This is a genomic window from Pseudomonas sp. MM213 (genome assembly GCF_020423045.1).
Lineage (GTDB): Bacteria > Pseudomonadota > Gammaproteobacteria > Pseudomonadales > Pseudomonadaceae > Aquipseudomonas > Aquipseudomonas migulae.
Genome location: NZ_CP081943.1, coordinates 4,922,852 through 4,980,522, shown reverse-complemented (window position 1 = coordinate 4,980,522; position 57,671 = coordinate 4,922,852). Strand labels below are relative to the sequence as shown.

Sequence of the window (57,671 nt, the reverse complement as noted above, 5' to 3'; positions counted from 1 at the left end):
CTCATGTCCGGTGCACAGGCCACCGCCTTGGTCACACCCAGGGCTTTGGACAGTGGCAACCAGAACACCGAGAAGCCGTAGGCCATGCCGATGCAGAGGTGGATGGCCAGCGCGGCCGGTGGCACCAGCCAACGGTTGAAACCGGGCTTGGCGATGATGCGCTCCTTGGACAGGAACGCAGGCTGGCCGGCATAGATGCCGTCCGCCGTGATGCTCGTGGTCATTGTGTATCCCCCAATTATTAGTATGGTTCGCCAGCCACTGCTCACCTCCAGCCTTTATGCGCACGCATGACTGTTTTTTTGAGGTAAAGCTCCATTTTGGTGCGACATCACGTCGCAGAAGGACGGACGAACCGGCAGAGGTTACCATTTGCACGTGACAGAAAAACCAAACTGATATCACGTTTTTGCAAGTCATCTGTTCTCGTACCACTGAAGGAACCGTCATGCCTGTCATCGTCGAGCTGCTGAACGAAGCCACCTACCAGGATCAGCAGGATTTGCAGAAGATTTACCGCGATGCGCCGGATTGGCTATTCGCGCCGTTTGCCGATGATGTGCAGTTGATCGAAGGCTGCCTGCGGGACGGCTCGCTGATCACCGGGCGTTTCAATGATCGCCTGCTGGGCGCGGCACGTTTGCAAAGGCACCAGGACGTCTGGCATCTGTCCCAACTGTGTGTACGAAAAATCACCCGTCGTCGTGGGGTTGCCGAGCGAATGGTGAACGAAGCGCAGAAACTGGCGTCGCAATCGGGTGCGACATTGCGCCTGCTGGCACCTGCCGGGCACCTTGAGTCCCAGGCGCTGGCGGCCAAACTGAAAGTGCCACTGGATGTGCTGCCGGGTTGATCGCTGACCGGTCGTCCACTTCTGAGCGCTATACTCCCCGGCTAAATCGACTAACTACAAGGACTCGCCCATGAAAGCGTTCGGCAAAATCCTGGGTCTGGTACTTCTCGGGTTGTTGCTGATCATTGTGGCGCTGGGCTTTGCCCTGACCCACCTCTTCGATCCCAACGACTATAAAGACGAGATTCGCCAGATTGCCCGCGACAAGGCCCACATCGAGCTGACGCTCAATGGCGACATCGGCTGGAGCCTGTTCCCGTGGCTGGGCCTGGAATTGCACGAAGCCAGTGTCGCGACCCTGGCCAAGCCCACCGAACCGTTCGCTGACTTGCAGATGCTCGGCCTGTCGGTACGCGTGCTGCCGCTGCTGCGCCGTGAAGTGCAGATGAGCGACGTGCGCGTCGAAGGCCTGAACCTGCGCCTGAACCGCGACAAGGACGGCCACGGCAACTGGGAAGACATCGGCAAAGTGCCGGCGACGGCCAACTCGACCGCTCCTGCGGTCACGCCCGGCGAACCTGCACCGCAATCCACCGTTCAAGTGGAAAAACCGGCGCAGCCGATCCGCCTGGACATCGACAGCCTGACCGTCAACAACGCCCGCGTTGAATACAGCGACGAGAAGACCGGCCAGCATTTCAGCGCCGAAAGCATCCAGTTGAGCACCGGGCCGGTCCACGATTCGACCAACATCCCGGTCAAGCTCACCGCGTTCCTGGGCACCAATCAGCCCGTTCTGCGGGTCCGCACCGAGCTCAATGGCGAGCTGCGTTTTGAACGCGCCTTGCAACGCTACAAATTCGAGGACATGAAGCTGTCCGGCGAAATCGCCGGTGATCCGCTGCAAGGCAAGACCGTGACCTTCGCCGCCCAAGGGCAGTTGCTGCTGGATAAAGCAGCGAACGTCGCCGAATGGACTGGCATCAAGATTTCCGCCAACCAGTTGCGTGCACTGGGCGAACTGAAGGTCAACGACCTCGACAAAACGCCGCAGATCAACGGCGGCCTTTCGATTGCCCAATTCGACCTGGCGAAATTCGTCGACAGCATCGGCCAGAAACTCCCGGCGATGGCTGAAGGCAGTTTGAGCAAAGTTGAACTGGTCAGCCGCATTGCCGGTACGCCGACCAGTCTGGTGCTCGACAACATCAACCTGAAAGTCGATGACAGCACCTTCAGCGGTCGTATTGCCGTCGAGGATTTCGCCAAGCAGTCGCTGCGCGCCACGCTCAAGGCTGACACCTTCAACGTCGACCGCTACCTGCCGCCAAAATCCGCCGAAGCCAACAGCGCGACGCAAGTGCGCCAGGCCGAAGTGGCCAGCGCCGAAGCCGATGCCATGGCCGGCGCAGGCAGCACGCCGCTGCCGGACAAGCCCACCAAAGACGCGTGGAGCAACGAGCGCCTGCTGCCGGTGGAACGCCTGAGCAAACTCGACGTGGATGCTGACCTGACCTTTGGCCAGTTGACCCTCGACAAGCTGCCGATCCAGAACGCGGCGCTCAAGGCCAATGGCAAGGAAGGCCTGCTGACGCTTGAGAACCTGCGCGGCGACCTGTACGACGGCACCTTCGAATCCAGGGGCACCCTCGACGTGCGCCAGCAGACACCGGCGCTGAACATGCAGACACGCATCAGCAAAGTGCCTGTGGAAAAAATCCTCGAAAGCCAGGGTAAAAAACCGCCAGTCAAAGGCCTGGTCACGCTCGACAGCAACCTGACCGGCAATGGCAACAGCCAGAAAGCGCTGATCGAAACCCTCAACGGCAATGCCAGTTTCGTCATCAACAACGGCGTGCTGCTCAATGCCAACCTCGAACAGCAACTGTGCAAAGGCATCGCCACGCTCAACCGCAAAGCCCTCAGCGGCGAACCACGCGGCAAGGACACGCCGTTCCAGGAGCTCAAGGGCAACCTGGCCTTCCGTAACGGCGTGGCCAGCAACCCGGACCTGAAAGTGCGCATCCCGGGCATGACCGTGAATGGCGACGGCGACGTCGACCTGCGGGTATTGGGCATGGACTACCGCGTTGGCATCATCGTCGAAGGCGATACCAGTGCCATGCCGGATCCGGCCTGTCAGGTCGGCGACAAATTTGTCGGCATCGAATGGCCGTTGCGCTGCCGTGGCCCGCTTGAGCTTGGCGCCAAGGCTTGCCGCCTCGACAACGAACGCATGGGCCAGGTCGCGTCCAAAATGGCGGGCGACAAAATCAGCGAAAAAATCGACGAAAAGCTTGGCGACAAAGTCAGTCCCGAGCTGAAAAACGCATTGAAGGGGCTGTTCAAGCGATGAGATCCGAGCAGTTTTCATCGGCGGTGCTGGACTGGTACGACCGCCACGGCCGCCACGATTTGCCTTGGCAGCAAGGCATCACACCGTATCGGGTGTGGGTCTCGGAGATCATGTTGCAGCAAACCCAGGTCAGCACCGTGCTGAATTACTTCGACCGGTTCATGGCCTCGCTGCCGACGGTCGAAGCCCTGGCCGCCGCGCCGGAAGACGAAGTGCTGCACCTGTGGACCGGCCTCGGTTACTACACCCGCGCGCGCAATTTGCAGAAGACCGCGAAGATCGTCGTCGCCGAGTACGGCGGCGAATTTCCGCGGGATGTGGAAAAGCTGGTCGAGCTGCCGGGGATCGGCCTGTCCACGGCGGGCGCCATCGCCAGCCTGAGCATGGGCCTGCGGGCGCCGATCCTCGACGGCAACGTCAAACGCGTCCTGGCGCGCTTTACGGCGCAAGAGGGTTATCCGGGCGAGCCGAAGGTCGCGAAACAGCTGTGGGCGAACGCTGAGCGCTTCACGCCGCATGATCGGGTCAACGCCTACACCCAGGCGATGATGGATCTGGGCGCCACGCTTTGCACTCGCAGCAAACCGAGCTGCCTGCTCTGCCCGCTGGAAAAGGGCTGCGAAGCGCACATGCTCGGCCTGGAAACCCGCTACCCGATCCCGAAGCCACGCAAAGCCGTGCCACAGAAGCGCACGCTGATGCCGATGCTCGCCAACGGAGACGGCGCGATTCTGCTTTACCGTCGCCCTTCCACGGGCTTGTGGGGCGGTCTGTGGAGCCTGCCGGAGCTCGACGACCTCGACGACCTGCAACATCTGGCCTCACAGCACTCGCTGGAGCTGGGCAGCCAACAAGCGCTGCCGAGCCTCGTACACACGTTCAGCCATTTTCAGTTGTCCATCGAACCCTGGCTGGTTCAGGTCCAGGAGACCGGCCATCACGTGGCCGAGGCCGACTGGCTCTGGTATAACCTCGCCACCCCGCCGCGCCTGGGCCTTGCCGCCCCGGTCAAAACCTTGCTCGAACGCGCGGCCGCCGTATTGAACGCAGGAGAGTCGTCATGACCCGCACCATCATGTGCCGCAAGTACAAAGAAGAATTGCCAGCCCTGGAGCGCGCTCCATTCCCGGGCGCCAAAGGCCAGGACATTTTTGACCACGTCTCGGCGAAGGCCTGGGCCGACTGGCAGAAACACCAGACCCTGCTGATCAACGAAAAACGCCTGAACATGATGAACGCCGAAGACCGCAAATATCTGCAAGGCGAGATGGACAAGTACTTCTCCGGCGAGGAATACGCCAAGGCTGAAGGCTACGTTCCGCCTGCAGAATAATCCCGCTTTATCGGGGGTCGGAACGTAAGCGACGGTAATAATTAAATTTTTTTTGAAAACTTGCTTGACGACCCCCTGAAAAACCCGTTTAATGCGCCCCGTTGCCCAGATAGCTCAGTCGGTAGAGCAGGGGATTGAAAATCCCCGTGTCGGCGGTTCGATTCCGTCTCTGGGCACCAAATACCGAAAACCCTGAATCGCAAGATTCAGGGTTTTTTTATGCCTGCGATTTAACGAAGTCCGGCACACGGTGGCGGAAGCGACGGATCGACGATCTGCCGGAAGAACAGCGTAAGCAGCAGATCCTGAGAGGCCAGACCGCTCAAGCCTAAAACCACGCAATGGGCGGACAGATGATTCCCTGCAGCCCATTCGCTGGAACAAAGGCATCGGCCGGTCAACTCCGGTTAACTGCTAGCTTTCACCGGCCCAATGAAAGACCAGATTACGCGCAGGACCACTTCCTATCTCGGCACTGTCACGCCGCACTTCTCCATGTCGCGTAGCAACCACGGTGTACTTGCCGGGCGGTAGCTGAACATAAACCAGCGGGCCAGCCTCGTTCAGCGTCAACACGGTTTGCCCTTGGGCTTTCTGAATGACCACGTCGACGTCGGGAATGTATTTATTCTCCGCCCCGACCGAAAACGTCATGTGCAAGTTATAGCCAGCCGCTTGCTGGATGGCCTTCGACTCATCCAGGCCTATACCGCCGGACAGATAAGTAATTCCGTTTTGCTCCTGCGGTTGAACTTGCACGCCAGCGCTGTCGATTGGTTCAAGACTGGCGGCAGACGACATCACCGGGAACATCAACATGCCCACCGCGGCGATGGGCAACGCAAGGGAATGCACGTACTTCATGATCACGCCTCCCGGGCTCCATGGAACCCATTTGTCATGCCTTTTAGATTTCCTCTCGAACGCCCGGGTTTTAGATTGATTGGTACTTGGGCTCACTGCGAAATGGACTACACGTTATATTCCTCAAGCACGACTTGCCGTCGGAGCGATCCCGCAAACCCGATCGGGCTTTCCTTCCGGCTTACCAGCCACGCCCGGCATCGCTGCCCCCACCTCCGCTGCCATCCTCTTCTGCCTGTTCATTCCTTTGCAGAAGACGCCATGAGCTCACTCAAACCCGGTAACACTCAGGATGCACAACTCGCCTCACTACTCGGCAATCTTGGGGAGCTGATTCGTGATGCACGGCAGAAAGTGCTACGCACGGTCGATACGGTCCAGGTACAAACTTGCTGGCAGATTGGGAGGCACATTGTCGAGTTCGAGCAGGAAGGGGCTCGACGGGCGGGGTACGGAAAGCAATTGCTGGCAACGCTGGCGCAGAGCCTGACAGCCGAGTTCGGGAAGGGCTTTGATAACTCTAATCTTCGCTACATGCGCCTGTTTTACCAAGCATTCCCAATTCGTGACGCACTGCGTCACGAATTGAGCTGGACCCACTACCGCAGGCTGCTGCGCGTCGATAGTGACACGGCACGCCAATGGTATATGGACGAGGCGGCCAACCAAAACTGGTCATCCCGCGCCCTGGAACGCCAGATCAACACCCTCTATTACGAGCGCCTGCTCACCAGCCGCGATCGACCTGCTGTGAGGCTGGAAGCCGCCACCAACCTCCAGAAAATGAAAGCACACCCACGAGACTTCATCAGGGACCCGGTGATGCTGGAGTTTCTTGGCTCAACCAACGCAGGTTTGACTCAAGAAACCAATCTGGAACAAGCATTGATCCATCAGCTTCAAGCCTTCCTGCTGGAACTGGGTAGAGGCTTTGCCTTCATCGCTCGCCAGCAACGCATCAGTACCGAGAGCAAAGACTTCTACATCGATCTGGTGTTTTACAACTACGTACTCAAGTGCTTCGTCATCTTCGATCTGAAGCGCGGCGAACTGACTCATCAGGATGTTGGCCAGATGGACATGTACGTACGCATGTATGACGACCTCAAGCGCGGACCGGAAGATGGCCCCACCGTCGGCATCATTCTCCGTGCGAAAAAAGATGAATCAGTGGTGCGCTACTCGGTGCTGAAAGACAACGAACAACTCTTCGCCAGCAAATACAAAACAGTCCTGCCCAGCGAAGACGAACTCCGCACTGAACTGGACCGGGAGCAGGCGGCAATCGAGGAGCGACTGCTCGATCAGCTCCCCCTGTGAACACAGATGGATTGTCCACCCGCCGCACGAAGACTATCGTTGGCAGCTACCCGCAAAGGTCTGAAGCCGATGAATTTGCAGGACATGTCACTGGCCCCCACTCAAATCGAGTTACCGCTGCCAACTCCCGTTTCTGGCGAACCATTCAAAGAGCCCGCCGCAGACGGCTTCATCCTCGGTGGTTTCACTTGGCGGCACGCCTTTCAGGACCTTGTGCGCCCGGTCGTCATCATCAACGCCGCCACCTCGGTTCGCTGCCGTCACTATTCGCGCTTCGCCGATTACCTGTTCGCCAACGGCTTCGATGTCATCACCTATGACTACCGTGGCATCGGCGAATCACGCCCTGCGTCATTGAAAAATCTCGACGCCTCATGGACTGATTGGGGCGCGCTGGATTTCGAGGCGATGCTCAAGCGCGCTCAGCGCGAATTTCCCGGCCAGCCCATCGACGTCGTCGGCCACAGCTTTGGCGGCTGTGCGGCGAGCCTGGGAGCCTCAGGGCAGCTGATTCGGCGCATGGTCACCGTCGGTGCGCAATTCGCCTACTGGCGCGACTACGCGCCCGCTCATCGCTGGCGGATGTTCGGCAAGTGGCATGTGGTGATGCCGCTGATCACCATGATCTATGGCTACTTCCCCGGAAAGCGTCTTGGCTGGCTGGAAGACACGCCCGCCGGGGTGGTTCGAGACTGGAGCACGCCCACGCGCCGATATGAAACGCGGCCCAGCGGTCGCACGCTGGCCAAAAAACCAGGGGCAACGATGAAAGCCAGGACACTGGCCATCAGCATCACAGACGATCCTTACGGCACGATCCCGGCCATCGAACGCCTGCTCGGCTACTTCAGCGGCGGTACGAACACCCACTGGCGAATCGCCCCCGAAGACATCGGCGAAGCAGAAGTCGGACATTTCGCCTTTTTTCGCAGCGCATACCAAGCCACACTATGGCCCATTGCATTGTCCTGGCTGCAGAGCGGTGAACTGGCCCCCGATACCCCCGGGCGGACAGTACCGCGCAGCGAGTCCTTTTAACGCACGACGGATCAAAACCATGGCCTCCGCCAACAAGCAGCAAAAACGCGCCACCCGCGCCAAAGCCAAGGCCAAGCAGAACCGCACCCAACGGGCTGCCGCGCCGGTCGAGCTGGACCCGAACGATGATCGCATCGACTTTGAATCGGTGGACCTCACCGAGCTGTTCAAGAAAATGATCGACGCTGAAAAAACCAGCCAGCAAGCCATGTGCATCGCTTTCCTTGAAGACCCATTGCTGGAACTGGTGTACGAGCAGGAAGGCGAAGAAGGCGCGATGGACTTCATCCTCGCCGCGCTGATCGAGTACCGCCAATGGTCCACCGAAGTCGATGAAGCCGGCGCCCTGGCGTGGATCGAATCCCCGGCCTTCCAGGCCGACTATGTAGCGGCCTCCGACATCATCGCAGCCCAAACCCAACAGAAACCGAACTGAGTTCCCATGGCCTCCCTGAACAAGCAACAGAAACGCGCCAAGCGCGCCAAGATCAAAGCCAAACAGATCAACATCCACGGCAGAAAACCAGCCGCGCTGGACGATGACTTGGGTGAAATCGGCGAACCGATCCCGGAATACACCCTGGCGATGTTCAGCAAGATGCGCGACGCCGAAGCTGTCGGCCGCAGTGAAATGCTCTCCGTGCTGCTGACGAACCTCGCCTTTATCATCATTGACCATCCAGAACTGCTGGACATGGAAAACGCCGACGACGAAGGCATGGCCGCCACTCACCTGGCCGCCGACATGTTGATCGACTACCGCATGTGGGCCGACGGCATGGATCGCGAAACCGCCCAGGCATGGCTGACCGACCCGCAATTCATCACCGACTTCGGCATTGCGCTGGACAGCTATCGTCAGTCGCCGGATGCGCAGGAAGAAAAGGGCGAATAAAAGCCCTCAGAAATAGAAACGGCCGCTTGTCATCACTGACAACGGCCGTTTTTTTTACAAACCTGAAAACAACAATCAGGCAGCCACAGCATCCAGACGTGGAATTTCCATCCCGACCTTGGCACTGGCATAGCTCAGATCACCGCTGGCGATGGATTGAGCCTTGAAACCGGCGCCGATCAGGTCGCGCACGTACAGCTTGTTGTAGATGAACATGAACACGAAGTTGCTGAGGCCGAATGTGAAGCAGGCCACGATGAACATGATCGCTGCCCACTTGATGTCGCCACGGAACAGTGGCGGCAGGAAGCCGAAGAAAAACACGGTCCACGAGAAGCCGATCGGGGCTTCCTTCATGGCTCCGGTATTAGGGTTTTTGAACACAACCGATGTAAACGCCATGCCTGTCTCTCCTTGATGCCCCAATGGGTAAGCTGAATGGCCGGGCTAGCTCCATGCAGCGCTGGCTCGTGGCTGTCGCGCGAACGGCAGGCGCACGCAAATGCATCTGTGACACGCACCAGATGAGGGAGCAGGCAAGAAAGGGTCGAGGGGCTTTAGCCGGGAAGGCTGGGGCGTCGAACAATCCGTGTCCTGAAACTCCATTGCATCCCGCAACAGCAAGATACACATTCGGCAAGGAGGCTACTATCTCGACATCATCGTGTCCATCAGGGAGCAGGCCGATAAACCCCCTGAATGAAAGCAAAAACGACCGCGATCATGGCTGATGGCGGTCGTTTTCAGTACATCGACAGTGTGCGTAAAGCTTAGCGCGCCACTGCGCCAACCAGTTGCTCATTGCGACGACGGCGAGCCACCAGCAAACCGGTAGCAACCACCAGAGCACTCAGCAAACCGGTCGCGAGGATCTCCACACGGTGGGCGTCCTGGAACAGCATGATGGTCAGGGCCGCGACGATGAAGACGATCACCGCGTAGGTCAGGCCCGGGAACAGCCACATGCTGAAGGCGATTTTTTCACCGCGGGCCATACGCTGTTTGCGCATGCGCAGTTGCGAGATCGCGATCACCAGGTACACCAGCAACGCGATGGCGCCGGAGCTGGCCAGCAGGAATTCGAACACGGCGGCCGGAGCCACATAGTTGGCGAATGTTGCCAGGAACGCTGCGCCCGTGGACAGCATCACCGCCCAGTATGGCGTGCCACTTTTGTTGGTGCGCGTGGACACGGCCGGTGCATCACCGCGCTTGCCCAGGGAGAACATCATGCGCGACGAGGTGTACAGCGCCGAGTTCAGGCAGCTGGTCACAGCGACCAGTACCACGATGTCGACGATCATCTTGGCGTTCGGGATGCCCATGCGCTCAAGTACGGTCTGATAGGAACCAACGCTGGCCAGAACCGGGTCGTTCCATGGCACCAGGGCCACGACGATGAAGATCGAAACGAGGTAGAACAAACCAATCCGCCAGATCACCGAGTTGGTGGCCTTGGAGATTTGCTTGCCAGGGTTCTTCGATTCTGCGGCCGCGATGGTCACGATCTCGGTGCCCATGAAGGAAAACATGGTCGTCAGGATCGCGCCCAGTACCGCGCCCATGCCGTTTGGCAGGAAGCCCTGAGTGTCGAAAATGTGCGAAACGCCGCTCACCTGGCTGTTCGGCAGGAAACCGAAGATCGCCGCGATGCCCAGAATGATGAAACCAATGATCGCCACAACCTTGAGCAGGGCGAACCAGAACTCGAACTCGCCGTAGTTCTTCACGCTGAACAGGTTAGTGATAGTCAGCAGCATCGTGATGACCAAGGCGAAAGCCCAGATGTCCACGCCAGGGAACCAGGCGTGCAGGATGGTCGCGGCGGCGTTGGCCTCCAACGGGATCACCAGCACCCAGAACCACCAGTACAGCCAGCCGATGGTGAAACCGGCCCAGTGACCGATCGCGCGATCGGCGTATGTCGAGAAGGAGCCGGTGTCTGGCGAGGCAACCGCCATTTCACCCAGCATGCGCATCACCAACACCACCAGCATACCGGCGGCGGCATAAGCCAACAGCACGGCCGGGCCTGCTGCAGCAATAGCGTGGCCCGAGCCAACGAACAGGCCGGCGCCGATAACACCGGCAATCGACAGCATGGTCACATGACGCGGTTTGAGCCCCTGTTCGAGGCCGTTAGAGCTTTGGGTATTGCTCATTGAAACTACCTTTGTAAGGAAAAGCGAATGCGTGCATCCCGTCGTGAACTCTCTTCTGTAAAAAGAAACCAACGGGGCGTTCCGGAATCTGCACGCAATAATTGCGCCAAAATGTTTCAAAACCCTCTAACCCGGCGATCTCACCCTGACCGGACAGTCATCGCAAGTCATTGAAAATAATGGCACTTCGCCAGAAGCGTTACCCTGCGACCCACTTAAGGAACGAATCTGCGCACCGGAAACACACCCAACAAATGCTCAACGCACAATAAAAGTGCGGATCAGGAACGTTTGGCCGGTTAGCGCTTCCAACACCCCGCCAAAGCTGGCAACATCGCGCCCTTTTTTACGGGACAGCCGCGCCACATCGGGTTCAAACGGCTGTTCGGTTGATAGCAGCGCGACAGTCTGCTGTACCGATGCGACAACCTGTCACATGCCACCCGTTTACCGCCCGTAGCGCTGTTGGCTGCCATTCAGACGCTATGCTAGGTTGGCCGCCTCGCCAGGAAGGCCCGCCAACAGCAGGAGCGCAACATATATGAGGAACGCACATGGCTGAGGCCACGCCCGCGCTTGAAATCCGCAACTTGCACAAACGCTACGGACAGCTTGAGGTGCTCAAAGGCATCTCGCTGACCGCCCGCGACGGCGATGTGATCTCGATCCTGGGTTCCTCCGGTTCCGGCAAGTCCACGTTCCTGCGTTGCATCAACCTGCTGGAAAACCCGCATCAGGGCCAGATCCTGGTGGCCGGCGAAGAACTCAAGCTCAAAGCCGCCAAGAACGGCGAACTGGTCGCGGCCGACGGCAAGCAGATCAACCGCCTGCGCAGCGAGATTGGTTTTGTGTTTCAAAACTTTAATCTGTGGCCGCACATGAGCGTGCTCGACAACATCATCGAGGCCCCTCGCCGCGTGCTCGGCCAGAGCAAGGCCGAAGCCATCGAAGTCGCCGAAGCCTTGCTGGCCAAGGTCGGCATCGCCGACAAGCGTCATGCGTACCCGGCGCAACTGTCTGGCGGCCAGCAACAGCGCGCGGCCATTGCCCGCACGCTGGCGATGCAACCCAAGGTGATCCTGTTCGACGAACCCACCTCCGCCCTTGACCCGGAAATGGTCCAGGAAGTACTTAATGTCATCCGCGCACTGGCCGAAGAAGGCCGCACCATGCTGCTGGTCACCCACGAAATGGGTTTCGCCCGTCAGGTGTCCAGCGAAGTGGTGTTCCTCCACCAGGGCCTGGTAGAAGAGCAAGGATCGCCACAGCAGGTGTTCGAAAACCCGCTTTCGGCGCGCTGCAAACAATTCATGTCCAGCAACCGCTAACGGAGCTACCCGCATGCAGAACTACAAAAAGGTCTTCCTGGCAGCCGCCGTCACCCTGGCGTTCAGCGCCGGTGCCATGGCAGAAACCCTGAAGATGGGCATCGAAGCGGCCTACCCGCCGTTCAACAACAAAGATGCCAGTGGCAATGTCGTCGGCTTCGACAAGGAAATCGGCGACGCCCTGTGCGCCAAGATGAAAGTCGAATGCACCGTGGTCACCTCCGACTGGGACGGCATCATTCCGGCCCTGAACGCCAAGAAGTTCGACTTCCTGATCTCCTCGATGTCGATCACCGATGAGCGCAAGCAGGCCGTCGACTTCACCGACCCGTATTACTCGAACAAGCTGCAATTCATCGCCAAGAAAGACGTCGACTTCAAAACCGACAAGGATGCGCTGAAAGGTAAAGTGATCGGCGCCCAGCGCGCGACACTGGCCGGCACCTGGCTCGAAGACAACATGCCTGGCGTTGAAACCAAGCTTTATGACACCCAGGAAAACGCTTACCTCGACCTGACCTCCGGTCGTCTGGACGGCATCCTGGCGGACAAATACGTCAACTACGAGTGGCTGAAAAGCGACGCCGGCAAACCTTACGAATTCAAAGGCGACCCGGTGGAAGAAAGCGACAAGATCGGTATCGCCGTTCGCAAGAACGACCCGATCCGCGAGAAGCTGAACGTCGCACTGAAAGAAATCGTTGCTGACGGCACCTACAAGAAGATCAACGACAAGTACTTCCCGTTCAGCATCTATTGATACTGACCTGCCGGACCGGTGCCGTTTTCTGACGGCGCCGGTCCCCGGCCTTGCCTGCCGCGATTTGAAAAGAAATCCATGATTATCGACCTCTACGGATTCGGCCCGGCGCTCGCCGCTGGCGCGCTGATGACTGTGAAACTGGCACTCTCGGCCCTGTGTCTCGGGCTGGTGCTCGGTTTGCTCGGCGCCTTGGCCAAAACTTCCCCGTACAAGCCGTTGCAATGGCTTGGCGGCACTTATTCGACACTGGTACGCGGCATTCCGGAACTGCTCTGGGTGCTGTTGATCTACTTCGGCACGGTCAACCTGATGCGTGCCCTGGGCGAGTTTTTCGGCAACCCCGACCTTGAACTCAATGCCTTTGCGGCCGGCGTGATTGCGCTGGGCCTGTGCTTTGGCGCCTACGCCACGGAAGTGTTCCGCGGTGCAATTTTGGCAATCCCCAAAGGCCACCGCGAAGCCGGTGTGGCACTGGGCCTTTCGAAATTTCGCATCTTCACCAAGTTGATCATGCCGCAGATGTGGCGCATCGCCCTGCCCGGCCTGGGCAACCTGTTCATGATCCTGATGAAAGACACCGCGCTGGTGTCGGTCATTGGCCTGGAAGAAATCATGCGTCACGCGCAAATCGGCGTGACCGTGTCCAAACAGCCGTTCACCTTTTATATGGTGGCCGCGTTCATGTACCTGGGCCTGACGATTCTGGCCATGACGGGCATGCACTTCATGGAAAAACGCGCCGCTCGCGGCTTCGCGAGGAGCACCCAATGAACTGGGAAGTCATCATCAAGTGGCTGCCGAAACTGGCTCAGGGCGCAACGCTGACCCTGGAACTGGTGGCCATCGCCGTGATTGCCGGCCTGTTGCTGGCGATTCCGCTGGGCATCGCGCGTTCGTCACGCCTGTGGTGGGTACGGGCATTTCCCTACGGCTATATCTTCTTTTTCCGTGGCACGCCGTTGCTGGTTCAGCTGTTCCTGGTCTACTACGGCCTGGCGCAGTTCGATGCGATCCGTAACAGCTCGATGTGGCCGTACCTGCGCGATCCGTTCTGGTGCGCCACGGCGACCATGACCTTGCACACCGCGGCCTACATCGCCGAGATCCTGCGCGGGGCGATCCAGGCGATTCCACCGGGGGAGATCGAAGCGGCGCGGGCGCTGGGCATGTCCCGGGCGAAGGCGCTGTTCTACATCATCCTGCCGCGAGCGGCGCGCATCGGCCTGCCGGCGTACAGCAACGAAGTGATCCTGATGCTCAAGGCCAGCGCGCTGGCCAGTACCGTGACCCTGCTGGAACTGACTGGCATGGCCCGCACCATCATTGCCCGGACGTATTTGCCGGTGGAGATCTTCTTCGCCGCAGGCATGTTCTACCTGCTGATGGCCTACGTGCTGGTTCGTGGCTTCAAGCTGCTGGAGCGCTGGTTGCGCGTCGATGCCTGCCAAGGGCGTTGATTCCCACGTGTTGACGGGCGAGGCCCTGCTCGCCCGCTTCATGGCGCTGGATGCTTTTCTGATCGAGCATCAGGCGCTGTGGAAGCCTCGACCGTTTACCCATCTGCAACTTCCTTGGGAAGCGTCCTACCCGGAGCTGGCTGTATGGCTACGCGGGCGGTCGCTGGAAGACGCGGAAAACAGTCATAACCAACCTTGCCTGCTAAATGCGCCGGAGCCGTTCGCTTCGCTGGCGGCGCTATCCCTTGAGCTGGGTTCGGTGGGTGAGCTGCCGGCACACACGCTGGAGACCGCTGGGCATCGATTGAATGTCGATGTGCCGGGGCGCAAGTGGCAGCAGATCGAGGCGTTTGCCAGCCGGTTGTCGTTTGCTGCGCCACCGATGCATTGGCTGGATTGGTGCTCGGGTAAAGGCCACTTGGGTCGACGCCTGCTGCAAACCGGTCAGCAGCTAACGTGCCTGGAACATGATCCTGCACTGGTGCTAGGCGGTCAGGCACTCAGCCAGCGCCATCAACTGCATGCACTGCATGTCGAGCAGGATGTGCTGGCACCCGGCGCCGCCTCTTTGCTGAACGCCGATCACACACCGGTCGCACTGCATGCCTGTGGCGATCTGCATGTGCGATTGATCCAGCTCGCCAGCGCCGCCGGGTGCAAACAAATGGCCATTGCGCCGTGTTGCTATAACAGGATCAGTCTTCCTGCATATCAGCCAGTTTCCGCTGCCGGTTTGCGCTCCGACCTACAGCTGTCACTCGACGATCTCTCACTCCCGATGAGCGAAACCGTTACCGCCGGTACCCGCGTCCGACGTCAGCGCGACACGTCCATGGCCCGACGCCTGGCCTTCGACCTGCTGCAACGGCAACTGCGCGGTGTTGAGGAGTACCTGCCCACGCCTTCTCTGCCGAGCGCCTGGCTGGACAGATCATTCGCCGACTACTGCCACCATCTGGCCGCATTCAAAGAGTTATCCACAGTCGGCCCGCAAGACTGGTCAGCGCTCGAAGCCGCCGGTTGGCAGCGACTGGCCGAAGTGCGCAATCTGGAGCTACTGCGCGGACTTTTCCGACGCCCGCTGGAGCTTTGGCTGAACCTTGATCGAGCACTTTTCCTCTCTGAGCAGGGCTATACCGTTCGCCTCGGCACCTTTTGTGAAACCCCACTCACGCCGCGTAACTTCCTGTTGCTGGCGGAACGCGCCTAAAACAGCCACAGCCTGTGGATAACTCTGTTGATGAAATATCGTGGATCCAATGTTTACGCCTGTTTCAGGGCTGAAACCAAACTGTTCAATTTTCGTACACCCGAATAAAAAACCGGAAAAACAGGCATTTGCGAGAAAATGAGACTGGATCCACATTTTCGATCTTAACCGCGTGCATCGCCTTCCCCGTTGTGCATAAGCATTAATTCAAAAGAACATAAACGCCCCGGAAATCCTCAACTATCTTTGCCAAGCGTCAGAATTCTCTGATGTCAGGGACAGCAAGGAGCTGGGAAAACATGAGCACATTGAACAGTGCACAGGAAGCCGTCGATACCGTCGCCAACGAAGCCATTGTCGCTGCGTTGCAGCAAACCTTCGCGGTGGGCGGCGCCATCATCAACAACGCAACGGGCGAGGTCATCGCCGCGCTGCACAACAACGTGCTGATGCCTTTCCCTGGCAGCGGCACGACTTACTTTCTACCCCACGACCCGACCGCCCACGGCGAACGGCAACTGGTGGACTGGTACTACGAAAACGTCGCACCACTGAACCTGCCACCGCCCAATCAACTGACCGTCGTCACCACGCTCGACCCGTGCGCCATGTGCGCCGGTTCGCTGCTGACCGCAGGATTCAACGTCGCCGTCAGTGCGATCGATGACTACGCGGGTATCAACTACAACAGCCAGTTCACCTTTCCATCGTTGCCGCCGCAGATCCGCCAACAGGCGCAGGACACCTGGGGCTATTACGCGATTGCAGCGCCAGTCAGCCGCGCCTATCAGGGTTCGAACAGCCCGGTGTTCGGCGGCCAGACCATCGACTCGGCGGCGTATTTCTTGTGCAGCTCGATCTTCTCCGCCAGCGTCAACACCGTGCGCGACGCCAGCAACAACAGCGGCCTGCCGCCGGATCAACTGCAAAACCCCGCCACCCTGCCGGCGAATAGCAAAGTGCGCCAGGCACTGACAGCCCTCAGCCCATTCGCACTGACCGTGCAATCGGCGAACCCACGGGATCCCGGCGCGGAACTCGCGCCTCCCTTGCTGAAAACCGCGCAGCAAAGCACGGTGTTCAACTCGGTGGCGCTCATCGACCCGTTCGGCAACCTGCTGGTGTGCCTGGGAGGCGTCGAGAACCAGTCGCCGATTCGTACAGCGTTCATGGAAACGACCCGCAGCTATGCGGTCATGCGCTGGACCCTGATGAACGACCCCGATCCGGTGGTTCGCGAACAGGCAGCGCAATACCTGACCCATCCGAAGTACGGCACCTTCGTCTTCCTCTATGCACCTGATCCAACAACGCCCCAGGCCGTGATGACCTTCGGCGCCTACGGTTCGACCATGGAAGGCCCCGTGCCGCAGAGCTATCCGTCGAACCTGCAATACGTGCTGCTGCCGGGCAATACCACCGCGCAAGCGTTGTCGACACTGGCCCAGAACCTGCCGCCGTTCTATACGCAAAGCGTGCAAGTGGCGCCTGCGCAGGTGCTGAGTCAGGACCTGATCAACGCGGTTAAAAACGGCGTGTAATGCTACTTCGGCCAGCCCCGCAGATGCGTCTGCGGGGCCGGTCTTACGCCTGCGCAAAAATAGTCTGAATTCAGGGGTTTACAGAACCAACGCAATCGATATAATCGTCGCCCTAACACGCCGGTATAGCTCAGTTGGTAGAGCAACTGACTTGTAATCAGTAGGTCCCGGGTTCGACTCCTGGTGCCGGCACCACATTAGGCTCCATTGCATTCCACCGAATGCTCTGGAAGCCCCGAAAACCCGCCCTTTGGCGGGTTTTTTCGTTCCAGGACCCTCTGTCGGGATCCAACAAAATCCCCCTTCCCCGAGGGTATGTTAGGGGTACTGCGATTTTCCGGTCAGGAGCGCGTACCCCTATGCCACGTCTAGCGATCCCTCTCAGCGACCTGCAATGCCGCACGGCCAAAACCCGCGAACGCGCCTACAAACTGTTCGACGGCGGCGGCATGTACCTTTTCGTCAAACCCAATGGCGTGAAGACCTGGCGCTTGAAGTACACCAAGCCCAACGGAAAGGAAGGTACGCTCATCATCGGCAATTACCCCATCGTTACCCTTTCCGTCGCACGACGTAAGCGAGACGAAGCCAAGGCATTGCTGCTCGACAACCTCGACCCCATGGAAGAAAAGAAGAAGGCCAAGATCGTAGCCCAGCGGGCGGCACTGCTTTTCGAAACCGTTGCTCTGGAGTGGCACGCCGACATGTCCCGTCGCTGGACCGAAGGACACGCCAAAACCGTGATGAGCCGACTGCGTACCCACGTCTTCCCGCTGATCGGCCAACGACCCATCGCTGAACTCGATACCCATGACCTGCTAGAGATCACCCAGCGCATCAAGGAACGCGGCACCATGGATGTGGCGTTAAGGGTACAGAACTACTTATCCACCATCATGCGCGGGGCCAAAAGAGCCCGGCAGATCACCATGAACCCGGCACTGGATCTGGCAGGCTCAATTCACGCGCCGCGCACAGTCCATCGCCCGGCCCTATCCCTCAACCGCCTACCCGAACTGCTACACCGGATCGACAACTACAACGGTCGCGAGCTGACGCGCCTTGCCGTCCTGTTGACGTTGCATGTATTCGTCCGCTCCAGCGAACTACGCTTCGCTCGATGGAGTGAGTTCGACCTTCAACGCGCCATGTGGGAAATCCCAGATACGCGCGCACCGATTGAAGGGGTACGCAACTCCACACGAGGGACCAAGATGAACGGCGACATTCAAATGGTTCCGCTATCGCCGCAGGTCATCGAAATACTGGAGCGCCTGCGCAGCCTCAGTCGTTTTTCAGAGTTAGTGCTCCCGGGAGACCACAAGTACTGGAAGCCCATGTCCGAGAACACGGTGAACACCATGCTCCGCAACGTCGGCTATGACACCAGCAAGGACGTGTGCGGCCACGGCTTCAGGACCATGGCCTGTAGCGCCCTGCTGGAGTCCGGGTTATGGACCGACGCAGCCATCGAAAGACAAATGAGCCACAAGGAACGCAACCGCGTGCGCGCCGCGTATATCCACAAAGCTGAATTTCTGGAGCAGCGTCGGCTGATCATGGCGTGGTGGAGCAACTACATCGATGCTAACCGCCATGGGCATGTGACGCCCCACGAATTCGCTCATCCAGTCGGCGACAACATCACCGCCCTACAAAATAGCCGTGGCGCATCCAAACATGGGTAAGCCAATGAGATCACCGCAGCCCGCCCTTCCACGCGGGTCCATCCAAGCGGGGCTGCAAAGCCGCCCCGCTTGGATGGACCTCACTTAAAAAATCTAAAGCCCACGCAAACTGTCTGTGGAAAACCACTGATTTCCACCGGTGGATAATTTCATCCACAGCCGCAGAACTCCCGAAAATTCGAGCCTTGACCCGAATTATCCACAGGCGTAGAAAAGATCGGGCAAGTGCTGTCGTTGACAGCAACCCAGGTAGCCAGAACCTTTAAGGCTACGCCACACCGTGGTGGTTCTCCCAAAGTGCGATTAGCGTCCGGCGGCTCGCACGGTCGCTCACCGAGTGATGGATGCCTACTTCAGATCGTTGCCATTGCGGCAAATACATCCCCCTACCCAGCTGCCCTGCAGCAACCTTTCCGCTTGGCCATTTCACTGCGCCAACCTGCGCCCGTCTCTTTCTTCTGGAAAGAGACGGGCGCTCCTACCGCTGCTGCAGCCCAGCTCGTACAAGGCTTTGCGGCATTCCCCCTCGTGACAATCGGCGTGACAAACACCGAAGTCACCAGCAACAGCGATGCAGATGATGGTGCCGCAGCCCACGGAATGGGCTGCACCTGACTGACAGTCAGGCATGCCCCAGCCATTGCATCACTGCCTTCACCCGACTCAGGATCTCACGGCACCGGTCTCGTCAGCCAGTGCAGCCTCTACCCGCCCACTTCTTCGGAGGTGTTCAGGAGGCCAGATCATGAGATGCCCAAGCTCCCGGTCGTAAGGAGCCGTCAGTCCCGCGTTAGTGGACATCCCTCACAGGTCGCAGGGGCCTTGATCCCTGATAACACTCAACATCCGTGGCGGGATGACGTGGGGAAGGTTTTAAAAGTTTTGGCTTCGAGAGGAGTTCGATCATGGCACTGGTCGGTAGACGTGACGGGCGGAACTTTGGCTATGGGCGGCAATTGAGCTATGCCGGACCGCAGGCATTGCGCGATCTGTTTGGCGGCGGGCACTACGGCACGGTCAAAGCGCACAGTGATCGCTGGCAGGCGTTTGTTCGGTGGTGTCGATCGGAGCATGGACCAGGATTTAACGATGCGCGACAAATTGATCGGCAGACCTTGCTGGACTACGCCGGATATCTGCGTCAACAAGTTGAACAAAGCGCTATAGGCATCGCCACCGCGCAAAACCGATTGTCCAGCGTGAACCGGACCCTGGCTGCGCTTCGCGGTGATCAGTATGTGAAGATCGTGAGTCCGAGCAAGGCGTTGGGAATGCGGCGCACCTGTGTTCGTCAATCGGTGCCGCAAGGCCAAGACCGCAAACAGGTGAAACGGGTCGTCGACGTACTCTGCGAACACCAAATGCCACGCGCCGCCGCCATCGCTCAGTTGGCGCGAGCCGCCGGCATGCGCTTGCGCGAGGCCATTTTGGCCGACTTACCGCGCTTAAAACGTGAGGCCGAACACTGCGGCAAGATCAATATCCAGGATGGCACCAAAGGGGGCCGCTCAGGTGCCTCGGCACCTCGCTGGATCAGGGTGGATGATCATATTCGCGAAGCGCTGAGATTCGCCGAACAGGTCTTACCCGACGGCAGCCACAACCTGCTTACGCCGAACGAAAGCTACCTCGATTTCCAACGGGAAATCGTCCGCGCCGCACGGGACATCCTCCATAAGCACAACCTCAAAGGCTTCCACGAATTGCGGGCAGCCTATGCGTGCGAACGCTATGAGCAAATCACCCACCATACCGCTCCCATCAACGGTGGCCATTGCTATCAACTCGACCGACGCCTAGATCAGGATGCCCGAGTACAAATCAGCTATGAGCTGGGGCACAACCGTATCGTCGTGGTGGCCGCTTACATTGGTGGTCGAGCATGAGCACGGCATTCGATATGAATCTGTTCCTGGCGGGTGTCCTGACCGGGTCGCATACCACGCGCCAACGCCACCTGCGTCAGGCGAAGGCTATCCAAACAGCAATCGCTGAGCGCTGGCAACGCGACAATCCATGGACTTGGCAGAGAAAACACCTTGCGTGGTTTTTGAATCACCACCTAATCCAGCACACTGAATCGACGCGCTATTACTATTTGCTGACCATGCAATTACTCACTCATCGCCTAGGAAAATCCTGGAAGTTCACCGCCAAGCGAAGATCAGAAAACAACCATAGCTGACATACTACTTTCAGGGTAACAAGTGGTTGTCGTTGATATCACACTGCGCAATCCAACTGAACAGCCTGCTTTCCCGAGATTGTTGAAGCATATCGCGACACAACGATTCTCTTTTAACCAAGCACTGACTCTAAGGAGAATCGGGGATATTGTGTTCGAGTGGTTGCCTGAAGCACGGGACTCGCCCTAGGCTTCTTAAATTAGGGGGACTGCCAAAAAGTTCGTGCAGCAGACCATTACCTCACCTAAAAAGTCCGATTTTATGTTTTCGATGTTCGAGACAACGGTGTATTGCTTCTTCTCCAGCCAAGCCCATACGTCCGCTTGAGATGTTGAGCTCAATTCGGTCTCGTGCTCTAGAAAATCCCTGACTAGTGGGCTATAAAATATTGCAGAGGGCTCAGAGGGCGTAATACGATAGGTTGGGCCGTAGGATCTGGCTTGAGAGAAATCTGTAGAGCAGATTATGGTTGTGCTTCTGGCTTTGATACCAAATCGCTTGAGAAACCATGCATCAGCGTGATCGTGGACTTGCAAGCTAGTTTCGCGAGGGATGCGAGGGGAATGGCGAAAAATATTAACTTGTTCGGCCGAACTCAGTGGCTCAGCGAAGCCCCGATATAATGAAGGCATTCCGTTTCCTATTTGAGGCTTTCGCACGCATGCTAACCGGCACCAGTAATGCCGTCAAAGAAAAAAATTTCTTTGACATGACAGGCCTTTCCCTTCTAGAGGGAAGGTATAGACTTCACAAGGAAGTCTCAGGCGGAAAAAGCTCGACAGGGTTCTTTGGTGTAGATGAAGAAACAGGCAGAGATGTATTCGTTAAGTTTTGTATCTTTCCTCGCTCTGAGCTGGAACGAGCAAGATTTAGAAATGAGGCGAGTTTTCTGAAGGGGCAAGCTCTTTTCAACGGAATTATAAAAAAGACACCGGAATATTTGGCAGGCGGTGAACTGTTTGATGGAAAGATCCTCTACTTGGTCACGGAAAGGATTCATGGAACACTTCTGTTAGACTGGTTTGGAGAAAAGTTTTGCAATGCGTCTCTGAAAGATCGGCTCACGGTAGCGTACCGAGTATTTGGGGCCGCCGAACATTTTAGCATGTTCGTAACTCACCGAGACTTGCATCCAGGAAACATTATTCTTCTAAATGAAGATATCGATTTACATTCTAAGCGGCCAGATTATAAAACCATCATTTTGGACTGGGGTCAGTCATATAGCAGAATGCACTTCGAGTACAGCGAAAATGATAGTGACGACATGGTCACCATTCATAATGGCATCGGGCGAGAGATAACCAACTCGTTCTATAATCTACCTCCCGAGACCTTTATCGACTGGGAGGCTTCGGGATCTGAGTACAATAAGTATGATTCTTGGGCTATGGGGCTGCTATTGTATAAATTGGTAACCGGGAAAGACCTGTTCTCTTTCAAAAATATTGGGGAATATGCTGCGGCGCAGAAACGGATTGAATGGGAGGTTAAGTTTGGCTTGTTTGATCTTTCTACGTATGCGACGAGCGCGGCGCCAATACTATCCAAGCTTATTGTGCGATTGCTGCGGAAGGATCCTAAAGATCGGATGTTTATTCAGGAAGCAAGAAATGCGCTGTGGTTTATCTTGGTAGAGGACTTTATGCCGTCAGATTTTGGCATGATTCAGAGATTTCTTGACGCACCTAATTATTTTGATGAAGTTGAGTGGAAACACTTCGACTCTGAGCCCTTCGATTATTTCTGACAGCCATTCGCGACCCTCCTCTGCCGGCCGATTTCGGCCGGTAGCGACAGGCAGAAATCGGCCAAGAGCAGCGTGTCCGTCCCAAATAAGCGGCGAAAAGGGGATCTTCCGAAGGCATCCTAGGCTTTCTGTTCGAACCCTCCATGACCTCGATTACAACGGGCTGCCATCCCCCGCCCGTGACAGCGAGACCTGGAATCAAGCGTATGACAGTGCCGAGTAGCTCAGTGGAGAACCCCAACCCATTACGCAAAGCTGCAAACTCTCGTCACTGACTATCATGACACGCATACTACAATGACTTCAGATATTTTTTAATGGCACTTGACTTACACTGCGACGGTTCAATCTCCTCAATAAAACTGTGATTATTCCTTTGCATCACATCCACAATATAAACAGCTAGCTCTTCATCAGTGACAGACGCTATCATTGACTCACAGGTGTTCATAGCTGCAAATCTGTTCATCTGATGGGCACTATCAATAGCCAGCTCAAGCGCTCTAGCTCTAGCTCGATGGGAAACATCTTCCCCTTCAAATATCACCTTCATGTTTTTAGCAATCACTTCAGCAAAAGCCCAACTGTACTGCGCATCGGCGACCATCAAAGAATAAATTTTTAAGAATGATGGTACGTAACTCACCAGTTTCGGAAGTACTAGCAAAGAAATGAAATCACGATCAATCTCTAGGCAAATTCGTATTTTATCATCGTCGTCGAGCAACCCTAAACTATTGATGAACTCAATAACTTTGGCCGAACTGAATTTGTTCTCATTAGCCAGCCGGTCAGATATTGATGATATCAATTGATTGACCTGCCCCAGTCTCCCTCCACGTCCGATGATAACGTCGTAGGCCATCTGGAGCGCCTGTTTCATATCCGATAGATTTTGATATCGTCTCTTCTTATCAAGCTCGCACGCCCTTTCAATCACGTGAAATAACGCTGGATGTATTACCCCCTCCATCAGATAAGTAGGATTTTGTCTGGTAAGTAGAACATATAAGCTCTTGCCGAGCATAAATATGTCGCCGGTTTCATCTGCACCTTTAAATCCACCGTTCCCAAACTCGGGCGGCAGATATCCCTGAGTCCCCCAGAACATTGAGCTACTCGTAAACCTGGACGAGGACCCGGGCTCCATGCCAAGCCCGAAATCCGATACGACGATGCCCCTCTTACCTATTAAGAAATTCTGTGGCTTTATATCTCTGTGATATACGCCCTGGGAATGAAGCTCGGAAATGCAATCAATCATCTGATTGAATATAGATTCTTGCTTTTCAGGGCTACCCGCAATTTCATCGATAATTCTTGTTAAATCGCCATTATGGTAGTAGTCCATCACGAAGTATGGAGGCTCGTGGCGCACATTACTGTCTAGGACGCTAACAACCTTGGAGTTCCCCGCAAACCCCTCCAAAAGCCTAACTTCTCTTCGAAACCGTTTGATGTACTCATCGTCCTCTTCGCGACAATATTTCAAAACCAACCTACCGCTGTTCTCCTTTGTGGCATCCTCTACAAATAAGATCTGCCCCATCCCCCCACTATCACTGCAAACACCGGAAACTATATATCGATCGTCAATTAAATCGCCTGTACTATAGCTCATTACTCGCTCCATACCATGTAAACGTTATAGTACAACGGTACTGTAATCAACGTAGGAAATCACGATTAATCTGTGGCTAATCTCGTCGCCGTCATCCATGGACAAATCCGAACTTTAAGGCGGGAGTCCCTGCAGTATCAGAAAATATAAATTTTGGGAAGATTCTCATTCGCCATAAGCGTGGGTAAGACGGGTAGCTATAGGCTCATCAATGTGTGCAGGTAAACATGTAATATAATTGGATCGCGGCTCTCGATATCTGATAGGTGCCAAGTCTAGCGCGAGCAATTGGTTCGATACAGTCGATGGGGGTGTCCACTGTTGGCCGACTCCTGCCTATTATCCATGGGAAATAATCGGCAACGCTCAAGCTCTCATGGTTTACCATGCCGTATGCTGCTCTGGATGTTTTACGTGCAGACCGACAGCGCTCTGACGTCTTAAAAATCCCTGATTCGATTCCAGTGAAAACCATAACTAGCTGATTTTTTTATAATTATTAGTTTGGGTATGGAAAATTTTCCACCGAATTCCAGACCCGCAGAAAGCCTGGCCCCGTCGACCATTACCGTTCGGCTGGTGCCGCACCATACAAAACAAAGGCTCGCAGCAATGCGGGCCTTTTGTTTTTGCGCTATACGTAACAAGCGACGTAATAAGCGCTACTTCAAAGGTGCGAGCCCCATGGATTGGATGCAGTTTGTTTCGGCGCTAGCGTCCGCCATCGCATGGCCAGCCGCTGTGGTAACGGTCGTTTGTCTGCTAAAAGATCCGATCTTAGGGCTCATTCCCAAAATCCGTAGTTTCAAATACGGCGAGCTTCATGTCGATCTCACCGAGGAGTTGAGGGCAGTCCAGGAGAGTCTCCCGAGCAAGGCTCAGGAACTTCCTGGTGATGAAAAAGCTCCCCTTCCGACGCCTGTTGCTCTTCAACTTGCTGCAGTATCGCCACGTGGCGCCATCCTGCATTCATGGCTTGAAGTAGAGGCGACCGTAGACCTGTTGGCTAACGAACTGGGCTACGAGTTTTCGGCGAAAGCCAGCACCGTAGTGAAGATGCGAGCGCTGCACGATGAGCGAGTCATCGACCCTTTGATCTACACAACCTTTCTACAGCTGTCCAAAGTTCGAAACGATGCAGTGCACCTGACGGATCGGGAGATGGAGTACCAGGACGCCGCGATGATGTGGGGATCATGCTCCTGGCTGATAGAGCGACTGAATGCAGCGTTGCCTCCGAATTCCGCCGAAGCCTGACAGCGCCCTTCCCGTTTCCGACGCTTAGGAAACTGCTGTGTGGTGTAGCGGCGACCAAAAGCCGAAGCTCGATGCCGAGCTCGCGTTCCAGGAATGCGACAGTGCGGCCCGGTGCACGTTGAACACCTCAAGGTACAGGGGCAGATCCTAGCGCGGCCGGGAGGCCAAGGACCTAGATTGCGGTGACCTCGGATCCTACCTCAGCGCCCCGACGCAAACCGGCTTCGCCTTCTAGCACCGTATGTGCCGCAAGCACACGCTAGCCTCCCTCGCCATCTCTGACGCCAAGTTCAGATTTATAACAACTGACCAGAGGATAGCCCAGCAGGCCAAGGAGCTGATCGCCGCCATCGCCTTCGACAAAGGCAAGATTGAAGCCCGGCTAACGCAGCACCGTCCACGATCACGTCATGAACGGTGCAAGCCTAGACGCCCGGCTGATACAGAAGGCCCGCCACTCAGGCGATGATGGGCGGTGCATCGCCGATCATCGGGATCAGGCGCTGAAACCCTCTCCACTGCGTGCCCCCTACCCGCACGGGTCCGTGCCACACAGGTGCCTCACCCTTGGGCCCCCATCGCCACTGCTGAAAGTGGTAGAGCATCATCTCACCGTTCGCATACTGTCCCGCGATAAAACCTTCGCCGAACGCGAAAACACGGGCGAAGCCGTTCCACCCATTGCCAATCTTCACCGGTCCGTCGAGCTTGTTAAGCTCCTGCGAGTGCTTGTGCCAGTACAGATCGCCAGTTTCGTCGATCCCGTAGATCACACCGTCGTCGCCGCCGAACACGGCCGTGTAGCCGGGCCATTCGGGTACAACCACGACGCCGTCACCGAACAAGCCGTTGCCGTTGCGCGGATCACCATGAACCATCCGCTCCAGTGAGCGCTTAATCTGTAGGTTATTGCTGCGCACCCACACGTTGTAGAAGCTCCCCCCACCGCCATTGATATATGTACTGGAGGACCCCAACGGCATGAAGCCCCGTGGTGGGCGAACGCGCGTGGGACCTGCCCATCCGGCGGGCCCCTCGGCAACGTCGTCCTCGCGATACCAGTCGATGGCGCCGTCGTCCAAGAAGGCATACATCACCGTGTTGTAGGTGCAGAAAACATCAGCGAAGTTCTGCCAACCGATGCCCACAACTTCCCCGATCTTGGCGACAGGGGGTGGCTCGACGAGCGCAGTTGTCGTTTCGATTTCAAAGCGACGAAGGTTTCCGTTGGGTTCGATGCCGTACAGTGTCAATCGGTGCGCTGTCCAACCGGGGAACTCCCCGATCCACGGGTCGGCGAGACTGCCGCGGTTCTTGATGCGCGAGACCGCCTCCTCGACCAACATGAGCGTTCGGATCTCGGGCGTTTCGTCTTCCAGGATCGCCTCGTCTACTTCAGCGATGCGTGGGTCGGGCATGCACAATGCCGCCACCGGCCCCGGCCCGACGTGGATATCGACATTGCGAATCAGCTTGCGGCTTCGGTCGATGTCGTTGACTGCGGCGAACCCGTACTCGCAGTTGCCCGCTGGGTTTACGTAGCGGGTCAGGATATCGATCTCGACCCGCACAGCATCACGGAATCTTTCGGCGATAGACACAGGCGGCGTTTCATAGCGGACGAAGTCAGTACGAGTCGACACCCATCGCAGTATCTCTTCGGCATTCGCGACGTAGGTGGCACGCGATCCACCCGCAGTGATTGCCGCCTGCGCGGCAAACGCCCACAGCATCGTTCCGACTGCGAATGACGACAGTGGCATACCCTTGAACCGCGGTGCGGCCTGCCGCCAGTCCGGTGCGGCATCATCGGGCTTGCGGATGGCATCGCTCCACATCCACAGATCGTCGTCCTCGATCATGGCTCGAAGGCGGTCGAGCGTGTTATTGGCGACGTCCGCGGCATCCTCCGGATGACTCAAGAGCATGCGAGCCGAAGCGACTAACTCGATTGTATGTTCCCTAATCCGGTTTAGCCGAGCGCGGTTCTCGCCCTGTGCCACCCGTACTTCGAGTTCACTGAGCCGGTCGTCCAACACTCTGACGTTCTGCTCAAGCTTCCCGACTCGGTCATTTAAAAGCCGGATTGCTTTGTCGGTCTCGCTCTCGCGCCCGAACTGCCACATCTCCATGATGATTTCGTACGCTTTGGCGACGTATTGCACATAGGGAATCGCTGTTGCGACCGTGACGTAGACCTCATCACCTTTAAGCTCTTCAGACATGATAGTGCTCCTCAATTGGATGAAGCACGCGGTCTATCGAGCTTATGGGGTAACCGACGCAAGAGGCCGCGAGTAGAAACGGTAGGCGTCCTATTGCCAAAATCAAATGGCCGCTGACTGTCGGTGACGCGCCCGGGCATTCACCCCCTGTGTTTGGCCGGGAAGTTGTGCGCGCAGGGTTACCATCCAGGACCCGAAGAGCGAATGTAGCGGACTCTATGCAGTGCAGATGCGGTGTCCGTTTGTGTGTTTGCACGCACAAACAGCAGATGGACCTTTGCCAGCACCCACCCCCTAGGTGCCTTCGGCTTTTCATGTTGACCCACGGGAAAGAGGTTAGGAAGGTTAGTTTTTTGCTAATCACTCTGAAAGCCTTGTGCTGTGCGGCTTTGCGGTCGGCGTCCTAGGTTAGCTCTAGGGTTATGAGAGGTAATTTCCTAACCTTTATAACTGTTAAAAAACAGTGAATAAAACCCTTATAAATCAGTAAACTACGATTTACTAACCTTAAACCTAACCATAACTAACCTCCCAAAGTTAGACTTCAAGCCCAGCAAAAACGGAGCCTGCAAGGTACCTCTCCCCCCATTTTCAAAAACTAACCCTTTTCCCGAGCCATCTCTCAGAATCGCCCCACTCTCGCAGGGATTCGCAGGCTTTTTCCGCCCTACATTCGCGCACACAGCCCCCAGGCTGGGCCGGCTTGAACTGAGTGCAGGGGTGCAGAAAAAACGACACATTTAGCCCGCAGCCGTGGCGGGGGGACGACGGCGCGCGCCAGGTGTAGAACTTCCTTTGCACGCACCATTATGGTGCTACACATATCTTGAAGCACGTCACTTCCCCATCCGACGAATGCCCGGACGAAAAGGAATATTCAAAGCAAAAAGCCACTATGTGCCATTGTAGAAAATCGTGTGAAAGGCGAAACTGGGCGTCTAAGGAAGGTCATGGATCGTTCAGCAGGATGCTTTATTTGTTTTAGTCCCTGCATGCTCCCAAGCCTTCTTTATAATGCTTACAACATAGTTGAGAGCAAAGTATTAAACGTCCCCTATTGGAGTGAAGAAGTGCTGAGTGAGGCGGAAGAGAAACAAGCGCAGGTAATTTTCAATCTGCTAAAAGAAGCAACTAGCCAAACAGTTGTTCGTGAGTTTTTGCGAGAAAAAGATATAGCAATTACCGCACCCAACTGGGACGAGCTATATTCCAATCGGATATTGCCTGCGCTTCAATCTAAAAAGCTTAGCCTAGTAGATCTTGCAACATTGCTACAAGATGTAGAAGAGCACGGTAGACAGCATATTTTTCTGTATAAGTGCAGCCCTGCAGATGCACGCGCAATACTTAACAAAATGCGCATTCACTCCATAGCTAAAGACCTTGGAGTTGCAGAGTTGCTGTCCCACCCACTGCACATAGAAATGCCTGAAGAGGCCAAGATTGTCGACATTCGACTTCCAGAGGCCCCGAACGGTACCGGCCCCGTCTCTCTTACCGTAAAGATCAGTGAATGTCGCGAAACCAGCAAACTTGTCAATGATGATTACGACCCAGTAACCAGTTCTCGTACGAAAACTTACAAAGTAACTAAAAAGCGCGCGATTAACATTGCAACATTGACTCTAGATGGGCTTCTTGAAATACGCATTGCGTCACGAGATAACTCAACCAAGTATCACGAGCAAGTTTCAGATGTCATTAGAATGGCAAGCAAATTCTTCCCAATGGATTCTTTTGAAATCCTGTCGCTCAGCAAGGCTAAAGACACCTTGTTTTTGAAAAAGGAAGAATTCGAAGGCATTATTCGTTACAGCAGCACAACTGCTAGAAATGATTATGGCATCGCAATGAACCTTGCAGCGTCAAACCTGTCTCAGAACCTTTCTGAAGATGATGGCTCATCAGCGGCGATGAAGGAATTTTTAGCACAAAAAGGCTTTGTGACGGGTAGCAATATTTGGTTTATAATCAATGGCGAGGAAGAACGGCAAATTCATGTTCTTTTGAATGGTGAAATTAATGAGTTTGCGGTGACTGCGGCTTGTACTCCTGGAGAATATTCATATGTTTGCGGACAGATTCTCTCCCTTAATTAATGCCTTCCCACAGGAGGCAGACGCAATTAGAAGGGTTGCCGAGCACTTTGGCAGCATTGAATTGCGTGATGGGATTCGAGTTCTCGACGTTGAGATGAATCCAGGACGGCTGTTTGACGTGTCTCAAGCAGGAAGCTCCGCGCGATTTGCGAAAGTCACAACTATATTGATACAGGCTGGCATTTTAGAGCGAAAGTATGTAATTAGATCCCCGCTCGGCCCAGCCATTATGGAAGTCGACAGTTGGTACGACTGCCCACTTTCAGTTTATGACCCGCTCCGAGATGTAACAATGGAAGTTAGTGATAACGACCTTGAAACCATGTATAGCGTGGTAAAAGATGGACTGCACTAAAGTTATTGAGCTTGTAGAGAAATTCTGGCACGCCACAGTACCCAATCAAAGAAGGGAAGTTTTTAAATATTTAAGAACTACAGTACCACCAGAGCATCTAACTTTATTTGATGGTCTAGTAGACAACAAGAGAAATGGTTTGCAAGACAGCCCAAACTCTAAAATTCTTGTTTTAATCCACGGTATACATACTGATGGGTCGTGGCAAAAACAGATCCAGGCACAAATGAAAACGGTGCCGAACCTGCAGGTCCACGATTTGGGTTACGACGTAGTAACGGGAATACAGCTTGCGTGTCCATTTCGGTCCGGCCCAATTAACAAAGTCGTCAGAGATATTAGAATAATAAAAAGCGAAGAGCCAATGGCAAAAATTTTTGTGATAGCTCACAGCTTTGGCACGTATATAACTAGCAAAATACTCGCAGAACACCCTGACATTTCTTTCGAAAAAATAATATTGTGCGGTTCTATTATTCGCAGAGACTTTCCTTGGGCGCTTTATGCTAAGGGTATGCGCAAAGAGGCAATAGTCAATGACGTGGGGACAAGAGATATATGGCCGATAGTTGCTACAATTACAACGCTTGGCTATGGCAGCTCTGGTCGTAGAGGATTTCAAAACGGCAGTGTAACAGATCGTTACTTTGATTATGAACACAGCGATTTTTTCGAACTTAAAAACAACCATGCTGAAAAGTATTGGCGCCCCCTGATTCAAGATGAACAAATAGTTCCATCAGCGTGGGATGAACACAAGCCGAAATCAAGCTTCATGCTGCTACTTGCATCACACCCGCTGATTGGTCGCATACCTGTTTTTATAATCTATCTGCTACTCATCCCGACTTTATTTACTATTCTCTGGAAAGGTATTTCCAAGCTAATTGGAATGCTATAAACCTAAATCAAATAACGCCACTGTCCTGTTAGCTAGGGGCACACTTACTACCCTGTCCTAACTCAAAGGATTCGAACCGAATAATTTCTTCGCCCAGCCAGTCATTGACCTGCTGCAATCGGGCCTGAATCGGCTCCAGCTCGTTCATCGCCCAGATCTGCGCCGCTTCCTTGATCGGTCGATTCGATCGGCGAGCATTTTTGGCGTGCCGTTCCCCTTGGTGTTAGTCAAAGATATTCGGACCTAGGATTTAGCATCCGTATCAATATTTTGACGACTACCCACGGTCGAGAATTGCTGGCCCCGGTTCGATTCCACTGAAAGCCATAACTAGCTGATTTATTTATAGTTACTAGTTGGGGTACGCCAAATTTTCCACAGACTTCCAGACCCGCAGAAAACCTAGCCCCGCCGACCACTACCGTTCGTCTGGTGCCGGCACCATACAAAACAAAGCCCTCGTAGAAATACGAGGGCTTTGTTGTTTCTGGGGTTTCATACCCGATTTGGTCACAGCTCTTGTCACAGCTTCTCAGCTGATTGGGAGCTGGCGGCAGCCTTGTTGGCTGGCGCCTCGCTGCACTGCCCATTGATGCGCCCTTCCCTCAGGGGATTGGGGCGCATATTTTGTGGTGGGAGCAAGATGATCTTGTTTCGGCGGGGGGACGTTTCAAACGTCCGGCAAGAGTGCTTGTCGAATCAGCGAAACAGTTCGCCCCGCAAGACTTCCACCACACGCTCCTGCTGCTCGATCGACATGCCTACCCACAGCGGCAGTCGCAGCAAGCGCTCCGAGAGGCTCACCGTGTTGTCCATGGTGCCATGGACACGGCCGTATCGCTTGCCAGCCGGCGAGGAGTGCAGCGGCACGTAATGGAAGACCGAATTGATTCCCTCTCGCTTGAGACCATCGAGCACCGGCTGTCGCGGCACATCTGCGGGCAGCAGCACGTAGTACATGTGCGCGTTGTGCTGGCAGTCGGCCGGCACGATAGGGCGGCGCAGTGCCCCGCTGGTTTCCAGCGGCGCCAGCAATTCGTGATACCGCTGCCAGATGGCAAGCCGCGCCTGCGTGATCTGTTCGGCCTCTTCCAACTGCGCCCAGAGAAACGCGGCAATCATGTCCCCTGGAAGGAATGACGACCCGACTTCCTGCCAAGTGTATTTGTCGACCTCGCCGCGGAAGAAACGGCTACGGTCAGTGCCTTTTTCGCGGATGATTTCTGCGCGCAACACATACTCAGGATCATTGACGAGCAATGCGCCGCCCTCGCCCGAAATGACGTTCTTGGTCTCATGGAAGCTGAAGGCGCCGAAGTCCCCGATACTGCCCAGAGCACGGCCCTTGTAAGCGGCCATGACCCCCTGCGCCGCGTCCTCGACCACCTTCAGGTTGTGACGCCGGGCAATCTCCATGATCGTATCCATCTCGCAACTCACGCCCGCATAATGAACCGGCACGATTGCCTTGGTGCGCGGTGTGATGGCCGCCTCGATCAGCGTCTCATCCAGGTTCAGGGTATCCGGACGGATATCGACGAACACGGGAACGCCGCCGCGCAAAACGAAGGCATTGGCCGTGGAAACGAACGTGAACGAGGGCATGATGACCTCGTCACCCGGCTGGATGTCCAACAACAACGCGGACATTTCCAGCGCTGCCGTGCACGAGTGGGTCAGCAAGGCCTTGCTCGAACCCGTGCGTTCGGTCAACCACTCATGGCACCGCTTGGTGAACGGGCCATCGCCGGCGAGGATATTTCCGAACTTGGCTTCAGCGATGTAATAAAGCTCTTTCCCCGTCATGTAGGGGCGATTGAACTGGATCGTTTTGTCTTCCATCATTTGAGCCTTCGCACGCAAATTTTAATCGGGTCGAACTAGACATCACGTCGTTATGCAACGTGGGGGGCATCCACTCTTTTTCCGGACGACAAGTAGCCTGGAAGCACCGACCGGAAAGCTCACTCCCACCTTGATGAGCAAACACTCCAGCCACATCACGAAACCAAACAGCACATTGAGAGCCTTGGGTACCACTAATTCGGCGGTCTCGCTAGCATTGCACCACTGTAGCTTCTTGGCGCCGCGTGAAATCATCATCGCCGGCAGCAGTTGGCGACGGTCTTCATGAGTGCTTGCCGCTAGGTTCCCAGGCGCTCGGGTAGACACACCCTGGACATTTTGCCTGCGCGACCTGCTGGAAATGGAAAGAAATGCAGAACAACAGCGCCAGTACCCAGAAACGCAACGCAGCCGGTGAAGGTTTGTACGCAAAATTCAGAACAATCGCGACGAAAACCGGTGCCGTCAGCAGGTAGTCATACAGGTACGGATGAATGGTAATGGCCTGCGGCCACAGCAGGCAGGTCATCAAGTATTGCGAAAAAAGCAGGTAGTAGAACATGCGGATGCCGGCAAACGGGGAGGTCCCCGCCGGTGCCGCAACGCCGGCAGGTTCACGCCGTTTGATCATGCGGAAATAGGCCAACTGGGCTACCAGGAACAGGATCGGCACGGCAATGGTCGGAATTGGCCGCGGGTCCGCCGGATCAAGTACCGACTTCAAGATGTTGGTGAAATAAGTGGTGTCGCCATCCAGGCCAGAGCGAAACATATAGCCGCTGTTGGACGTGGTGAAACCCAGTGCCTTCGATATCAGTGGGGACGGCAGATAGAAGGCAACGGCCGCAACGAGGGCCACCAGTGCCAGACGACACATCCGTCTGTCGAGACCGTCGCTGCGGCATGCCCAAACCAGCAAGGCGATGCCCAGCAACCCCGCCGAGATCGGAGAAAACAAGGCAAATAACACGATCACTGTCATGACCGCTCCGGACCGTTCCTGATTTTTCCAGATCAAGAACGCAGCCAGCGCCTGGAGCGCAAATATCAATGGGAACGGATAGTCGACGTTGAATCTGGCCGAAGAAATCCAGAATCCCGGCATCGACACCATGAATACGACCGATAACAGAATCAGCAGTCCCTGACCGAATGCCAGGCGCTTTTCCACCAGACGGGACAGAAAAAAGAACGTAACGCCTGCCAGCGAAATGATATTCAGGAAAGCCCCTGTCATTCTCATCGGCAATGCCGACACACACATTTCCACTTTATAGAGGGCGTACATGTAGAACAGATAAGCCGTGGAATGGTTGGAATACGCGATCTTATTTGCGTAGTGCTCCATCGAATAGAAGACGAGGAAACCGTGCTGCGAAAAAGCGTGTTGATCCCAGATGGGGAACGTGATGTTTCTCAGGCGCTCAGGCGCGTTCACAATCTGGCCTAGCGCTGCCCGAAAGCCCAGTGCGTACACCATGCCGATGGTTATGACGACTGCCAGCAAGTATAAGCAGCAGAAAAACTTATTATTTCTTATAAAGATCATCTTTTCTAATATTCGCAATAAGCTTGGGATAGTTGGTGCCAGTGCGGGAGGCCCAACGCGGCATTTGCTGCCAAACGAAGTAGAATCGGGTAGCGATCGGGGGAATGGCCCGTAGTATAGAAGATTACGGTCAGGCGGCAGCGCAATCATAGTCTATGAAGTACGGCCTGGTGAAGCGCTCCTCGTAGAGAATGGCGAATTGATTCATCGTGCTTTTCCAGTCGTGGGCGGGTGTTGGCGAAGCTGCCAACCACGCGCGCGCAGGCTGCAACGGTCTTTCGAGGCGATTAGTCTTTGATGGCAGGCGCTCGGATGACAAGCCAGTTATTGAGGACGTTACCCCATATCTGACAAACGAGGGCCAGCCTGTTTGGTATGACAAAATCAATATTGATTATGGTGAGACCATCGTTACGGCAATTCAACAAGGCATATCCTCATCTGGTGCCGTGGTGTTTTTCGTTACGCCTCACTTTCTGATGTCTCTTGTTGCAAAAACGGTTAGCTCAAAGCTGCTGGAGCCAGACCCACGCACCAAACCAGGAACACCAATATTCCTGAAAAAGGCAGCCGGGAAGGGCCCGTCACGACGCCCTGCGGTGCTCTCACAATGAAGGCCTGATTCTTGAAGTCATAGCGTCCAAGTGTGATCGCGACGCGCTCCATGAGAAATCTCGTCTATGGGCCGTTCTCTGCCAGTCGTCACTACAGGATGTGCTGGTCAGTGACAATGCAAATGGGTGGTCAAGTCCATCTGGCATCCACCAGCGTAATCACCATGGATGTGGGAGACCGAGAGACGGGACCAAGTCGCAACTCCCTGCTGGGCGTTCACCAGATTCTGATGATGGCAGAACTCTCGGTGAACCGGGCGCTGGACCAACTCGACTCGATTGAATAGAACGCTGCACGCAAAAAGCCACGTTCAAGCTCCGTGGATTTCCTGCCTCTTAAAAAGAGGAACTCCACGGACCCCAATCATTTTTTCGGTGAGCTTTATAGGTATGAAGCACTTCTTTCGTAATCAGCAGTTTCGAGGCTCGATTCCCTGTACCAGAAACAACAAAGCCCTCGTAGAAATACGAGGGCTTTGTTGTTTCTGCGGTTTAAAAACGCAGGCCTTAGTGACTCACGCGACGCTCTAATTACCCTTCTGGCACTGCTCAAGAATGAGAACAGCCCCCGGATAATGAAACCCGGACGTACTGGTAACCAAACCACCCTCTGGATCCGGAAAGTAGGCGGCCATGTAATGGGTCCGCCCACGTGTCTGGCTACTCAACTGCTCATGAAGCTCTTCGTACCAAGCCTTGATGTAGGCCGTGACCGGTTTCTTGCCTGAGTTTTCCAGCAGCTTCTCGAAATCGGAATCGGGAAAGAAAGGCGCGGCGAAAGTAGCTGAAAATCGGTAGTCCGCTTCCTGCACGCTCAACTCTCTAACATCCTTCCAGGCAGATTTCTTTTTCTTGAGGATGTTCTTGCTACGAGCACCTGCTGTGGTGCGTGTGCCAATTCGCTGCCATGCCTGCTTGGCTTCGAATGCAAAGGAAACCTCGGGTGTTTGCACCATCAGATCGGCACGACCGATGCGATGGTTTTTCTCAAGGTTTTCATCAGGGGCCCCGCGCTTGGTCGTGCTGTACTCCTCAAGCGCCGCCCACTGATTGATCCACGCCGCGCCCGCCAGAACACTGATGCTAGTCCTCTCGTTGTACCACCAGGGTGCATCACAGCAGGATTCTCCAGTCGCCTTTTCAACATTGCGCAGGTAGCGGTCAATCGACTTTTTCCACCCCTGCAACAACTGCTGGATATGCTCATCGTGTGCGAAATGTTCTGTGTTGAAACCGTCGATGGTGAAGAAACTCATAAAATTAACTCAACTCCTTTTGGGCGCTGTGGCAGGGATAATTATTGCGAGCCACTATTACGACATCACCCACGATAACACCAGCTAACTGGCTGATTTATGTGGCGGGCAAATAAAAAAACCCTCGCCGCACGACGAGGGTTTTGTTGTTTTCGCAGTTTGGAAAAGCCGGTCTTAGTGACCCGCGCTCTGCCCACCATCAACGTGCAGGATTTCGCCGGTAACAAAGTTGGCGCTATCCAGATAAACAACCGCCTGAGCAATGTCGCTGATCTCGCCCATGTGCCCGACCGGGTGCAGAGCGCCCAGCGCTGCGTGAGTCTCTTCGCCATGCATCGGCGTCTTGATGATGCCTGGGGAGACCGCGTTCACCCGAATCCCGCGCTTGGCGTATTCGATGGCCAGGGATTTGGTCGCCGCGTTCAAGCCACCTTTGGTCAGCGAAGCCAGTACCGATGGCACGCCGTCGATAGCGTGGTCGACCAGGCTGGTGGTGATGTTGACGACGTGGCCGCTGCCTTGTTTTTCCATCTCGGTGATCGCGAGTTGGGTGATGTAGAAGAAGCCATTCAGGTTCACCGACAGCACATTGGCGTAGTCTTCAGCGGTGTACTGCGTGAATGGTTTAGCGACGAAGATACCGGCGTTGTTGACCAGGGTGTCGACGCGGCCAAAACGTGCTATGGCTTCGCGGATCACTTGTTGAGCGACTTCCGGGTTGCCGATGTCGCCGGCCACGGTGAGGATGTCCGGATCGGTGGATGGCTTGATCGAACGGGAAGTGGCGACAACTTTGTAATCCAGATCACGGAACGCTTTAACCATGCCGGCGCCGAGACCTTGGGAAGCGCCAGTAATTACGATGACTTTTTTCGAATTGCTCATGATGAACCTCTACTAATAAATGATGGTTTGAAAAAGTAATGAATCAGGCTTCGGCGGGTTCCTTCGCCATTTGTCTCAACATTTGCTCGTAGTACTCGACCGACTGCGAACCGGACACCAGGTGCCGACCGTTGAGGATCATGGCCGGTACCGAATTGATGCCGTGCTGCTGGTAAAAAGCTTCCAGCTCACGCACTTCTTTGGCGAACGCTCCGGACGCCAACACCTCTTGCGCCGCCGCTGCATCCAGCCCCGCTTCGGCTGCCAGTCGAACCAGCGTCTCGCGATCACTCGGGTTCTGGCCGTCGGTGAAGTAACCGCGTAGCAGGATCTTCTTCAGCGCAACTTGCCGCCCTTGCTGTAACGCCCACAACAGCAGACGGTGAGCATCGAAGGTGTTGTAGAAGTGGGTGCGCTTCTCCAGGTCAAACTTGAAACCGAGTGCTTCACCACGAGCGATTTGCATCGCTTTGCCGGCGGCGACGTCTTCAGCGGTGCGCCCGTATTTGCGCATCAGGTGCTCGACGGCTTTCTCGCCTTCAAGTGGCATGTTCGGGTTCAACTCGAACGGCTTGTAGGTCAGATCCACCGAGACTTCACCCGACACGTTCTCAATCGCCTGCTCTAACGCCGTCGCGCCCAGTGCACACCAAGGGCACACCACGTCGGAGACGAAATCGATGGAGACCGACGCAGTCACGACTTGCCCTCCTTCTCAGCCAGTTGCTTGCGGTACTGGGTGGTAGTGATCCCGGCGTAGCCCCAGTTATCGGTGTCGACTTCTTCGATCACGATGTGGGTCAGGTGCGGGTCCTTCTTGAGGACGCGTTCCAGTGTTTCAGTGATTTCAGCGATCACCTGAGCTTTCTGCTCAGAGGTAACGCCATCGCGGGTAATGCGTACGCTTACAAAAGGCATGAGGAAGATCTCCAGTGACCTGCTCATCGGGATGATGGGTAGGTGTTGGAGCTCAATGTAGGAGTTTGGGGGGTGGGGATAAAGGTGGGGGCGGGAACATCATTAGTTACGTGGTGTAATGCATGACACCAAAACGTGTCGCAATTTTTCACTTTTTGCGACACGTCTTGGAAACAGAATTCGCCGACAGAGCGGAGATCGCTTTTCGTAGGAGCCGGCTTGCCGGCGATGGCGATTTTAAGGACGCCATCGCCAGCAAGCCGGCTCCTACAGTTCGGGGCTTAATCGACGATCACGGTTTCTACGGTGATTTGCTTGAGCGCGTGAAACGGTGCGAGAGCAGCTTCATCGGCGGTAGCCCCGGTAATCAACCGCCACTCCCGCTCAATCGGCGTCCAGTGCTGTTGCCGCGCACGACCGAGTTTGTCGGTGTCGGCGAGCACCACAATCTGCGCCGCCCGTTTGATGATGCATTCCTTGAGATAGGCCTGCTGCGCGCTCGCTTCGCACAAGCCAAATTCCGCGACCACGCCATCCGCGCCGAGGAAGGCTTTGTCGACGCTCAACCGGCTCAAGGTCAACTCCGCCAACGGCCCCAACGTGCTCATGCTCGAACCGCGCAAGTCGCCGCCGATCAGGGTCAGGCGAATGCCCGGCGCATTGGCCAGGGTCATCACTGCCAGCAGGTTGTTGGTGACCACGTGCACGTCTTGTCGCGAGCACAGGTGATGGGCCAGCGCGGCGCAGGTGGTGCCGCCGTCGAGCAGGACGGTGTCGCCGTCCTGGACATGCGCCGCCGCCGCTTGGGCGATGGCGTCTTTCTGTTCCCACTGGCTGGTTTTGCGTTCTTCGAGGGAGGCTTCCGGTTCATGCACGCCGACCACGGCGGTGGCGCCGCCGTAGGTGCGCACCAGGTGCCGTTGTTTGGCGAGCATGGTCAGGTCGCGTCGCACCGTGGCTTCCGAAACCCCGAGGGCCGCGCTCAATTGCTCGACGTTGGCATCGCCGATGCGTACGAGGTCGAGGATGGCGCGGTGGCGTTCGGAGGCTTTCATGGCGGGTCTCGCACGGTGGACGGTGGTCGATCTTACACGACAGCGCCCCTGCGGCTCATCCCCGTCGCGTGGCCAGTTCCGCGCCCTGGCGCAGTGCTTCGAGCAGGCTGCGCTCATCGGCGATGCCTTTGCCGGCGATGTCGAACGCGGTGCCGTGGTCGACCGAGGTGCGGATCACGTCGAGGCCGACGGTGACGTTCACGCCTGCCTCCAGGCCGAGCACTTTGACCGGACCGTGGCCCTGGTCGTGATACATCGCGACCACCAGATCGAAGTCGCCGCGTCCGGCGCGGAAGAACAGGGTGTCGGCCGGCAGCGGGCCGGTGACGTCGAGGCCGCGTTCCTGCAACAGCTTCACCGCCGGGATGATTTTTTCTTCCTCTTCGCCGTAACCGAACAGGCCGTTTTCACCGGCATGCGGGTTGATCCCGCACACGCCAATGCGCGGGCGGGCGATGCCGGCCTTGATCAGCGTCGCGTTGCCGCGCTCGATGGTGCGCTGGACCAGGCCCGGCTCGATCTTGCGGATCGCATCGATGATGCCGATGTGCGTCGTGACGTGAATCACCCGCAGCTGCGGTGCCACCAGCATCATGGAAACTTCATCGACGTTGGTCAGGTGCGCGAGCATTTCGGTGTGGCCGGGGTATTTGTGGCCGCCGGCGTGCAGCGCTTCCTTGTTCAGCGGCGCGGTGCAGATCGCGTCAATCTGGTTGGCCTGCGCCAGCTCCACGGCACGAGCGATGTATTGGTAAGCGGCGTCACCAGCAATGGGCGAGAGTTCGCCGAATGGCAGGTCGTCGGGGATCAGGTCGAGGTCGATGCAGTCGATCACGCCGGTCTCGTAGCGTGCCTCGGAAGCGTCCTTGATGCGGCGCACTTTGGCGCTGCCGCCGACGATCACATTGGCTTGTTCGAGACGGCGCGCATCGCCAATCACCAGCGGTCGGCACTGTTGATAGACGATGTCGTGAGTCAGGCTCTTGACCACGATTTCCGGACCGACACCCGAGGCGTCGCCCATGGTGATGCCGATGATAGGGAGGTAATTGCTCATAGTGTTCATTCGAGTCCTTGGATTCGTGTGCGTTGGGGCGAGGAGCGATCGGCGCTGTCGCTCAGGTGTTGCCATGCCGCATACAAAGCGTGATCGGTGCCGAACGCGCCGGCCTTGGTCACGATGCCGGGACGATGGCCTTGCCGGGAAACAGTCGGGCGGGCGAAGGCAACGCCGGCCTCGATTTCAGTGATGAGTTGCAGGCTGTCGATGCCGACAGTGGTCAATATGGCCCGGGCCGTCTCGCCGCCGGTGGCGATCAGACCGCCGACCTTGGCGAAGTGCGGTTCGACCAGCACAGCCAGCATGCTTGAAAGTTGCGCGCCCTCTTGCGGATCGAACGCATCATCGCGACCGATGCGCAGCAGCAGGTCGCTCCAGCCATCGAGTTGCTCGCCAATGCGCGCCTGCCAGGTTGCCCAATCTTCATGGGCGACGCCCTGGCGAAGGACCTCGGGCGGGACGACCAGTTCGCTGACACCGCCGCGCTCCTTGAGCAGCGCGCATTGCCGCTCGCAGACGCCGGACAGGCTGCCGACGAGGATCAGAATCGGCGCCTGATTTTTTTCCTGCGCGGTCGGTTCGATGGCCGTGAACCGTGTTTCTGAAAAATCCGGAAGGCTGGCGATTTCCCGCGCCAGGCCTCCCGAACCGATCCAGAACAGCGGCTGATCCATCGACGCGGTCAGGCGAGCGAGGGTCAGCAAATCGTCTTCGATTTGTGCATCGACGATCAGCGCTTGCGTGCCGCTGCGGGCGACTTGGGTGATGTGCTGCGCGAGCGCATTTTCGTTGCCGCGCAAGGTCTCGAGATCCAGCCTCGCGGTACTCAGGCCGGCGGCGATGAGCATCGCTTCTACGTCAGCTGGGCGATCAGCGTTTTCGAGCTTCCAGGTATCGGTGGTTTCCAGCGGTTGACCGTTCACGAAGACCCGACCGCCGCGCAACGTGCGCCCCGTAGCAGGGAATGCCGGGGCGACGATCGCCAGGCCGGCCAAGGGTTGCAGGGCAGCAACTTCCGCTGCCCAGTTACCGCGCAGGGTCGAATCGATTTTCTTGTACAACCGCTGCCCAGGCTGATGCAGCGCCTTGAACGCGGCAACGGTGCGCTCGGCAGCCTGCTCCGCAGAGAGGCGGCGAGTGTCCGTATCAGCAGCGATCACCTGAGCATCGGCCGAGTCGTTCAAGGGATCGAGCGTGACGACGGTTTGTAGCCCCACGCTCGCGAAACCAATGGCGCAATCCGCCGCGCCGGACAGATCATCGGCGATGATCAGAATCCTCATCGCAACGCCTCCTGCTTTTGAGGTTCGATCTCCTGCTCAGAGACGACGACAGGGTTGCGCTTTTGTACGCGCTTGGCGACGGCTGCAGTGAGTATCGGCGCAAGAATCGCGGTGACCACCACGCAGGCGGCTACCAATATGGTCGCGCTCTTGGCCGCTTCGGCGTACACCGGATTGGCCGCCGCGATCAGCGCAGGAACGGCTGCGGCGTTCCCGGCGGTGGTAGCCGCAGCGACACCGGCGACGCCCGTGCCACCGGTCAAACGATCAGCGAAGAACAGCGGAATGCCGGTCAACACGACCACCGCAACACCCATACCGAGACCGAGCAAGCCAGCCTGCCAGACGTTGTGCAGATCCAGACTTGCGCCCAGCGCCAAAGCGAAAAACGGGATCATCACCGGAACGGCCTTGGCCAGGAAGTCGCGCATGTCGCGGTCGAGATTGCCCAGCAACATGCCCAGCGCCAGCGGCAGGATGCTGCCCACCAGCGTCGGCCACGGGAACGCCGACAGGCCGGCGATGCCAAGGGTGACCATGGTCAGGAACGGGCCGGACTCCAGGGACATGACCGAGTAGGCACCGACGTCTTCGGAGCGACCGTACTGCCCCATCAGCGCCATGTACAAACCGCCGTTGGTGTCGTTCATCGCGGCGACCACCGCCAACGTCGAGATGCCGGCGAACAGGCCTGACGAAATCGGCTGCTCGCCCAGGAAATGCCCGAGCACGATACCGATGAGCACGGCGATGCCGACTTTGGTAATCAGCAGCGTGCCGCCCTTCTTCAGCAGGTAAGGCGTGGCCTTGATGTTGATGCTCGCGCCCATGCACACATAGAACACCGCGAGGATAGGCAACGCTCCGGTGAACAGCGCGTTGGTGAAGGAGCCGAAAAACTTGGGCGTATCAGGCATGAAGGTGGCGACCAGCGAACCGATCAGCAGGGGCACGATCATCATGCCGCCCGGAATGCGTTCTATGGTGCGCTTGATAGGAAATTGGGCCACGAGGGTCTCCTTTTATAATTGTGGGGTAAGACGTGTTTCACCTCGAAACTGACTGAACCGATCACAATAGTGATTGAATCAGTCAAAATAATCTTATGCCACCCTTACAAATTGCGCAAATCAATCATTCTGAGTGCTCGTTTTGATCATTTTGCGTCGGTAGTCGTTGAGCACCTGATGCGCTTGCCGCGACCTAGAGCCTCGCGCCGCCCACAAAAAAGCCCCGAACCAGTCGGGGCTTCTTCGTTCTCAGCCTCTAATCAGGCCTCGATACGGCAACCGATCATCAGAAAATGTTGATCGGGTAGTCGACGAATACACGGACTTCGTTGCCGCTGACGTTGTACTCGCTCGACTTCTGCGAAACACGCAGGATCGAGCTGCGCAGTTTCACGCTCAGGTCTTTGGCCGGGCCGCTTTGCACGACGTACTTGAACTGGTTGAAGATTTCGCGCTCGGTACCGCCTTCGCTGGTGGAGGTGGTGATGTTGTCGCCGCGCACGTAAGCCACGTTGTAGCTCAGGCCCGGAACGCCGAACGTGCTGAAGTCCAGACCGTAGCCGACCTGCCAGCTGCGCTCGTCTTCAGCGTTGAAGTCGGACCAGTAGGAGTTCGCCAGGTAGATGGTGTTACCACCGTCACCGACGCGACCTTGATCCTTCTGATAGCCGCCGTAGGCGTAGCCCAGGTTGCTGTCGCCGGTGCTGCGCTGGTGAGCGACGGTGAACGAGTGCGGGCCGGTGGCGAAGGTGGCTGCCAGGCTCCAGATCTTGTTGTCATCGCCGGTGGCACCGCTTTCGCGGACGTAGGAATCGTCCAGCTTGGTGCGGTAGCCGTTGAAGTCGAGGGTCAGGGACTGATCCTTGTCGATCGGGAACACGTAGTTGGCGTTCACGTATTGCTTCTTCAACACGTCTTCAACGTCAGACGCGTACACCGCCGCCTTGAACTGCTCGGTGAACTGGTAGCTACCGCCCAATACGTTGATCGACTTCAAGCCACCGCTGTCACGGCCTTCCGCGCTTTTGCGCGATTCGGCGGTGAAGCGACCGGCGTTCAGTTCCAGGCCTTTGATCTCCTTGGAGGTGATCAGCGTGCCGGTATAGCTTTCCGGCAGCAGGCGCACGTTGTCGTAGCTCAACACCGGCAGGGCCGGCATCTGGTCACCGTAAGTCAGCGTGGTGCTGGAGAGACGGAATTTGACCGCTGCGCCGCCCTTCGACAGGTCGTCAGCCGCGTTGCCACTGTCGCCTTTCTTGAAGAAGTCGATGCCTTGCGCGCCGGTGCGACCCTTGCCGCCGTCCAGACGCAGTGCGTACAGACCGAACGCGTCCACACCCACACCGACGGTGCCTTGGGTGAAACCGGACGAGAACGTGCCGATGGCCGCTTGGCCCCACTCGGCTTTGTCCGCACGACCGTCTTTGTAGTCACGATTGATGTAGGCGTTGCGCAGCAGCACTTTTAGGCTGCTGTCTTCAACAAAACCCTTGGATTCGGCCTGGTCGTTAGCCATGGCCTGTGTCGCGCTCAACATCCCCAGAGCGATCAGGCTGATTCGCTTATTCAACATTTTGTTCTTTTCCTTATTTCGGGTTGATACGCGCTGTGTCGAACGGCTGAAACGGCGCTATCGCACTCTTTTTTCACCCGAAAACAAAAAGGCCCGCCCACGATAAATCGCGGAGCGGGCCTTTTTATTTTTTTGAGTCATGGCGGTTAGCCACAGGCGTTGGGGCGAATCCTATCCGCGCCCTTAACCATGTGTCAATTTCATGAATCGTCTGTGATTAGGTGAAAATCGTCTAAGAAATTACTTGTCTACGATTGCCAGCTGCACGGTGTGGCTGTCGACGAATTGTTCGAAATGGGTAACTTTGCCATTGGCGATGGTCCACAAATGGGCGACGCGAGCATTCATCGAGCGGCCGGTGGCTTTGTAGACTCCGCTGTAATTGCCGTAGGCAAACACCTTGTCTCCCTGTGCGACGTAGTCCTCGATCTTCAGCTGAAAACCTTCCCATTCGGTGGCCAGACGCTTGAAGACGTTCTCGACGATGGCGTCAAAACCAACGTAGGTGCCGGCGTAAGGAAAGCCTGCGGCTTCGGTCCAGCGAACGTCATCGGCCAGGGCTGCGGCGGTGTTGCGCGCATTTTCCTGGGAGTTGGCGCCTTCGTAGGTGCTTTTGATCAGGCTCAGGTTATCCATGAAAGGCTCCGGGAGAATTCAGTGGGCGCAGCCGTTGAGGCCGCAGGCCTGAAACTCGGATGTCGCGGCGTCTGCGGGAAGCGATTGACTCAGCCATGCCGCGAAGGCTTGCGGCTTGCCGAGCCACGGGCTGATGTCGATCAACGTGAACTGGCCATCCTGCTCCAGGGCGAAGGTCGGGAAACCATGGCCGCCGACGTTGGCCAACAAGGCGCGGCTGGCTTTGATGTGGCCATCGGTGTCGGCGTTTTCAAACGCTGACAAGAAGGCTTCGGCTTCCAGGCCGATGTCGTTGGCGAGCTCGATCAACACGGTTTCATCGGCGATACGCCGCCCTTCCACGTAATGCGCGCTCTGCAAACGGCCTAACAACTCCAGCCCACGGCCAGCGATCTGCTGCGCCGCGAGCACGGTGGCAATCGGCGGAGCGGAGTCGAACACCGCCGTTTCGTCACGCAGCAACCCTTCGAAATACGCTTCGCCGAATGGCTGACCGGTGTACTCGGCGATGCGCCGGTCGTGGGGCATCACGTAGTCACGCAAACGTGGCGAGACCCTCTGGCGGTTGGCGCCGGTCATCATGCCGCCGCCATGGGCAATCACCGGCAGAACGGCCTGAGCGGCTTGCACCAGTGGTTTTGCGCCGTAGCACCAGCCGCACAACGGGTCGTAAATGTAGTGAAGGATCATGGGAAGGCTCCGGCAAAAAGGTAGGAAAAATCAATGCCGACAGGTTAGCCCTGCGACAGTTTCTGAAAAACGCCGGAATGGCTTTCAGTCTGTTTCATGAATCGGTCGAATGCTGCAAATCCTTCCTGTAACAACCTCGACACAAATTGAAACAATCAAACAAAGGAACTTCTCAGGAATAATTCACGAAAGTAAATAGCAAGCATTACCATTCGCACCCTTCACGATACTACCCAAAATCCTACGGATGCGTCCTTAATGCCTGCTCCATTTCGTCTTACGCCCTTCAGTCTCGGGCTCTCTGCCTTGCTATCTGCCGGTTTTTCCTACGCCGCGCCTACAACCCTGCCGGCTACTTCGATCAGCGCCGAAGCAGAGGCTGACGATCCACGTGTGAAAGAAACCAGCACAGCGACCCGCACGGCCACGCCGGTACGCTACGTGCCACAAGCCATCGACTCGATAAAAACCTCGAACGTCGTCGATTACGGGACCAACGATCTGGGCACGGCGCTGAGCGGAATGCCCAACGTCAGCAGCGGCGCCGACACCCGCTTCGACAGCTTGCGCATTCGCGGTTTCGACGCCAGCAACGACTTTTACCTGGACGGTATTCGGGACGACAGCCAGTACGTGCGCGACCTGCACAACATCGAACGCATCGAAGTCCTCAAGGGGCCGGCGGCGGTGTTGTACGGCCGTGGCAGCCAGGGCGGGATCGTCAACCGGGTCAGCAAGCTGCCGGAATTCGGCCGCCGTTCGACCATCGAAGCCCAGGGCGGCAGCAACGATCTGCGCAGCCTTTACGCGGACCTGAGCACTGACCCCAGCGATAACATCAGCCTGCGCCTGAACATGGGCAACATGGATCAGAACAGTTTCCGCGATGGCGTCAGCGGCAATCGCCAGTTGTTCGCACCGTCGATGAGCTGGCAACTGACACCCGACCTGAACTGGTTGGTGCAGTACGAATACAGCCGCTACAACCGTACGCCGGATCGCGGAATCCCCGGTGTCAACGGACGCCCGGCCGATGTCGGACGGGATACGACCTACGGCAGCGATAACGATTTCATCGATGACAAGTCGCAATCCCTGCGCTCGAAACTCAGCTATGACATCAACGAGAACTGGCAGCTGCGTCAGACCTTGGGTGTGTTCAAGCTCAACAGCGATTTCGACAACACCTACCTGATCGGCTACACCCCGGCGACCAACTCGGTCACGCGCCAGCACTGGCAGCAGGACCTGAATACCCGCAACGTGTTTAACAACGTTGAGCTGGAGGGTGGTTTCGATACCTTCGGCCTTGAGCATCGATTGCTGACCGGCATCGAAATCGGCAGCCAGCGCCGCGACCCGATCCTGTACACCGCCGCCACGACCGGCCCCGGCAGTCGGCCCGTTCCGGCGCTGAACCTGAACAGCCCTAATCGCAATTTGCGTCACACCGGACGCATGCAGGTGTCCAGCGACAACCACACCGAAGTCGAAAGCCGTGCGGTGTACGTGCAGGACCAACTGCGCCTGAACGATGAATGGCAACTGTTGGGCGGTCTGCGTTACGACACCTTCGACATCGAATCGACCAACAACCTGCGGGACATTTCCGAGGACCGCGACAGCCACAGCACCAGCCCACGTGTAGGACTGGTCTGGACGCCACTGCAGAATCACTCCTTCTATGCGTCATGGACCAAGACCTTTTCCCCGGTGGGCGGTGGCTTGATCGGCATCACGCCTGGCGCTGCCGGCAACACCAACGACCTGAGCCCCGAGCTGACCAAGCAGAAGGAAATCGGCGTGAAGAGCGACTGGCTCGACGATCGCCTGAGCACCACGCTGGCGGTCTACGAACTGGAGCTTTACAACCGTCGCACCAGCGATCCGCTCAACCCGACCATTACCTTGCTTTCGGGCCTGCAACGTTCCCGCGGGATCGAGCTGACCGGTACCGGCAAAATTGTCGGCAACTGGTACGTGCGCGGTGGCGTGGGCATTCAGGACGCGACGGTCGAGAAGGACAACAACGGCTTTGAAGGCAAGCGCATCAGCAACGTGGCCAAGCACAACGGCAGCCTGTTCCTGACCTGGAAACCGGAAATGGGCTGGTACGCCGAAACCGGTTTGACCCTGGTGGGCCAGCGTTACGCCGACAACCTCAACACCACCGTGCTACCGGGTTATGGCCGTTGGGATGCGTTGGCCGGGTTCCGTCAGAAGGATTGGGATTTGCGTGCGGCGCTGAACAACATCAGCGACAAAACCTATTACTCGTCGGCCACCAGCGCGGCGCAGATTCAACCGGGTGAACCGCGCAGCGTGGTGGTGACCGGGACTTACAGCTTCTAAACACCCCGGACTCCGGCATCACGCCGCCCCGTGTAGGAGCCGGCTTGCTGCGGGCGGCGTTCCGACGATTGCGGTGTAACAGTCAGCGTAATTGTTGAATGTTAAGCCGCTATCGCCAGCAAGCCGGCTCCTACACGGGGTTCTGCGTAATGCCCACAAAACCATCGCCCATAAAAAAGCGCCGCCCTCCCGGCAGCGCTTTTATCAATCCGTTGTTTTTCTTCTTATCCTTCCATCACATCCCACAACGCTTCCAGTTCCGCTTCGCTGAATAAACCAGCGGGGTAACGCTCGATCATCATCCGGCGCGGATCAGGTTCCCTGATCTGACGCGTTCCATTGGACTTCAACCAGTGCGCCAGAATCTGGAGCGAATCGCTGTTCTTTACTGCCAGGGGATGCAATGCCCGCTCGCTCACCACATTCATTTCGGCGTTCATTTCCGCGCTCTCTCCTGGTTTGTGAGCGGCTAACTTATCCAAGGTTTATGACAGAACATCGAAGTCCTCCCCCTCCCTGTCTACACCTGGTGAGATACAAGAGCTGTGCCAATGTGTCTGGATGGTCGACGAGCGGATACAAAAAAAGCCCGCAGTCCTGACGGGCTGCGGGCTTTCTGTAAGGCGTACGGGGAAAACGTTTGCCTGAGCGATTTAGCAATCAACTCAAGCTGTTACAACCCCACTCACTCCTTGTGCGGCGCGGGCTGTTGTTGGGTAAGGCAGTGGATGTTACCGCCTCCCAGTAACAGTTCGCGGCCCGGTACCATCACCACTTCGTGTTGCGGGAACAGGTTCTGCAAAATCTCTTTGGCCGGACCATCCAGCGGATCGTCGAAACTTGGCGCGATGATGCCGCCGTTGACGATGAGAAAGTTCACGTAAGAACCGGCCAGACGAACGGTCGGGTTGCGTTCCTGGGTGCCGTCCACCGGGTCGACACCGGCGCACTCTTCTTCGGTCGCATACAGCGGCCCGGGAATCGGCATCTTGTGCACCGTGAATGGGCGACCCTTGGCGTCGGTGCTGCTTTCCAGCACTTTCATCGCCGCCTGGCAGCGCGGGTAATTCGGGTCTTGCGGGTCGTCGGTCCAGGCCAGCAATACTTCGCCCGGACGCACGTAGCAGCAGAAGTTATCCACATGGCCGTCGGTTTCGTCGTTGAACAAACCGTCCGGCAGCCAGATGATTTTATCCACAGCCAGATTCGCGCTGAGCATCGCTTCAATTTCCGCGCGGTTCATGTGCGGGTTGCGATTGCGGTTGAGCAGGCATTCTTCAGTGGTGATCAGCGTGCCTTCGCCATCCACGTGAATCGAACCGCCCTCGAGCACAAAACCCTCGGTGCGATAACGCGGGCTGCGCTCGATCTCGAGGATCTTGCCGCCGACCTGCGAGTCGCGGTTCCAAGGCGAATACAACCCACCGTCAAAGCCGCCCCAGGAGTTGAAATCCCAGTTCACGCCGCGGACTTCACCGCTGTTATTGATGACGAATGTCGGGCCGGTGTCGCGGACCCAGGCATCGTCGCTGGACATCTCGACCACACGAATATTCGGCACATCGAGACGCGCCCGAGCGTTTTCGTATTGGCCGGCGGACACCGCCACGGTCACTGGTTCGAAACGCGCGATGGCCTTGGCCACCGCCACGTGTGCGGCTTGCGCCGGTTTGCCGCCCAGGCGCCAGTTGTCCGGACGCTCTGGCCAGATCATCCAGGTTTGGGTTTGTGCCGCCCACTCGGCGGGCATGTAGAAGCCGTCGGCGCGCGGGGTGCTGTTTAAAGTGGTCATGCAGTCAGGACTCCAGGGAACCGTCGAGGGTTTTGAGCGCATTGTATAGGTTCGGGCGGCGATCACGGAACGAGCCCCACGCACTGCGAATGTGCTCCAGCTCGTCGAGGTCGAAACGATGAACCAATATGCCTTCTTCGGTTTTATTGAGTTCCTGAACCTTCTCGCCGAACTGGTTGGCGATGAACGACGAGCCGTAGAAGGTGATGTCGTACCCGTCCTGCTCCTCATTGCCGATGCGGTTACTGGCGATCAGCGGCATCAGGTTGGCACCGGCATGGCCCTGTTGCACACGCTGCCAATGGTCACGGGACGAAATGGTCTTGTCGTGCGGCTCGCTGCCGATGGCGGTCGGGTAGAACAGAATTTCCGCACCCAGCAACGCCATGCTGCGCGCGCATTCCGGGAACCACTGATCCCAGCAGATGCCCACGCCGATTTTCGCGTAGCGGGTATTCCAGACTTTGAAGCCGGTATCGCCCGGGTTGAAGTAATACTTTTCGTGATAGCCAGGGCCGTCCGGGATGTGGCTTTTACGATAAATCCCGAGGTTGGAGCCGTCGGCATCGATGATCGCGATGCTGTTGAAACGTGCGCGGCCGGCCAGTTCGTAGAAGCTGATCGGCAGCACTACTTGCAGTTCTTTGGCGATTTTCTGGAAATGCTTGATGGCGACGTTGTCTTCAACCGTCGTGGCCAGTTGCAGGTAATCCGGGTTCGGCTTCTGGCAGAAGTACGGCGCCTCGAACAGTTCCTGGATCAGGATGATCTGCGCGCCTTTGGCCGCAGCCTCACGGACCAGCCTTTCAGCGGTTTCGAGGTTGGCTTCAAGGTCCCAGGAACAGGCCATCTGGGTGGCGGCGACGGTAACGATACGACTCATGAATCATCTCCGGGCAAGTGCTGTGGGTCGAGTTTGGCATCGACCGATGACAGAAAGGGAAGCGCCGGACGTGAAGAGACACGCCGCGGCAATGGCGACTTTATAGCCGATAAAAATCGGCTTTAAAAGCGATTAATCTTCCTTCTGTCGAAAACAACAGCGCTTAAACCCGATAACAATCGGTATTTATCGGTGTGTTGATGGACGCTTTCGCGGGCAAGCCTCGCTCCTACGGGTCCGGGTCGGTCGCAAAAATTGCGTATGACACGAACCTGTAGGAGCGAGGCTTGCCCGCGAAAGCGATTTCAAACCTTACAACCCCTCCCCCAACACCTTCGCCAGCATGTCGACAAAGAAATCCACACTCTGGCGCGACGTAACCATCGGCGGTTTGATCTTGAGGACGTTCAGGAAATCACCGGTCGGCTGCATTAAAATCCCCAGCTCGCGCAGCCGGTCACACAGCGCCGTCGTTTCCTCGGTCGCCGGCTCCAGGGTCTCGCGGTTGCGGATCAACTCCACGCCCAGATAAAAACCGGAACCGTGCACCGCGCCCACCAGCGGATGACGGTCGATCAGCGCCTCAAGACGCTCTTTGAAATACCCGCCCACGACCTGGGCGTTTTCCCAGAGTTTTTCCTCTTCCATCACATCCAGAACGGCCATGCCGATCTGGCAACTGACCGGGCTGCCACCCGCCGACGAGAAGAAGTAGCCCTCGGCCTCCAGCGCTTCGGCGATTTCCCGACGGGTGATCACCGCGCCCAGCGGCTGGCCGTTACCCATGCCTTTGGCCATGGTGATGATGTCCGGCACCACGCCCTGTTCTTCGAAGCCCCAGAAGAAATGGCCCATGCGTCCGTAACCCACCTGCACTTCGTCGGCGATGCACACGCCGCCCTGCGCACGGACCATTGCATAGACCTGTTTCAGGTAACCCGGCGGCAGCGAAATACCACCGGCATTGCCATACACCGGCTCGCAGATGAAACCGGCCAGCGGGCGACCTTGCTCGGCGATTTTCGCCAGGTTGTGTTCGACGCTGCGCACATAATCCGGCGCACTGTCCGGGCCACGGAATTCGCCGCGATAGGTGTTCGGCGCTGTCACCGGGTGCACCCAGTCGGGACGGCTGCTCAAGGCCTTGGGGTTGTCGGCGATCGAGGTCGAGACCGCGTCCGCGCCCACGGTCCAGCCGTGATACGCCTCCAGCACGCTGATGATGTCGCGACCACCGCTGTAGGCCCACGCCAGACGGATCGCCAGGTCGTTGGCCTCGCTGCCGCTGTTGACCAGGAACACCCGGTCCATGCCCTCCGGCGACAGTTTCAGCAAGCGCTCGGAAAACTCGGCAACCGCTGCGTAGTTGAACCGCGAGTTGGTGTTGAGCAGCGACCACTGACGACTGGCGACCGCGGCCATGCGCGGGTGACCATGGCCAAGCACCGCGACGTTGTTGAGCATGTCGAGATAGGAGCGACCCTGCATGTCGATCAAGTGATTGCGCCAGCCGCGCTCGATGCGCGGCGGGTCGACGTAATAGTGCTTCTGGGTCCGGGCGAAACTGGCGTCGCGGCGCGCCAGCAAAGTCTGCGCATCAAGCTCTGCTTCGGCATCGCACGCCAGCCCCAGCAACGCCGCCGGTGACGGGCACAACGCTTGCCAGGCCGCCGCGCGCGAAGGCGTGCAAAACAACGGCGCATCGAGCGCCGCGCCTCGGCATAACTGCACCCGCAACGGGGCGCTGACCGAACCCAACACCTGGCCTTTGACCAGTGCCGCACCGGTGTGCAGCGACGGTGTCACACCCCACAGCCGCACGCTCAACTGCGGGCCGTCCAGTTGCAGCACACCCGGCGCCGGTTGATGAACAACCCCGGCAAACGGCGATTCGACCGCAGTGCCATGAGGCACCCGCAGCTCGACGTGCAACGGGCAGGTGTCTGGTTCCGTTGCACTGTCCGGGCGGGTGCGGGACAAACGGTATTGTCCGTAACGGCTCGCTGCCAAGCCGTGGGCCGCAGCCGCTTCGCTCAGCAGACGCTGATCGATCCCCTCCTGTTCCCAGTTGCCGGCCTCGAAATGCGGGCTCAATACGCCCAGATCGATCAAGGCAAATTCACGCCCGACCAGGCTCGGCAGCAGCGGTGCGAAGCCTTCGCTGCCGATGTCCGGCAGGCTGTGACCCACCGAGGTGAGGATCGCCGCTTCCATCAACGCCAACGGCACCGACGTGGCCACGCGGAAAATCTCCCACTCATGGGTCAGGTTGTCGCGACTGTAGGCATTACCCGGGTCGATGCTGACCTGCTGCTCGCCGCTGAGCACCAGCACCGCCGCCCGCGCAACGATCAATGGCCACAGCGCCAGCAGCTCTTCGTGTTGCAACGGATTGACCGCGTGATAAGCCTGAACCGCCGGCAAAATGTAGAACGGATCGCCACCGGCATGGTGCAGCAGCGCCGCGCAGGTCACCGACAGGTCGGTAATGCGCCACGTGCGGACCAGATCGCCAAAATCGATCACGCCCTGCAATTGCCACTGGCGTTGCGCATCGCGCTGCCAGACCGCGTTGTCGTCGGTGATATCCATGTGAATGGCCTGCACCGGCAACTTGTCCACCAGCGGCTGCAAATGCCGCTCGGCCTGTTCGGCCACTTCGGCGATCAACGCGCGTTGCCGGTCATCTGCAATCACCGGCAACAAATGCGCGATCAATGCATTCGCGTGGCGGGCGTCCCACTGAAGGGTGCGCTCAAGGCCCGCATGATCGAAAGCGGCCAGCGCCAGGTCCATTTCGCCGCAGAGCCGGCCGAAACCGGCCACCACGGATCCGGGCAGATGATCGAGATGCGTAAGCGACTGGCCCTCGATGTATTCGAGCAGGCGTACGTGCACCGCTTGCCCGCCGATTTCCAGTGACAGCAAATCGGCGCCGCTTTGCGCGGCAATCACTCGCGGCACCGGCACACCGGAGTGTTCGGCCAGATGCTTGAGCCCGGCATGCTGGGCTTGCAGCTCCAGCACCGAATAGTCGCCCCGGCAGATTTTCAGGACGAAACGCCCATGCTTACTGTCAACGCGGAAGTTGAGGTCTTGCTGGCTGCCGAGCGCCTGCAGCTTTGCGCTCAGCCCGTAATGCCCCTCGAGCAGCTCAAGCGCTTGCGCCGCAGACACTTGCGGGCTGGGCAAACTGGCGCGATGAATCAACGTGGCGAGCGGCATACAACAACCCCTGAAATGTTATTAGGCGCTTATATCGCCACTGCATCGATCGATAATCAACCCCCTGTTTACGCCACAAAACCCAAATTGAGACACAACCCTATTGCACCACCACTCTCCTGCCGACAAGCTATGATCATTCGCTATATCGTCTGACGGAAAAAAGGCTGGCCCACATGCGTATTCTCATCACCGGCGGCGCCGGCTTCATCGGCTCTGCTCTGGTTCGCCAGCTGATTCGGCACACCGAGCATGAAGTGCTCAACCTGGACAAACTGACCTATGCGGGCAATCTCGAATCGCTGACCAGCATTGCCACCGACACTCGCTACGAGTTCGTGCAGGCCGATATTGTCGATCAAGCCACCGTGAGCGCCGTACTGACACGTTTCCAGCCACACGCCATCATGCACCTGGCGGCAGAGTCCCATGTCGACCGCTCTATCGATGGGCCTTCGGACTTCATTCAAACCAATATCGTCGGCACCTACAGCCTGCTGGAGGCCACTCGCGCCTACTGGCACACGCTGGCCGAGCCGGAAAAAAGCGCCTTCCGCTTCCACCATATCTCCACCGATGAAGTCTACGGCGACCTGCACGGTGTCGATGATCTGTTCACCGAAACGACTTCGTACGCGCCAAGCTCGCCGTACTCCGCCAGCAAAGCGGCCTCGGACCACCTCGTCCGCGCATGGCAGCGTACCTACGGGCTGCCGGTATTGCTGACCAACTGCTCGAACAACTATGGCCCATTCCACTTCCCCGAAAAATTGATTCCGCTGGTGATTCTCAACGCACTGGCCGGCAAGCCGCTGCCGGTCTACGGAAACGGCCTGCAGATCCGCGACTGGCTGTTCGTCGAGGATCACGCACGAGCGCTGCTCAAAGTAGTCACCGAAGGTGTCGTCGGCGAGACGTACAACATTGGCGGACACAACGAACAGACGAACATCGACGTGGTACGCAGCATCTGTGCCCTGCTCGAAGAACTCGCCCCGGTCAAACCAGCCGGTGTTACTCGGTATGCCGACTTGATCACCTTCGTCCAGGACCGCCCCGGGCACGATCTGCGTTACGCGATCGATGCCGGCAAAATCGAGCGCGACCTGGGTTGGGTGCCTGAAGAGACCTTCGAAACCGGCCTGCGCAAAACCGTTCAGTGGTATCTGGAAAACCTGGAATGGTGCCGCCGCGTTCAAGATGGCAGTTATCAGGGTGAACGACTAGGCTCCACCGATATCAAGGAGTTACTCGCATGATGAAAGGAATTGTGTTGGCTGGAGGGTCGGGCACGCGCCTGCACCCGATCACGCTAGGCGTTTCCAAACAGCTGTTGCCGATCTACGACAAGCCGATGATCTACTACCCGATCTCGGTGTTGATGCTGGCTGGCATCAAGGAAATCCTGGTGATTTCCACCCCGCAGGATCTGCCGCAGTACCGCAACCTGCTGGGTGACGGCAGTCAGTTCGGTGTCCATTTCAGCTACGCCGAACAGCCTACGCCGGATGGCCTGGCCCAGGCGTTTCTGATTGGTGAAGAATTCATCGGCGACGACCCGGTGTGCCTGATCCTCGGTGACAACATCTTCCATGGTCAGCATTTCGGTGCCCAGTTGCAAAGAGCTGCGCAGCAAACCAGCGGAGCGACGGTATTCGGCTACTGGGTCAAGGACCCGGAGCGCTTTGGCGTGATCGACTTCGATACAGAAGGCCGCGCCATCTCGATCGAAGAAAAACCGCTCAAGCCAAAGTCCAGCTATGCGGTCACCGGGCTGTATTTCTACGATAACGACGTTATCCGCATTGCCAAGGCCGTCAAACCGTCACCGCGCGGCGAGCTGGAAATCACCGATGTGAACAACGCCTATCTGCAACGCGGCGATCTTCAGGTCGAGCGTTTTACCCGCGGTTTCGCCTGGCTCGATACCGGCACTCACGACAGCCTGCTCGAAGCGTCGCAATATGTGCAAACCATCGAGCACCGCCAGGGACTGAAAGTGGCCTGTCTCGAAGAAATTGCCTACATGAATGGCTGGATCGATCGCGAGCACTTGCTTGAGCGAGCGAAGTATTTCGGCAAGACCGGTTATGGCCAGTATCTCTACACGATTGCCGGAGAAGCGTAATGAAAGTCACCCCCACCCAGTTACCAGGTGTGCTGATTATCGAGCCGAAGGTGTTTGGTGACGAACGTGGGTTTTTCTATGAAAGCTTCAATGTCCGTGAGTTTGAAAACGCCACCGGCCTCAAGAAAGCATTCGTTCAAGACAACCACTCGCGTTCGCGAAAAGGCGTGCTGCGTGGCATGCACTATCAGGTGCAACACACCCAGGGCAAGCTGGTTCGGGTGACTGCTGGGGAAGTGCTCGATGTGGCCCTTGATGTCCGCCGCAGTTCGCCAAACTTCGGACGCTGGGCCAGTGTGCGTTTGTCCGCACAGAACAATCGTCAGTTGTGGATACCGGAAGGCTTCGCCCATGGCTTCCTGGTACTGAGCGAGTACGCCGAGTTTCTCTACAAAACCACCGACTATTACGACCCTGCGTCAGATCGCTGCATTCGCTGGGACGATCCGACACTGGCCATCGACTGGGAACTGGAAGAAGCGCCTCAACTGTCAGAAAAGGACCAACACGGTAAAAGCTGGCAGGAATCTGAACTGCTTCCATGAAAATCCCTTTGCGAATTCTCATCATTGGCCAGCACGGCCAGGTCGCCCGCGAACTGCAGCGCCGCTTGAGCGCGGCTGATGAACTCATGGTGCTGGGGCGCGATCAACTCGATCTGGCTCAACCGGAGCAGATTCGTCAGCAGGTCCGGCGCGTTCGTCCCGACCTGATCATCAACGCCGCCGCCCACACGGCGGTCGATCGGGCAGAAAGCGAACCTGAGCTGGCGTTCGCCATCAACGCGACGGGCCCGGGAATTCTGGCCGAAGAAGCACTGGCGCTGGGCATCCCGCTGATTCACTACTCCACCGATTACGTGTTCGACGGCAGCAAGGGCGAGCCTTACAACGAAGCCGACGCGCCCAAGCCGCTGGGGGTCTACGGCCAGAGCAAACTGGCCGGCGAACAAGCCATCACGGCAGTGGGAGGCATGCATCTGATTCTGCGGACCAGTTGGGTCTACTCGGCCAGTGGCAGCAATTTCCTGCTGACGATGCAGCGTCTGCTGCAAGAAAAACCCGAGTTGCGCATCGTTGCCGATCAGATCGGCGCGCCCACCTGGGCCGGCACGATCGCCAACAGCACCCTCGCGCTGATCGAGCGCTGGCAGGCCGGTGAGCGGGGCGCCTGGGGCACTTATCACCTGACCGCTCAAGGTGAAACCTCATGGTTCGGTTTCGCCCAGGCCATCGGAGAAGCGCTGCGCAAACAGGGCAAGCCTTGCGCACACCTGTTGCCCATCCCTTCCAGCGAATACCCGACGCCTGCCGTCCGCCCGTTGAATTCGCGCCTCGATTGCAGTCGGCTGCTCCGCGAATGGGGCGTCAGTCAGCCAGACTGGCAAACCGCGCTGCGCGAGTGTCTTGCCGGGCAAGCCTAGGCATAATGCGCCTGTACCCTCAGGCGCCTGATGCTCATGACTCCGACCCTCCCCCGCAGACCCCGTTGGCGTAGCCTCGCCCTGCTGGCGCTGTGCCTGGCGCCGTTGCTGTGGCCGCTGGAGCATCTGGCCGAGCGTTATTACCGCAGCGAACTGGCCGGGCAAAACCGGCAGACCCTCGACCTGTACGTCGCCAACCTGCTGGGCACCCTGCACCGTTATGAAGTGCTGCCGCAGATCCTCGGCGACCTGCCGGCCCTGCGCGCCACGCTCGGGGCCCCCGACGACGGTGTGACCCAAGGCAATGCCAACCGCCTGCTGAAGAACATCAGCGCGCAGACCGGTGCCGAAG

General features: G+C 57.2%; 52 protein-coding genes, 2 tRNA genes and 1 pseudogene (2 of these 55 running past the window's edge). 31 read left to right on the top strand and 24 right to left on the bottom strand.

The genetic code is table 11. The annotated features are described in order from the left end of the window. Positions 1 to 224 carry the 5' portion of an OFA family MFS transporter gene (locus K5R88_RS22800; RefSeq protein WP_226298408.1) on the bottom strand. 1,441 nt of this gene lie to the left of the window's left edge, so only the first 224 of its 1,665 coding nucleotides appear in the window; the start codon lies at positions 222 to 224; the stop codon falls past the left edge of the window. 224 nt (positions 225 to 448) lie between these two features. Between K5R88_RS22800 and K5R88_RS22795 the strand changes: the two genes are divergently transcribed. The 5 genes from K5R88_RS22795 (at position 449) to K5R88_RS22775 (ending at position 4,661) form a co-directional block, all read left to right on the top strand. Next, positions 449 to 853: an acetyl-CoA sensor PanZ family protein gene (locus K5R88_RS22795; protein ID WP_226298407.1), complete on the top strand. Its 405-nt coding sequence runs from the start codon at positions 449 to 451 to the stop codon at positions 851 to 853. A gap of 70 nt (positions 854 to 923) precedes the next feature. After that, entirely contained in the window at positions 924 to 3,149 is a 2,226-nt protein-coding gene (locus K5R88_RS22790; protein WP_226298406.1) for an AsmA family protein, read from the top strand. Beyond that, entirely contained in the window at positions 3,146 to 4,213 is a 1,068-nt protein-coding gene (mutY, locus tag K5R88_RS22785) for an A/G-specific adenine glycosylase (protein ID WP_008041011.1), read from the top strand. Before K5R88_RS22790 ends, mutY begins: the two co-directional genes overlap by 4 nt. Next, a complete protein-coding gene (locus K5R88_RS22780) occupies positions 4,210 to 4,482 on the top strand; it encodes an oxidative damage protection protein (RefSeq protein WP_008024947.1) in 273 nt (90 codons plus the stop codon). Before mutY ends, K5R88_RS22780 begins: the two co-directional genes overlap by 4 nt. A 103-nt stretch (positions 4,483 to 4,585) precedes the next feature. Beyond that, positions 4,586 to 4,661: transfer RNA gene (locus K5R88_RS22775), tRNA-Phe, on the top strand. A 235-nt stretch (positions 4,662 to 4,896) separates the two neighbouring features. Here the strand turns inward: K5R88_RS22775 and K5R88_RS22770 are convergent. Beyond that, on the bottom strand, positions 4,897 to 5,346 hold the full coding sequence (locus K5R88_RS22770; protein ID WP_223556013.1) for a carboxypeptidase regulatory-like domain-containing protein: 450 nt from the start codon (positions 5,344 to 5,346) through the stop codon (positions 4,897 to 4,899). Positions 5,347 to 5,607: 261 nt separating this feature from the next. On the opposite strand from K5R88_RS22770, the gene K5R88_RS22765 reads away from it, so the two are divergent. The 4 genes from K5R88_RS22765 (at position 5,608) to K5R88_RS22750 (ending at position 8,599) form a co-directional block, all read left to right on the top strand. Beyond that, positions 5,608 to 6,666 carry a PDDEXK nuclease domain-containing protein gene (locus K5R88_RS22765; RefSeq protein ID WP_226298405.1) on the top strand — a complete coding sequence of 353 codons (1,059 nt, stop codon included), beginning with the start codon at positions 5,608 to 5,610 and terminating at the stop codon, positions 6,664 to 6,666. A 69-nt stretch (positions 6,667 to 6,735) separates the two neighbouring features. Next, positions 6,736 to 7,704: an alpha/beta hydrolase family protein gene (locus K5R88_RS22760; RefSeq protein WP_226298404.1), complete on the top strand. Its 969-nt coding sequence runs from the start codon at positions 6,736 to 6,738 to the stop codon at positions 7,702 to 7,704. A 19-nt stretch (positions 7,705 to 7,723) separates the two neighbouring features. Next, positions 7,724 to 8,140, top strand: coding sequence for a hypothetical protein (locus K5R88_RS22755; protein ID WP_008041027.1), 417 nt, complete (start codon positions 7,724 to 7,726; stop codon positions 8,138 to 8,140). A 6-nt stretch (positions 8,141 to 8,146) separates the two neighbouring features. After that, a complete protein-coding gene (locus K5R88_RS22750; protein ID WP_008041028.1) occupies positions 8,147 to 8,599 on the top strand; it encodes a hypothetical protein in 453 nt (150 codons plus the stop codon). Between the two features lie 75 nt (positions 8,600 to 8,674). On the opposite strand, the gene K5R88_RS22745 is transcribed toward K5R88_RS22750, so the two are convergent. Both K5R88_RS22745 and gabP read right to left on the bottom strand, forming a co-directional pair. Next, a complete protein-coding gene (locus K5R88_RS22745) occupies positions 8,675 to 9,001 on the bottom strand; it encodes a hypothetical protein (protein WP_017336019.1) in 327 nt (108 codons plus the stop codon). Between the two features lie 368 nt (positions 9,002 to 9,369). Next, on the bottom strand, positions 9,370 to 10,761 hold the full coding sequence (gabP, locus tag K5R88_RS22740) for a GABA permease (RefSeq protein WP_008024968.1): 1,392 nt from the start codon (positions 10,759 to 10,761) through the stop codon (positions 9,370 to 9,372). 554 nt (positions 10,762 to 11,315) lie between these two features. Here gabP and K5R88_RS22735 point away from each other — a divergent pair. From K5R88_RS22735 to K5R88_RS22685, 11 genes are all read left to right on the top strand, one after another. Next, positions 11,316 to 12,089: an ABC transporter ATP-binding protein gene (locus K5R88_RS22735; protein ID WP_007897462.1), complete on the top strand. Its 774-nt coding sequence runs from the start codon at positions 11,316 to 11,318 to the stop codon at positions 12,087 to 12,089. A gap of 13 nt (positions 12,090 to 12,102) precedes the next feature. Continuing rightward, positions 12,103 to 12,849, top strand: coding sequence for an ABC transporter substrate-binding protein (locus K5R88_RS22730; protein ID WP_008041033.1), 747 nt, complete (start codon positions 12,103 to 12,105; stop codon positions 12,847 to 12,849). Positions 12,850 to 12,927: 78 nt separating this feature from the next. Further along, positions 12,928 to 13,623: an ABC transporter permease gene (locus K5R88_RS22725; protein ID WP_008024973.1), complete on the top strand. Its 696-nt coding sequence runs from the start codon at positions 12,928 to 12,930 to the stop codon at positions 13,621 to 13,623. Next, positions 13,620 to 14,309 (top strand): ABC transporter permease, encoded by a 690-nt coding sequence (locus tag K5R88_RS22720; protein WP_008041034.1) that lies wholly within the window; start codon positions 13,620 to 13,622, stop codon positions 14,307 to 14,309. The genes K5R88_RS22725 and K5R88_RS22720 overlap by 4 nt, the downstream gene beginning before the upstream one ends. After that, entirely contained in the window at positions 14,290 to 15,519 is a 1,230-nt protein-coding gene (locus K5R88_RS22715) for a methyltransferase (RefSeq protein WP_226298403.1), read from the top strand. Before K5R88_RS22720 ends, K5R88_RS22715 begins: the two co-directional genes overlap by 20 nt. 299 nt (positions 15,520 to 15,818) lie before the next feature. Next, positions 15,819 to 17,060 (top strand): nucleoside deaminase, encoded by a 1,242-nt coding sequence (locus tag K5R88_RS22710; RefSeq protein ID WP_226298402.1) that lies wholly within the window; start codon positions 15,819 to 15,821, stop codon positions 17,058 to 17,060. A 119-nt stretch (positions 17,061 to 17,179) separates the two neighbouring features. Further along, positions 17,180 to 17,255, top strand: a tRNA-Thr gene (locus K5R88_RS22705). Between the two features lie 164 nt (positions 17,256 to 17,419). Beyond that, positions 17,420 to 18,748, top strand: a complete 1,329-nt coding sequence (locus tag K5R88_RS22700; RefSeq protein ID WP_226298401.1) for a tyrosine-type recombinase/integrase — start codon at positions 17,420 to 17,422, stop codon at positions 18,746 to 18,748. A 905-nt stretch (positions 18,749 to 19,653) separates the two neighbouring features. Continuing rightward, positions 19,654 to 20,634, top strand: a complete 981-nt coding sequence (locus K5R88_RS22695; protein ID WP_226298400.1) for an integrase domain-containing protein — start codon at positions 19,654 to 19,656, stop codon at positions 20,632 to 20,634. Then, the gene (locus K5R88_RS22690) at positions 20,631 to 20,933 is read left to right on the top strand and encodes a hypothetical protein (RefSeq protein WP_226298399.1); all 303 of its coding nucleotides are present in this window, start codon (positions 20,631 to 20,633) and stop codon (positions 20,931 to 20,933) included. Before K5R88_RS22695 ends, K5R88_RS22690 begins: the two co-directional genes overlap by 4 nt. A gap of 623 nt (positions 20,934 to 21,556) precedes the next feature. Then, entirely contained in the window at positions 21,557 to 22,684 is a 1,128-nt protein-coding gene (locus K5R88_RS22685; RefSeq protein ID WP_226298398.1) for a protein kinase domain-containing protein, read from the top strand. 292 nt (positions 22,685 to 22,976) lie between these two features. Here the strand turns inward: K5R88_RS22685 and K5R88_RS22680 are convergent, their stop codons facing one another. Continuing rightward, on the bottom strand, positions 22,977 to 24,305 hold the full coding sequence (locus K5R88_RS22680) for a protein kinase domain-containing protein (RefSeq protein ID WP_226298397.1): 1,329 nt from the start codon (positions 24,303 to 24,305) through the stop codon (positions 22,977 to 22,979). 684 nt (positions 24,306 to 24,989) lie between these two features. On the opposite strand from K5R88_RS22680, the gene K5R88_RS22675 reads away from it, so the two are divergent. Beyond that, a complete protein-coding gene (locus tag K5R88_RS22675; protein WP_226298396.1) occupies positions 24,990 to 25,562 on the top strand; it encodes a hypothetical protein in 573 nt (190 codons plus the stop codon). A 458-nt stretch (positions 25,563 to 26,020) separates the two neighbouring features. Here K5R88_RS22675 and K5R88_RS22670 read toward each other — a convergent pair whose 3' ends face one another. Continuing rightward, a complete protein-coding gene (locus tag K5R88_RS22670; protein WP_226298395.1) occupies positions 26,021 to 27,787 on the bottom strand; it encodes a tachylectin-related carbohydrate-binding protein in 1,767 nt (588 codons plus the stop codon). A gap of 950 nt (positions 27,788 to 28,737) precedes the next feature. Here K5R88_RS22670 and K5R88_RS22665 point away from each other — a divergent pair. Beyond that, positions 28,738 to 29,886 carry a hypothetical protein gene (locus K5R88_RS22665; protein ID WP_226298394.1) on the top strand — a complete coding sequence of 383 codons (1,149 nt, stop codon included), beginning with the start codon at positions 28,738 to 28,740 and terminating at the stop codon, positions 29,884 to 29,886. 341 nt (positions 29,887 to 30,227) lie between these two features. Further along, positions 30,228 to 31,142 (top strand): alpha/beta fold hydrolase, encoded by a 915-nt coding sequence (locus K5R88_RS22660; RefSeq protein WP_226298393.1) that lies wholly within the window; start codon positions 30,228 to 30,230, stop codon positions 31,140 to 31,142. Positions 31,143 to 31,170: 28 nt separating this feature from the next. Here K5R88_RS22660 and K5R88_RS22655 read toward each other — a convergent pair. The 3 genes and pseudogenes from K5R88_RS22655 to K5R88_RS22645 all read right to left on the bottom strand — a co-directional run. Beyond that, positions 31,171 to 31,317 (bottom strand): annotated as a pseudogene (locus tag K5R88_RS22655) (phage portal protein); the annotation flags it as partial. 524 nt (positions 31,318 to 31,841) lie between these two features. Then, positions 31,842 to 32,984: a dTDP-4-amino-4,6-dideoxygalactose transaminase gene (gene rffA / locus K5R88_RS22650; RefSeq protein ID WP_226300280.1), complete on the bottom strand. Its 1,143-nt coding sequence runs from the start codon at positions 32,982 to 32,984 to the stop codon at positions 31,842 to 31,844. Positions 32,985 to 33,270: 286 nt separating this feature from the next. Beyond that, positions 33,271 to 34,494: a hypothetical protein gene (locus K5R88_RS22645; protein ID WP_226298392.1), complete on the bottom strand. Its 1,224-nt coding sequence runs from the start codon at positions 34,492 to 34,494 to the stop codon at positions 33,271 to 33,273. 251 nt (positions 34,495 to 34,745) lie between these two features. Here K5R88_RS22645 and K5R88_RS22640 point away from each other — a divergent pair, with 251 nt between their 5' ends. Both K5R88_RS22640 and K5R88_RS31040 read left to right on the top strand, forming a co-directional pair. Continuing rightward, positions 34,746 to 35,150 carry a toll/interleukin-1 receptor domain-containing protein gene (locus K5R88_RS22640; RefSeq protein WP_226298391.1) on the top strand — a complete coding sequence of 135 codons (405 nt, stop codon included), beginning with the start codon at positions 34,746 to 34,748 and terminating at the stop codon, positions 35,148 to 35,150. 50 nt (positions 35,151 to 35,200) lie between these two features. Then, positions 35,201 to 35,437: a DUF6124 family protein gene (locus tag K5R88_RS31040; protein WP_411737597.1), complete on the top strand. Its 237-nt coding sequence runs from the start codon at positions 35,201 to 35,203 to the stop codon at positions 35,435 to 35,437. A gap of 240 nt (positions 35,438 to 35,677) precedes the next feature. Here the strand turns inward: K5R88_RS31040 and K5R88_RS22635 are convergent, their stop codons facing one another. The 11 genes from K5R88_RS22635 to K5R88_RS22585 form a co-directional block, all read right to left on the bottom strand. Then, positions 35,678 to 36,406 (bottom strand): hypothetical protein, encoded by a 729-nt coding sequence (locus K5R88_RS22635; protein WP_226298390.1) that lies wholly within the window; start codon positions 36,404 to 36,406, stop codon positions 35,678 to 35,680. 174 nt (positions 36,407 to 36,580) lie between these two features. Further along, positions 36,581 to 37,291: an SDR family NAD(P)-dependent oxidoreductase gene (locus K5R88_RS22630; protein ID WP_008024998.1), complete on the bottom strand. Its 711-nt coding sequence runs from the start codon at positions 37,289 to 37,291 to the stop codon at positions 36,581 to 36,583. 43 nt (positions 37,292 to 37,334) lie between these two features. Then, positions 37,335 to 37,991 carry a DsbA family oxidoreductase gene (locus K5R88_RS22625; protein WP_223452914.1) on the bottom strand — a complete coding sequence of 219 codons (657 nt, stop codon included), beginning with the start codon at positions 37,989 to 37,991 and terminating at the stop codon, positions 37,335 to 37,337. After that, positions 37,988 to 38,209, bottom strand: coding sequence for a tautomerase family protein (locus K5R88_RS22620; protein ID WP_008025002.1), 222 nt, complete (start codon positions 38,207 to 38,209; stop codon positions 37,988 to 37,990). The genes K5R88_RS22625 and K5R88_RS22620 overlap by 4 nt, the downstream gene beginning before the upstream one ends. A gap of 281 nt (positions 38,210 to 38,490) precedes the next feature. Next, positions 38,491 to 39,264 (bottom strand): DeoR/GlpR family DNA-binding transcription regulator, encoded by a 774-nt coding sequence (locus K5R88_RS22615; RefSeq protein ID WP_192226787.1) that lies wholly within the window; start codon positions 39,262 to 39,264, stop codon positions 38,491 to 38,493. 55 nt (positions 39,265 to 39,319) lie between these two features. Further along, positions 39,320 to 40,321, bottom strand: coding sequence for a 4-hydroxythreonine-4-phosphate dehydrogenase PdxA (pdxA, locus tag K5R88_RS22610; protein WP_032828579.1), 1,002 nt, complete (start codon positions 40,319 to 40,321; stop codon positions 39,320 to 39,322). A 5-nt stretch (positions 40,322 to 40,326) separates the two neighbouring features. Continuing rightward, entirely contained in the window at positions 40,327 to 41,607 is a 1,281-nt protein-coding gene (locus K5R88_RS22605) for a four-carbon acid sugar kinase family protein (RefSeq protein WP_226298389.1), read from the bottom strand. Continuing rightward, positions 41,604 to 42,617, bottom strand: a complete 1,014-nt coding sequence (locus tag K5R88_RS22600) for a 2-keto-3-deoxygluconate permease (RefSeq protein ID WP_192226783.1) — start codon at positions 42,615 to 42,617, stop codon at positions 41,604 to 41,606. Before K5R88_RS22600 ends, K5R88_RS22605 begins: the two co-directional genes overlap by 4 nt. A gap of 286 nt (positions 42,618 to 42,903) precedes the next feature. Then, positions 42,904 to 44,190 (bottom strand): OprD family porin, encoded by a 1,287-nt coding sequence (locus K5R88_RS22595; protein WP_192226780.1) that lies wholly within the window; start codon positions 44,188 to 44,190, stop codon positions 42,904 to 42,906. Between the two features lie 240 nt (positions 44,191 to 44,430). Further along, positions 44,431 to 44,826: a nuclear transport factor 2 family protein gene (locus K5R88_RS22590; RefSeq protein WP_223434903.1), complete on the bottom strand. Its 396-nt coding sequence runs from the start codon at positions 44,824 to 44,826 to the stop codon at positions 44,431 to 44,433. Positions 44,827 to 44,844: 18 nt separating this feature from the next. Further along, positions 44,845 to 45,516: a DsbA family protein gene (locus K5R88_RS22585; protein WP_226298388.1), complete on the bottom strand. Its 672-nt coding sequence runs from the start codon at positions 45,514 to 45,516 to the stop codon at positions 44,845 to 44,847. Positions 45,517 to 45,774: 258 nt separating this feature from the next. Between K5R88_RS22585 and K5R88_RS22580 the strand changes: the two genes are divergently transcribed. After that, positions 45,775 to 47,868, top strand: coding sequence for a TonB-dependent receptor (locus K5R88_RS22580; protein WP_226298387.1), 2,094 nt, complete (start codon positions 45,775 to 45,777; stop codon positions 47,866 to 47,868). A gap of 224 nt (positions 47,869 to 48,092) precedes the next feature. Here K5R88_RS22580 and K5R88_RS22575 read toward each other — a convergent pair whose 3' ends face one another. The 4 genes from K5R88_RS22575 to K5R88_RS22560 all read right to left on the bottom strand — a co-directional run bounded on the left by K5R88_RS22575 (position 48,093) and on the right by K5R88_RS22560 (position 53,768). Further along, entirely contained in the window at positions 48,093 to 48,308 is a 216-nt protein-coding gene (locus K5R88_RS22575; protein ID WP_008040104.1) for a hypothetical protein, read from the bottom strand. Between the two features lie 245 nt (positions 48,309 to 48,553). Beyond that, entirely contained in the window at positions 48,554 to 49,660 is a 1,107-nt protein-coding gene (gene aguA, locus K5R88_RS22570; RefSeq protein ID WP_192417221.1) for an agmatine deiminase, read from the bottom strand. A 4-nt stretch (positions 49,661 to 49,664) separates the two neighbouring features. Further along, complete coding sequence (gene aguB / locus K5R88_RS22565) at positions 49,665 to 50,543, bottom strand: N-carbamoylputrescine amidase (protein WP_226298386.1); 879 nt, start codon at positions 50,541 to 50,543, stop codon at positions 49,665 to 49,667. Positions 50,544 to 50,855: 312 nt separating this feature from the next. After that, positions 50,856 to 53,768, bottom strand: coding sequence for an aminotransferase (locus tag K5R88_RS22560; protein ID WP_226298385.1), 2,913 nt, complete (start codon positions 53,766 to 53,768; stop codon positions 50,856 to 50,858). Between the two features lie 176 nt (positions 53,769 to 53,944). On the opposite strand from K5R88_RS22560, the gene rfbB reads away from it, so the two are divergent. The 5 genes in view from rfbB to K5R88_RS22535 are tightly spaced (at most 36 nt apart) and all read left to right on the top strand, a layout consistent with a single transcriptional unit that may run on beyond the window. After that, a complete protein-coding gene (gene rfbB, locus K5R88_RS22555; RefSeq protein WP_008040110.1) occupies positions 53,945 to 55,027 on the top strand; it encodes a dTDP-glucose 4,6-dehydratase in 1,083 nt (360 codons plus the stop codon). After that, positions 55,024 to 55,896 carry a glucose-1-phosphate thymidylyltransferase RfbA gene (gene rfbA / locus K5R88_RS22550; RefSeq protein ID WP_223452863.1) on the top strand — a complete coding sequence of 291 codons (873 nt, stop codon included), beginning with the start codon at positions 55,024 to 55,026 and terminating at the stop codon, positions 55,894 to 55,896. The genes rfbB and rfbA overlap by 4 nt, the downstream gene beginning before the upstream one ends. Continuing rightward, a complete protein-coding gene (gene rfbC, locus K5R88_RS22545) occupies positions 55,896 to 56,441 on the top strand; it encodes a dTDP-4-dehydrorhamnose 3,5-epimerase (RefSeq protein ID WP_008040112.1) in 546 nt (181 codons plus the stop codon). Before rfbA ends, rfbC begins: the two co-directional genes overlap by 1 nt. An 8-nt stretch (positions 56,442 to 56,449) precedes the next feature. Further along, positions 56,450 to 57,319, top strand: coding sequence for a dTDP-4-dehydrorhamnose reductase (gene rfbD / locus K5R88_RS22540; RefSeq protein ID WP_226300279.1), 870 nt, complete (start codon positions 56,450 to 56,452; stop codon positions 57,317 to 57,319). A gap of 36 nt (positions 57,320 to 57,355) precedes the next feature. Then, positions 57,356 to 57,671, top strand: partial view of a sensor histidine kinase gene (locus K5R88_RS22535; protein ID WP_192226765.1) — the beginning only. Its footprint extends 1,493 nt past the window's final position; 316 of the gene's 1,809 nt are visible here — the first part of the coding sequence; its start codon is at positions 57,356 to 57,358; its stop codon lies off the right edge, out of view.

Bases quoted from the DNA above. Each gene is read 5' to 3' on its own strand.
- K5R88_RS22795 (WP_226298407.1), top strand. From the start codon at position 449: ATGCCTGTCATCGTCGAGCTGCTGAACGAAGCCACCTACCAGGATCAG.
- K5R88_RS22790 (WP_226298406.1), top strand. From the start codon at position 924: ATGAAAGCGTTCGGCAAAATCCTGGGTCTGGTACTTCTCGGGTTGTTG.
- mutY (WP_008041011.1), top strand. From the start codon at position 3,146: ATGAGATCCGAGCAGTTTTCATCGGCGGTGCTGGACTGGTACGACCGC.
- K5R88_RS22780 (WP_008024947.1), top strand. From the start codon at position 4,210: ATGACCCGCACCATCATGTGCCGCAAGTACAAAGAAGAATTGCCAGCC.
- K5R88_RS22770 (WP_223556013.1), bottom strand. From the start codon at position 5,346: ATGAAGTACGTGCATTCCCTTGCGTTGCCCATCGCCGCGGTGGGCATG.
- K5R88_RS22765 (WP_226298405.1), top strand. From the start codon at position 5,608: ATGAGCTCACTCAAACCCGGTAACACTCAGGATGCACAACTCGCCTCA.
- K5R88_RS22760 (WP_226298404.1), top strand. From the start codon at position 6,736: ATGAATTTGCAGGACATGTCACTGGCCCCCACTCAAATCGAGTTACCG.
- K5R88_RS22755 (WP_008041027.1), top strand. From the start codon at position 7,724: ATGGCCTCCGCCAACAAGCAGCAAAAACGCGCCACCCGCGCCAAAGCC.
- K5R88_RS22750 (WP_008041028.1), top strand. From the start codon at position 8,147: ATGGCCTCCCTGAACAAGCAACAGAAACGCGCCAAGCGCGCCAAGATC.
- K5R88_RS22745 (WP_017336019.1), bottom strand. From the start codon at position 9,001: ATGGCGTTTACATCGGTTGTGTTCAAAAACCCTAATACCGGAGCCATG.
- gabP (WP_008024968.1), bottom strand. From the start codon at position 10,761: ATGAGCAATACCCAAAGCTCTAACGGCCTCGAACAGGGGCTCAAACCG.
- K5R88_RS22735 (WP_007897462.1), top strand. From the start codon at position 11,316: ATGGCTGAGGCCACGCCCGCGCTTGAAATCCGCAACTTGCACAAACGC.
- K5R88_RS22730 (WP_008041033.1), top strand. From the start codon at position 12,103: ATGCAGAACTACAAAAAGGTCTTCCTGGCAGCCGCCGTCACCCTGGCG.
- K5R88_RS22725 (WP_008024973.1), top strand. From the start codon at position 12,928: ATGATTATCGACCTCTACGGATTCGGCCCGGCGCTCGCCGCTGGCGCG.
- K5R88_RS22720 (WP_008041034.1), top strand. From the start codon at position 13,620: ATGAACTGGGAAGTCATCATCAAGTGGCTGCCGAAACTGGCTCAGGGC.
- K5R88_RS22715 (WP_226298403.1), top strand. From the start codon at position 14,290: ATGCCTGCCAAGGGCGTTGATTCCCACGTGTTGACGGGCGAGGCCCTG.
- K5R88_RS22710 (WP_226298402.1), top strand. From the start codon at position 15,819: ATGAGCACATTGAACAGTGCACAGGAAGCCGTCGATACCGTCGCCAAC.
- K5R88_RS22700 (WP_226298401.1), top strand. From the start codon at position 17,420: ATGCCACGTCTAGCGATCCCTCTCAGCGACCTGCAATGCCGCACGGCC.
- K5R88_RS22695 (WP_226298400.1), top strand. From the start codon at position 19,654: ATGGCACTGGTCGGTAGACGTGACGGGCGGAACTTTGGCTATGGGCGG.
- K5R88_RS22690 (WP_226298399.1), top strand. From the start codon at position 20,631: ATGAGCACGGCATTCGATATGAATCTGTTCCTGGCGGGTGTCCTGACC.
- K5R88_RS22685 (WP_226298398.1), top strand. From the start codon at position 21,557: ATGAAGGCATTCCGTTTCCTATTTGAGGCTTTCGCACGCATGCTAACC.
- K5R88_RS22680 (WP_226298397.1), bottom strand. From the start codon at position 24,305: ATGAGCTATAGTACAGGCGATTTAATTGACGATCGATATATAGTTTCC.
- K5R88_RS22675 (WP_226298396.1), top strand. From the start codon at position 24,990: ATGGATTGGATGCAGTTTGTTTCGGCGCTAGCGTCCGCCATCGCATGG.
- K5R88_RS22670 (WP_226298395.1), bottom strand. From the start codon at position 27,787: ATGTCTGAAGAGCTTAAAGGTGATGAGGTCTACGTCACGGTCGCAACA.
- K5R88_RS22665 (WP_226298394.1), top strand. From the start codon at position 28,738: ATGGATCGTTCAGCAGGATGCTTTATTTGTTTTAGTCCCTGCATGCTC.
- K5R88_RS22660 (WP_226298393.1), top strand. From the start codon at position 30,228: ATGGACTGCACTAAAGTTATTGAGCTTGTAGAGAAATTCTGGCACGCC.
- rffA (WP_226300280.1), bottom strand. From the start codon at position 32,984: ATGGAAGACAAAACGATCCAGTTCAATCGCCCCTACATGACGGGGAAA.
- K5R88_RS31040 (WP_411737597.1), top strand. From the start codon at position 35,201: ATGAGAAATCTCGTCTATGGGCCGTTCTCTGCCAGTCGTCACTACAGG.
- K5R88_RS22635 (WP_226298390.1), bottom strand. From the start codon at position 36,406: ATGAGTTTCTTCACCATCGACGGTTTCAACACAGAACATTTCGCACAC.
- K5R88_RS22630 (WP_008024998.1), bottom strand. From the start codon at position 37,291: ATGAGCAATTCGAAAAAAGTCATCGTAATTACTGGCGCTTCCCAAGGT.
- K5R88_RS22620 (WP_008025002.1), bottom strand. From the start codon at position 38,209: ATGCCTTTTGTAAGCGTACGCATTACCCGCGATGGCGTTACCTCTGAG.
- K5R88_RS22615 (WP_192226787.1), bottom strand. From the start codon at position 39,264: ATGAAAGCCTCCGAACGCCACCGCGCCATCCTCGACCTCGTACGCATC.
- pdxA (WP_032828579.1), bottom strand. From the start codon at position 40,321: ATGAGCAATTACCTCCCTATCATCGGCATCACCATGGGCGACGCCTCG.
- K5R88_RS22605 (WP_226298389.1), bottom strand. From the start codon at position 41,607: ATGAGGATTCTGATCATCGCCGATGATCTGTCCGGCGCGGCGGATTGC.
- K5R88_RS22595 (WP_192226780.1), bottom strand. From the start codon at position 44,190: ATGTTGAATAAGCGAATCAGCCTGATCGCTCTGGGGATGTTGAGCGCG.
- K5R88_RS22590 (WP_223434903.1), bottom strand. From the start codon at position 44,826: ATGGATAACCTGAGCCTGATCAAAAGCACCTACGAAGGCGCCAACTCC.
- K5R88_RS22585 (WP_226298388.1), bottom strand. From the start codon at position 45,516: ATGATCCTTCACTACATTTACGACCCGTTGTGCGGCTGGTGCTACGGC.
- K5R88_RS22580 (WP_226298387.1), top strand. From the start codon at position 45,775: ATGCCTGCTCCATTTCGTCTTACGCCCTTCAGTCTCGGGCTCTCTGCC.
- K5R88_RS22575 (WP_008040104.1), bottom strand. From the start codon at position 48,308: ATGAACGCCGAAATGAATGTGGTGAGCGAGCGGGCATTGCATCCCCTG.
- aguA (WP_192417221.1), bottom strand. From the start codon at position 49,660: ATGACCACTTTAAACAGCACCCCGCGCGCCGACGGCTTCTACATGCCC.
- aguB (WP_226298386.1), bottom strand. From the start codon at position 50,543: ATGAGTCGTATCGTTACCGTCGCCGCCACCCAGATGGCCTGTTCCTGG.
- K5R88_RS22560 (WP_226298385.1), bottom strand. From the start codon at position 53,768: ATGCCGCTCGCCACGTTGATTCATCGCGCCAGTTTGCCCAGCCCGCAA.
- rfbB (WP_008040110.1), top strand. From the start codon at position 53,945: ATGCGTATTCTCATCACCGGCGGCGCCGGCTTCATCGGCTCTGCTCTG.
- rfbA (WP_223452863.1), top strand. From the start codon at position 55,024: ATGATGAAAGGAATTGTGTTGGCTGGAGGGTCGGGCACGCGCCTGCAC.
- rfbC (WP_008040112.1), top strand. From the start codon at position 55,896: ATGAAAGTCACCCCCACCCAGTTACCAGGTGTGCTGATTATCGAGCCG.